Annotated in this window: 44 protein-coding genes, 15 tRNA genes and 1 pseudogene (1 of these 60 running past the window's edge); 18 read left to right on the top strand and 42 right to left on the bottom strand. The window is 43.7% G+C overall.

Annotated elements, in window-relative coordinates; all coding sequences use genetic code 11:
• The 4 genes in view from kdpB to kdpE are tightly spaced (at most 10 nt apart) and all read left to right on the top strand, a layout consistent with a single transcriptional unit that may run on beyond the window.
• Positions 1-1,067, top strand: the 3' portion of a protein-coding gene (gene kdpB / locus EAE90_RS14630) for a potassium-transporting ATPase subunit KdpB (RefSeq protein ID WP_214054099.1). 1,000 nt of this gene lie to the left of the window's left edge; the window shows 1,067 of its 2,067 coding nt (coding positions 1,001-2,067); its start codon lies off the left edge, out of view; it ends in the stop codon at positions 1,065-1,067.
• A 10-nt stretch (positions 1,068-1,077) separates the two neighbouring features.
• A complete protein-coding gene (gene kdpC, locus EAE90_RS14625; protein ID WP_214054098.1) occupies positions 1,078-1,665 on the top strand; it encodes a potassium-transporting ATPase subunit KdpC in 588 nt (195 codons plus the stop codon).
• A gap of 2 nt (positions 1,666-1,667) precedes the next feature.
• A complete protein-coding gene (gene kdpD / locus EAE90_RS14620) occupies positions 1,668-4,361 on the top strand; it encodes a two-component system sensor histidine kinase KdpD (protein WP_214054097.1) in 2,694 nt (897 codons plus the stop codon).
• Positions 4,358-5,050, top strand: coding sequence for a two-component system response regulator KdpE (gene kdpE, locus EAE90_RS14615; RefSeq protein ID WP_036780871.1), 693 nt, complete (start codon positions 4,358-4,360; stop codon positions 5,048-5,050). The genes kdpD and kdpE overlap by 4 nt, the downstream gene beginning before the upstream one ends.
• 70 nt (positions 5,051-5,120) lie before the next feature.
• Here the strand turns inward: kdpE and EAE90_RS14610 are convergent, their stop codons facing one another.
• On the bottom strand, positions 5,121-5,933 hold the full coding sequence (locus tag EAE90_RS14610; RefSeq protein ID WP_214054096.1) for a Cof-type HAD-IIB family hydrolase: 813 nt from the start codon (positions 5,931-5,933) through the stop codon (positions 5,121-5,123).
• 485 nt (positions 5,934-6,418) lie between these two features.
• On the opposite strand from EAE90_RS14610, the gene EAE90_RS14605 reads away from it, so the two are divergent.
• The gene (locus EAE90_RS14605) at positions 6,419-6,847 is read left to right on the top strand and encodes an EamA family transporter (RefSeq protein ID WP_214054095.1); all 429 of its coding nucleotides are present in this window, start codon (positions 6,419-6,421) and stop codon (positions 6,845-6,847) included.
• A gap of 63 nt (positions 6,848-6,910) precedes the next feature.
• On the opposite strand, the gene pgm is transcribed toward EAE90_RS14605, so the two are convergent.
• The 16 genes from pgm to EAE90_RS14525 all read right to left on the bottom strand — a co-directional run bounded on the left by pgm (position 6,911) and on the right by EAE90_RS14525 (position 13,071).
• Entirely contained in the window at positions 6,911-8,551 is a 1,641-nt protein-coding gene (gene pgm / locus EAE90_RS14600) for a phosphoglucomutase (alpha-D-glucose-1,6-bisphosphate-dependent) (protein WP_214054094.1), read from the bottom strand.
• 61 nt (positions 8,552-8,612) lie between these two features.
• Positions 8,613-9,137 (bottom strand): replication initiation negative regulator SeqA, encoded by a 525-nt coding sequence (seqA, locus tag EAE90_RS14595; protein ID WP_214054093.1) that lies wholly within the window; start codon positions 9,135-9,137, stop codon positions 8,613-8,615.
• A gap of 885 nt (positions 9,138-10,022) precedes the next feature.
• Positions 10,023-10,988 (bottom strand): glucokinase, encoded by a 966-nt coding sequence (gene glk, locus EAE90_RS14590; protein WP_214054092.1) that lies wholly within the window; start codon positions 10,986-10,988, stop codon positions 10,023-10,025.
• Between the two features lie 210 nt (positions 10,989-11,198).
• Positions 11,199-11,268, bottom strand: a tRNA-Lys gene (locus EAE90_RS14585).
• Positions 11,269-11,306: 38 nt separating this feature from the next.
• Positions 11,307-11,446 (bottom strand) — tRNA-Lys (locus EAE90_RS14580).
• A 36-nt stretch (positions 11,447-11,482) separates the two neighbouring features.
• Positions 11,483-11,622, bottom strand: a tRNA-Lys gene (locus EAE90_RS14575).
• A gap of 39 nt (positions 11,623-11,661) precedes the next feature.
• A tRNA-Lys gene (locus EAE90_RS14570) sits at positions 11,662-11,798 on the bottom strand.
• Between the two features lie 36 nt (positions 11,799-11,834).
• Positions 11,835-11,974 (bottom strand) — tRNA-Lys (locus EAE90_RS14565).
• A 36-nt stretch (positions 11,975-12,010) separates the two neighbouring features.
• Positions 12,011-12,150: transfer RNA gene (locus EAE90_RS14560), tRNA-Lys, on the bottom strand.
• A gap of 36 nt (positions 12,151-12,186) precedes the next feature.
• Positions 12,187-12,326, bottom strand: a tRNA-Lys gene (locus EAE90_RS14555).
• A 36-nt stretch (positions 12,327-12,362) separates the two neighbouring features.
• A tRNA-Lys gene (locus EAE90_RS14550) sits at positions 12,363-12,502 on the bottom strand.
• A gap of 36 nt (positions 12,503-12,538) precedes the next feature.
• Positions 12,539-12,614: transfer RNA gene (locus tag EAE90_RS14545), tRNA-Lys, on the bottom strand.
• Positions 12,615-12,649: 35 nt separating this feature from the next.
• Positions 12,650-12,725, bottom strand: a tRNA-Lys gene (locus tag EAE90_RS14540).
• A 43-nt stretch (positions 12,726-12,768) separates the two neighbouring features.
• Positions 12,769-12,844 (bottom strand) — tRNA-Val (locus tag EAE90_RS14535).
• Positions 12,845-12,889: 45 nt separating this feature from the next.
• Positions 12,890-12,965: transfer RNA gene (locus EAE90_RS14530), tRNA-Val, on the bottom strand.
• Between the two features lie 30 nt (positions 12,966-12,995).
• Positions 12,996-13,071, bottom strand: a tRNA-Val gene (locus EAE90_RS14525).
• A gap of 270 nt (positions 13,072-13,341) precedes the next feature.
• Here EAE90_RS14525 and gltX point away from each other — a divergent pair.
• The 3 genes from gltX (at position 13,342) to EAE90_RS14510 (ending at position 15,219) form a co-directional block, all read left to right on the top strand.
• Positions 13,342-14,760, top strand: a complete 1,419-nt coding sequence (gltX, locus tag EAE90_RS14520) for a glutamate--tRNA ligase (RefSeq protein ID WP_214054091.1) — start codon at positions 13,342-13,344, stop codon at positions 14,758-14,760.
• A gap of 250 nt (positions 14,761-15,010) precedes the next feature.
• Positions 15,011-15,086 (top strand) — tRNA-Ala (locus EAE90_RS14515).
• Between the two features lie 57 nt (positions 15,087-15,143).
• Positions 15,144-15,219, top strand: a tRNA-Ala gene (locus EAE90_RS14510).
• Positions 15,220-15,315: 96 nt separating this feature from the next.
• On the opposite strand, the gene EAE90_RS14505 is transcribed toward EAE90_RS14510, so the two are convergent.
• From EAE90_RS14505 to zipA, 4 genes are all read right to left on the bottom strand, one after another.
• Positions 15,316-15,531, bottom strand: coding sequence for a DUF3820 family protein (locus tag EAE90_RS14505; protein ID WP_214054090.1), 216 nt, complete (start codon positions 15,529-15,531; stop codon positions 15,316-15,318).
• A gap of 83 nt (positions 15,532-15,614) precedes the next feature.
• Positions 15,615-16,799 (bottom strand): NupC/NupG family nucleoside CNT transporter, encoded by a 1,185-nt coding sequence (locus EAE90_RS14500; protein WP_214054089.1) that lies wholly within the window; start codon positions 16,797-16,799, stop codon positions 15,615-15,617.
• Positions 16,800-17,149: 350 nt separating this feature from the next.
• Positions 17,150-19,168 (bottom strand): NAD-dependent DNA ligase LigA, encoded by a 2,019-nt coding sequence (gene ligA, locus EAE90_RS14495; protein ID WP_214054088.1) that lies wholly within the window; start codon positions 19,166-19,168, stop codon positions 17,150-17,152.
• Between the two features lie 61 nt (positions 19,169-19,229).
• Entirely contained in the window at positions 19,230-20,141 is a 912-nt protein-coding gene (zipA, locus tag EAE90_RS14490) for a cell division protein ZipA (RefSeq protein WP_214054087.1), read from the bottom strand.
• Between the two features lie 220 nt (positions 20,142-20,361).
• On the opposite strand from zipA, the gene cysZ reads away from it, so the two are divergent.
• The 5 genes from cysZ to crr all read left to right on the top strand — a co-directional run bounded on the left by cysZ (position 20,362) and on the right by crr (position 25,485).
• The gene (gene cysZ, locus EAE90_RS14485; RefSeq protein WP_214054086.1) at positions 20,362-21,132 is read left to right on the top strand and encodes a sulfate transporter CysZ; all 771 of its coding nucleotides are present in this window, start codon (positions 20,362-20,364) and stop codon (positions 21,130-21,132) included.
• Positions 21,133-21,246: 114 nt separating this feature from the next.
• On the top strand, positions 21,247-22,200 hold the full coding sequence (cysK, locus tag EAE90_RS14480; protein WP_214054085.1) for a cysteine synthase A: 954 nt from the start codon (positions 21,247-21,249) through the stop codon (positions 22,198-22,200).
• A 557-nt stretch (positions 22,201-22,757) separates the two neighbouring features.
• Positions 22,758-23,015: a phosphocarrier protein Hpr gene (gene ptsH, locus EAE90_RS14475; RefSeq protein WP_214054084.1), complete on the top strand. Its 258-nt coding sequence runs from the start codon at positions 22,758-22,760 to the stop codon at positions 23,013-23,015.
• Positions 23,016-23,199: 184 nt separating this feature from the next.
• A complete protein-coding gene (gene ptsI, locus EAE90_RS14470) occupies positions 23,200-24,927 on the top strand; it encodes a phosphoenolpyruvate-protein phosphotransferase PtsI (RefSeq protein WP_214054083.1) in 1,728 nt (575 codons plus the stop codon).
• 48 nt (positions 24,928-24,975) lie between these two features.
• Positions 24,976-25,485 (top strand): PTS glucose transporter subunit IIA, encoded by a 510-nt coding sequence (gene crr, locus EAE90_RS14465; protein ID WP_015833547.1) that lies wholly within the window; start codon positions 24,976-24,978, stop codon positions 25,483-25,485.
• Between the two features lie 297 nt (positions 25,486-25,782).
• On the opposite strand, the gene cysM is transcribed toward crr, so the two are convergent.
• The 6 genes from cysM to EAE90_RS14435 form a co-directional block, all read right to left on the bottom strand.
• Complete coding sequence (cysM, locus tag EAE90_RS14460) at positions 25,783-26,664, bottom strand: cysteine synthase CysM (protein WP_214054082.1); 882 nt, start codon at positions 26,662-26,664, stop codon at positions 25,783-25,785.
• 139 nt (positions 26,665-26,803) lie between these two features.
• The gene (gene cysA, locus EAE90_RS14455) at positions 26,804-27,892 is read right to left on the bottom strand and encodes a sulfate/thiosulfate ABC transporter ATP-binding protein CysA (RefSeq protein ID WP_214054081.1); all 1,089 of its coding nucleotides are present in this window, start codon (positions 27,890-27,892) and stop codon (positions 26,804-26,806) included.
• Between the two features lie 14 nt (positions 27,893-27,906).
• Positions 27,907-28,752 (bottom strand): sulfate/thiosulfate ABC transporter permease CysW, encoded by an 846-nt coding sequence (cysW, locus tag EAE90_RS14450; RefSeq protein WP_214054080.1) that lies wholly within the window; start codon positions 28,750-28,752, stop codon positions 27,907-27,909.
• The gene (gene cysT / locus EAE90_RS14445; protein ID WP_214054079.1) at positions 28,752-29,585 is read right to left on the bottom strand and encodes a sulfate/thiosulfate ABC transporter permease CysT; all 834 of its coding nucleotides are present in this window, start codon (positions 29,583-29,585) and stop codon (positions 28,752-28,754) included. The genes cysW and cysT overlap by 1 nt, the downstream gene beginning before the upstream one ends.
• A complete protein-coding gene (locus EAE90_RS14440; RefSeq protein WP_214054078.1) occupies positions 29,585-30,607 on the bottom strand; it encodes a sulfate ABC transporter substrate-binding protein in 1,023 nt (340 codons plus the stop codon). The genes cysT and EAE90_RS14440 overlap by 1 nt, the downstream gene beginning before the upstream one ends.
• 241 nt (positions 30,608-30,848) lie before the next feature.
• Positions 30,849-31,457 carry an RpoE-regulated lipoprotein gene (locus EAE90_RS14435; protein WP_214054077.1) on the bottom strand — a complete coding sequence of 203 codons (609 nt, stop codon included), beginning with the start codon at positions 31,455-31,457 and terminating at the stop codon, positions 30,849-30,851.
• A gap of 171 nt (positions 31,458-31,628) precedes the next feature.
• Here EAE90_RS14435 and EAE90_RS14430 point away from each other — a divergent pair, with 171 nt between their 5' ends.
• On the top strand, positions 31,629-32,048 hold the full coding sequence (locus EAE90_RS14430) for a YgiW/YdeI family stress tolerance OB fold protein (RefSeq protein ID WP_214054076.1): 420 nt from the start codon (positions 31,629-31,631) through the stop codon (positions 32,046-32,048).
• 45 nt (positions 32,049-32,093) lie between these two features.
• Here the strand turns inward: EAE90_RS14430 and EAE90_RS14425 are convergent, their stop codons facing one another.
• Positions 32,094-32,525 carry a GNAT family acetyltransferase gene (locus tag EAE90_RS14425; protein ID WP_214054075.1) on the bottom strand — a complete coding sequence of 144 codons (432 nt, stop codon included), beginning with the start codon at positions 32,523-32,525 and terminating at the stop codon, positions 32,094-32,096.
• A 150-nt stretch (positions 32,526-32,675) separates the two neighbouring features.
• Here EAE90_RS14425 and hemF point away from each other — a divergent pair, with 150 nt between their 5' ends.
• From hemF to EAE90_RS14410, 3 genes are all read left to right on the top strand, one after another.
• Positions 32,676-33,584 (top strand): oxygen-dependent coproporphyrinogen oxidase, encoded by a 909-nt coding sequence (gene hemF / locus EAE90_RS14420; protein ID WP_214054074.1) that lies wholly within the window; start codon positions 32,676-32,678, stop codon positions 33,582-33,584.
• A gap of 234 nt (positions 33,585-33,818) precedes the next feature.
• Positions 33,819-34,928, top strand: a complete 1,110-nt coding sequence (gene prtS / locus EAE90_RS14415; protein ID WP_214054073.1) for a metalloprotease PrtS — start codon at positions 33,819-33,821, stop codon at positions 34,926-34,928.
• Between the two features lie 161 nt (positions 34,929-35,089).
• Positions 35,090-35,407 (top strand): protealysin inhibitor emfourin, encoded by a 318-nt coding sequence (locus tag EAE90_RS14410; protein ID WP_214054072.1) that lies wholly within the window; start codon positions 35,090-35,092, stop codon positions 35,405-35,407.
• A 24-nt stretch (positions 35,408-35,431) separates the two neighbouring features.
• Here the strand turns inward: EAE90_RS14410 and der are convergent, their stop codons facing one another.
• The 14 genes and pseudogenes from der to EAE90_RS14340 all read right to left on the bottom strand — a co-directional run.
• The gene (der, locus tag EAE90_RS14405; RefSeq protein ID WP_214054071.1) at positions 35,432-36,913 is read right to left on the bottom strand and encodes a ribosome biogenesis GTPase Der; all 1,482 of its coding nucleotides are present in this window, start codon (positions 36,911-36,913) and stop codon (positions 35,432-35,434) included.
• Positions 36,914-37,072: 159 nt separating this feature from the next.
• Entirely contained in the window at positions 37,073-38,245 is a 1,173-nt protein-coding gene (gene bamB / locus EAE90_RS14400; protein ID WP_214054070.1) for an outer membrane protein assembly factor BamB, read from the bottom strand.
• A gap of 14 nt (positions 38,246-38,259) precedes the next feature.
• Positions 38,260-38,880 (bottom strand): YfgM family protein, encoded by a 621-nt coding sequence (locus EAE90_RS14395; protein WP_214054069.1) that lies wholly within the window; start codon positions 38,878-38,880, stop codon positions 38,260-38,262.
• An 11-nt stretch (positions 38,881-38,891) separates the two neighbouring features.
• A complete protein-coding gene (gene hisS, locus EAE90_RS14390; protein WP_214054068.1) occupies positions 38,892-40,169 on the bottom strand; it encodes a histidine--tRNA ligase in 1,278 nt (425 codons plus the stop codon).
• A gap of 245 nt (positions 40,170-40,414) precedes the next feature.
• The gene (gene ispG / locus EAE90_RS14385) at positions 40,415-41,536 is read right to left on the bottom strand and encodes a flavodoxin-dependent (E)-4-hydroxy-3-methylbut-2-enyl-diphosphate synthase (RefSeq protein ID WP_214054067.1); all 1,122 of its coding nucleotides are present in this window, start codon (positions 41,534-41,536) and stop codon (positions 40,415-40,417) included.
• A gap of 73 nt (positions 41,537-41,609) precedes the next feature.
• Positions 41,610-42,635, bottom strand: a complete 1,026-nt coding sequence (gene rodZ / locus EAE90_RS14380; protein ID WP_214054066.1) for a cytoskeleton protein RodZ — start codon at positions 42,633-42,635, stop codon at positions 41,610-41,612.
• A gap of 120 nt (positions 42,636-42,755) precedes the next feature.
• Positions 42,756-43,178, bottom strand: coding sequence for a tetratricopeptide repeat protein (locus tag EAE90_RS14375; RefSeq protein WP_246550766.1), 423 nt, complete (start codon positions 43,176-43,178; stop codon positions 42,756-42,758).
• Between the two features lie 79 nt (positions 43,179-43,257).
• Complete coding sequence (rlmN, locus tag EAE90_RS14370; RefSeq protein WP_214054065.1) at positions 43,258-44,436, bottom strand: dual-specificity RNA methyltransferase RlmN; 1,179 nt, start codon at positions 44,434-44,436, stop codon at positions 43,258-43,260.
• 184 nt (positions 44,437-44,620) lie between these two features.
• The gene (gene ndk / locus EAE90_RS14365; RefSeq protein ID WP_036781631.1) at positions 44,621-45,046 is read right to left on the bottom strand and encodes a nucleoside-diphosphate kinase; all 426 of its coding nucleotides are present in this window, start codon (positions 45,044-45,046) and stop codon (positions 44,621-44,623) included.
• 224 nt (positions 45,047-45,270) lie between these two features.
• Positions 45,271-47,592 carry a peptidoglycan glycosyltransferase PbpC gene (gene pbpC / locus EAE90_RS14360; protein WP_214054064.1) on the bottom strand — a complete coding sequence of 774 codons (2,322 nt, stop codon included), beginning with the start codon at positions 47,590-47,592 and terminating at the stop codon, positions 45,271-45,273.
• A gap of 58 nt (positions 47,593-47,650) precedes the next feature.
• A complete protein-coding gene (locus EAE90_RS14355; protein ID WP_214054063.1) occupies positions 47,651-52,684 on the bottom strand; it encodes an alpha-2-macroglobulin family protein in 5,034 nt (1,677 codons plus the stop codon).
• 655 nt (positions 52,685-53,339) lie between these two features.
• On the bottom strand, positions 53,340-53,780 hold the full coding sequence (locus EAE90_RS14350; protein ID WP_214054062.1) for a hypothetical protein: 441 nt from the start codon (positions 53,778-53,780) through the stop codon (positions 53,340-53,342).
• Between the two features lie 4 nt (positions 53,781-53,784).
• On the bottom strand, positions 53,785-54,588 hold the full coding sequence (locus tag EAE90_RS14345) for an MBL fold metallo-hydrolase (protein ID WP_214054061.1): 804 nt from the start codon (positions 54,586-54,588) through the stop codon (positions 53,785-53,787).
• 658 nt (positions 54,589-55,246) lie between these two features.
• Positions 55,247-55,426: pseudogene (locus tag EAE90_RS14340) on the bottom strand (transposase); the annotation flags it as partial.
• 489 nt (positions 55,427-55,915) lie between these two features.
• On the opposite strand from EAE90_RS14340, the gene EAE90_RS14335 reads away from it, so the two are divergent.
• Complete coding sequence (locus EAE90_RS14335) at positions 55,916-57,580, top strand: ShlB/FhaC/HecB family hemolysin secretion/activation protein (protein WP_214054120.1); 1,665 nt, start codon at positions 55,916-55,918, stop codon at positions 57,578-57,580.
• The last annotated feature ends 91 nt before the right edge of the window (positions 57,581-57,671 follow it).

Below are 57,671 nucleotides of genomic sequence, written 5' to 3'. Positions count from 1 at the left end.
TAACAGAACAGCAGTTGGCGGATGCCGCCCAGCTCTCTTCTTTAGCCGATGAAACACCAGAAGGCCGCAGCATTGTCATTCTGGCAAAACAACGATTCAATCTGCGTGAACGTGATCTGCGCTCACTGAACGCAACTTTTGTGCCTTTCTCTGCCATGACTCGAATGAGTGGTGTGAATGTGGAAAACCGCATGATCCGCAAAGGCGCCGTCGATGCAATTCGCCGCCATATCGAAGCCAATCACGGAAAATTCCCTGAAGCCGTAGAAATTTTGGTACAGACCGTAGCGCGTAAAGGGGGTACCCCGCTGGTTGTCGCAGAAAATCAACAGGTACTGGGAGTTGTCGCGCTAAAAGATATTATAAAAGGCGGTATTAAAGAGCGATTCGGTGAAATGCGCCGGATGGGAATCAAGACCGTTATGATTACCGGCGATAACCGTCTGACCGCGGCTGCGATTGCCGCAGAAGCCGGCGTAGATGACTTTCTGGCGGAAGCTACCCCCGAAGCCAAACTAGCCCTGATCCGCCAATATCAATCCGAAGGCCGTCTGGTCGCCATGACCGGTGATGGCACTAATGATGCCCCTGCCCTTGCTCAGGCCGATGTTGCCGTTGCTATGAACTCAGGCACTCAGGCAGCCAAAGAAGCCGGCAATATGGTGGATCTGGATTCCAACCCAACCAAACTGATTGAAGTAGTCCATATTGGTAAACAGATGTTGATGACACGTGGTTCTCTGACCACATTCAGTATCGCCAATGATATCGCAAAATATTTTGCCATTATCCCGGCGGCGTTTGCCGTCACTTATCCACAATTAAATATCTTGAATATCATGCACCTTCATTCACCCAGTTCGGCGGTTTTATCCACCGTTATCTTTAATGCGCTGATTATTGTTTTCTTGATCCCATTGGCTCTAAAAGGCGTGAGCTACCGACCAATGAATGCCTTGTCGCTTTTACGCCGCAATCTGTGGATTTATGGCCTGGGTGGTCTGATAGCGCCTTTCATCGGCATCAAACTGATAGATATGTTGCTGACTTTGCTGATACTTAAATAAGGTGATGAAAATGATTTGGTTACGTTCTTCTGTTGTGTTGTTGATATTTCTGACACTGATTACCGGCGTAGCTTATCCATTGCTGGCAACAGGTTTGTCAGAACTGATGTTTCCTTATCAAGCACAAGGCTCTATGGTAAAACAAGATGGTCAAACCGTTGGCTCTGAACTGATTGGTCAACCCTTCACTAAAGCGATCTATTTTCAGGGGCGCCCTTCTGCCACCGTAGATTATCCCTATAACGCTCTGTACTCGGGTGGCAGCAATTTAGCGCCCTCCAACCCAATATTGGATGATGAAATCAAACGCAGAGTTGAGCAACTGCGTCAATTTAACCGCCAACCAGACACTCCTGTACCGGTTGATCTGGTCACTGCATCCAGTAGCGGCCTTGATCCTCACATTTCACCCGCCGCTGCTGATTTTCAAGCACAAAGAGTCGCTGATGCCCGCCATTTACCGGTCAAAGTGATAAAACAATTAATCAAAGATAATATTGAGCCGCCACCATCGGAATTCCTCGGTGAGCCTGTGATTAATGTGTTAAAACTTAATCTTGCCCTTGATAATTTGCACAAGAGAAAACAGAAAGGTTGAATATGGATCAACTCGAACCACAGCGCCCTGACCCGGATGAATTACTGACACTGGTTAACGAGAAACAGCGCGGTAAATTAAAAATATTTTTCGGTGCCTGCGCCGGTGTGGGAAAAACCTATGCCATGTTGCAGGAAGCGCAAAGATTACGTGCTCAAGGGCTGGATGTGGTTATCGGCGTGGTAGAAACCCATGAGCGGCAGGGAACTGCCGCTTTACTTGATGGTCTGCCACAACTGCCACTTAAACAGATCCACTACCGACGGAGAAAAGTCACCGCCTTTGATCTTGATGCCGCCATTGCCCGCCACCCGGCCATCATTTTGATGGATGAATTGGCATTTAGAAATCCCCACACCAGCCGTCATCCCAAACGCTGGCAGGATGTTGAAGAGTTGCTTGAAGCTGGCATAGATGTACTGACGACCATCAACGTTCAGCATCTGGAAAGCCTCAATGATGTTGTGGGTGATATTACAGGTATCCAGGTCAGGGAAACCATCCCTGATCATATCTTTGATCAAGCGAATGAAATTGTCTTAGTTGATCTGCCCCCAGATGATCTGCGCCAGCGACTCCATGAAGGTAAGGTCTATATTCCTAGCCAAGCCGAACGTGCCATCGAAAATTTTTTTCGCAAAGGTAATTTGATTGCATTGCGGGAGCTCGCTTTACGCCGGACGGCTGATCGCGTTGATGATCAAATGCGTGCTTTCCGCGACACACAAGGGCATGAACCGGTCTGGCATACCCGTGATAATCTTCTGCTATGCATTGGTAATAGCTCAGGTAATGAAAAGCTCATCCGCACTGCCGCTCGTCTTGCGGCTCGATTAGGCTGTATCTGGCATGCAATCTATGTTGAAACCCCAAAACTGTACCAACTACCCGAAGGTAAACGGCGCACTATTTTAAAAGCACTCAGATTAGCGCATGAATTGGGGGCTGAAACAGCGACACTTTCCGATTCAAACAAAGAGAGAGCGGTGTTACGTTATGCCAGAGAACATAACCTCGGCAAAATTCTGATAGGCCGTCGCTGTACATCTAAACAGAAGCTATTTGGCTGGCAATGGCGTCCAGGTTTTGCTGACCGACTGGGGAAACTGGGACCAGATTTAGATCTGGTCATTGTCGCATTAGAAGAACGCAGACAATGGGATAAAGAGCAGGACAACCGCTCTGTGAGTGAAAAATGGCGAGTACAGATTCAGGGCTGCCTGATCGCTATTGCGCTCTGCACACTTATCACCTTATTCTCCCGAACATTCTTGCTGACCCTTGATAAAGCCAACCTTGTCACGCTTTATCTGCTTGGCGTCGTCATTATTGCGCTATTTTACGGGCACCGACCATCAATCTTTGCCGCTTTCATTAATGTCATTAGTTTCGATATCTTCTTTGTACAGCCTCATTGGTCTCTTGCTGTTACCGATATGCAGTACCTGTTAACTTTTACTGTCATGCTGATAGTGGGTGTCGTCGTTGGAAATTTAACAGCGGGAATGAGATATCAGGCGCGAATTGCCCGTTACCGCGAACAACGAACCCGTAATCTCTATGAAATGACCCGTGAACTGAGCCGAGCGCTGAATGAAGAAGATATTGCCCGCACCAGCTACCATTTTCTTGCTAATGGTTTTCAAGCTAAAACCGGCCTCTTTTTACCCAACGACGATGGCAATTTATATCAACTAACGACCAATAATGGCGGTCATATGCTAATTGACGATGCTATTGCAAAATGGAGTTTTGATAAAAATCTGCCGGCCGGAGCGGGAACCGATACGCTACCTAGCGTACCTTACCAACTACAGCCTATTGCTACACCTTCTCAGACGCTGGCTGTATTGGCTATTGAGCCATCCTATTTGCGCCAGTTATTGATCCCTGAACAACAGCGATTGCTACAAACATTTACCGGCCTGATCGCCAATGCACTGGAAAGATTACAACTCTCACGCCGGGCAGAATCCGCTAAACTGGATACAGAACGGGAACAGTTACGTAACTCGCTTCTGGCGGCCCTGTCTCACGATTTACGCACCCCGCTGACCGTCCTGTTCGGACAAGCGGAAATCCTGATGCTGGATTTATCTGCTGAAGGCTCTCCGCATACCAAACAGGTGAATCAGATCCGCCAACAAATTCTCAGCACTTCCCGTCTGGTTAATAACTTACTGGACATGGCGCGTATCCAATCGGGAGGAATTCAACTCAATCTGGAATGGCAATCGCTGGAAGAGATCGTCGGCAGTACCTTGCGTTCGCTGGAATATGCGCTCAACCGTCATCCAGTCGCGGTTTCCTTGCCATCCGATTTACTGTTGCATTGTGATGCCAGTTTACTGGAGCGGGTATTTATCAACCTGTTGGAAAACGCGATTAAATATACCGATGAGCAAACACCACTGGGCATCAAAGCGACAACAGAAAAAAATCAGATTCATATTGAAGTTTGGGATGCAGGTAAAGGCATTCCGCCGGAACAAGAACAGTTAATTTTCGATAAATTCTCCCGCGCTCGCAAAGAGTCAGCTATTCCCGGCGTGGGCCTTGGATTAGCAATTTGCCGGGCAATTATTGAAATCCACCAAGGAAAGATTTGGGCGACCAATAACGAAAAAGGTGGAGCAAGTTTTCACTTTGTTCTACCGTTAGAGAAGCCACCTGAAATTATCACTGAGGAGATGTGATTATTACCAACAATAACACCATTTTGATTATTGAAGATGAAAAAGAGATCCGACGCTTTGTTCGGCTAGCGTTGGAAGGTGAAGGCTATCGCGTATTTGACAGTGATACGTTGAAATGGGGCCTGATTGAAGCGGGAACCCGTAAGCCTGACTTAATTATTCTTGATTTGGGCTTGCCGGATGGTGACGGTATTAACCTAATCCGTGATCTGCGCCAATGGAGCTCAATTCCCGTTATTGTTCTCTCTGCCCGCGATAAAGAAGCGGATAAGGTTGCAGCCTTGGATGTCGGCGCTGATGACTACTTGAGTAAACCCTTTGGCATCAGTGAGCTATTGGCTAGAGTCCGGGTTGCCTTACGCCGCTTTGCCAGAACCAACAAAGAAGAATCGATCGTTCATTTTTCTGATGTGGTTGTCGATCTGGTTAACCGCCGAATTACCAAAAATGACGAAGAACTGCACCTCACCCCAATTGAATTCCGGTTACTAGGTGAATTATTGGCGAATAGCGGCAAAGTACTCACCCAACGCCAATTACTCAACCAAGTTTGGGGCCCTAATTATGTTGAACACAATCATTATTTACGGATTTATATGGGGCATTTACGACAAAAATTAGAAACCGACCCAACCAGACCAAAACATTTATTGACTGAAACCGGCATTGGCTATCGGTTTATGCCTTAATACCTGAGACACGTATCGAATCACTTCATGTCTCAGACAATTAACATCTCTCAGCAAAGCTAAGATCCACTTATTTCACCTGACACACATGTTCAGACAAATAATAAGCAACAGACTCTTCACAGCAAGAGCCAATAATATCGGCATCAGGCAGAGCTTTTTTTACCCTATTATGCGCCGTTCCCATTATGACCCCTTTAGCGACGGTTGAAAGCATTTCCACATCATTCATACCGTCACCAAACGCAATCGTTTTATTAATTGGGATACCAAGAAAACCGGCGAGCTGAATTAAAGCTTGCCCCTTCGAAACACCACTACCCATTACCTCCAGACACCAAGGGAATGAAAAAGCGACATTGACATGATCAGAAAAGAGATCAATTAAATGATGTTCTAATTTAACCAATGCATCATGATCTTTACTCTTATGAATGAAAAAGATTTTCTCAACCTGATCACAAGGCATTTCATCAGCCTGTCTAACTACGGGATTAAAATTATCATTCTGATTAAAATCACTGAAACTATGGTGTAGCTCACTGGTTAACCATTGAGAACCACAATACATATTGATCACTAAATCATTATCTGCCTGAGTTTCTTCAATCACTCTTTTTACTACGTGACTTGGCAAATGTTGTCTAATATCCAAGTTTTTACAAGCACTGGTTAATCTGGCACCATTCGAAGTAATCAAATGCACAGGTATATCAAAATCACCAATAATGGAATTTGCATCAGCATGATGCCTGCCGGTTGCAAATACGATCTGCTTTCCCATACTTGATAAATCAGTAAGCACCTTGCGGGTAAACTTACCAATTGTATCTCCTTGAAGGAGAAGCGTTCCATCGAGATCTGTGGCAATGAGGTTATACATTAACATATTCCAATATATTAAAATGGTTATTATCTAGACTTTATAAATAAATTCAAGAAATAATATCTCATATAGCCACCAACACACATATAAACATTAATGCTTATTTCAACATTAGGGAAAATATAAAATGAAACCTGATTCATGATAAGATGCTTGTTAATTCCTTTGCTCAATTCACAAATAACCACATAATGAAATAAAATCAAATAAATTTTTTAAACTTACTCTATACATAACAACATTATAAAACTCACTTTTAATCTAATACGCCAATTGTGTCATGTATCATTATTATTTACTAATTTATATCAAATATATATGACAAAAACCAGAAACTATCCAGCCAAACTAAAATATTCACTAACTGAAATGATTTATCCATTATGCTTTAATTTCCTTAATGAGAATAATGGTATATTCAAACCAAGAGAACTGCCTTATCATCTCAACTCATTTGCTACTAACTATAGGGTTTATTCGCGATGGGTACCTGGCTTATCTATGCCTTATTATCAGCGTTTACTGCTGCTTTAGTCGCTATCTTCGGGAAAATCGGTTTGCAAAATCTTGATGCCAATACAGCAACAGCGATACGAGCAGTCATTATGGCGTTGTTTCTTGTCGGTGTCGTTGTAGTACAGGGAAAATTAAATCTGGTAAGTGAAATACTGGCAAACCGCAAAGCGCTGTTTTTTATCATTTTAAGCGGTGTGGCTGGGGCATTATCATGGTTGTTTTACTTTCTGGCAATTAGAAACGGCAATGTTTCTCAGGTTGCCCCGATTGATAAACTCAGTGTCGTGTTTGCTGTCATCTTGGCCGTCATCTTATTTGGTGAAAAGATATCACTGATGGCCGCAGGTGGTGTTGCACTGATTACTGCCGGCGCATTAATGGTTGCTCTGGGCTGAAAAATAAAAAATCCGCAAAAGCTGTTATCACTGTTGCGGATTCTTTTTAATCGGCCCAAAAGATCAACCAGCGGCAAAAACCTGGTTAACGATATCCAGTGCTTCCTGCTCAATTTTCTGCCGGTGCTCAGGGCCAAGGAGACTTTCACAATAAATTTTATAGGCTTCTTCTGTCCCCGATGGACGAGCAGCAAACCAGCCATTTTCTGTTATCACTTTTAGACCACCTATTGACGCGCCGTTACCAGAAGCTTTTGTCAACCGGGCTGTGATGGGATCACCAGCAAGCTTATCCGCTTTCACCATTTCTGGTGATAACTTGGCTAATAATGCCTTCTGCTGATAAGTTGCCGACGCCTGAATACGACTGTAACTTGGCGTACCGAAACGGGCTGCCAACTTATTGTAATGCTGCTGCGGGTTTTCCCCTGTTACTGCGGTCATCTCTGCCGCCAGCAAACACAAGATAATCCCATCTTTATCTGTAGACCACGGCGTACCATCAAAACGTAAGAAAGAAGCCCCGGCACTCTCCTCCCCGCCAAAGCCTAACTCACCTTTATGTAACCCATCAACAAACCACTTAAAACCTACGGGCACTTCCACCAATTTACGACCAAGATCGGCGACAACCCGATCAATCATGGCACTGGATACCAATGTCTTACCTACCGCAACACCTTCTGACCATTGCGGACGATGGCGGAATAGGTAATTTATCGCGGTTGCCAGATAGTGGTTCGGATTCATCAAACCAGCGGGGGTGACAATACCGTGGCGGTCATAATCAGGATCGTTTGCAAAAGCCAGATCAAACTTATCGCGCATGGCTAACAAACCTGCCATTGCCCAAGGAGATGAGCAATCCATACGAATGACGCCATCATGATCCAGATGCATAAAACGAAATGTCTGATCAACTTGATCATTAACCAATGTCAGATCCAAGTTGTAACGCTCGCCGATACGCTGCCAAAATGCAATGCCAGAGCCCCCTAAAGGATCAATACCGATTTTCAGCCCGGCCTGCTGAATAGCAGCCATATCAACCACATCACCCAACGCGCTAACATATGGTTCAACTAAATCCTGCTGATGCAAATATTCACTGTTCAACACCTGAGCAAACGGCAAACGCTTAACGCCTTTCAGACCTTCTGTAAGCAACTCATTAGCACGATGTTCTATAATTGCTGTCAAATCTGTATCTGCGGGGCCGCCATCAGGTGGATTATATTTAATCCCCCCGTCTTCTGGTGGGTTATGAGAAGGGGTAATAACAATCCCGTCAGCCAACGCTTTCCCCAAGCGGTTATAACAGAGGATGGCATGAGAAATCGCAGGTGTTGGCGTAAATCCATTATTTTCCTGCACAATCACATTGACGCTGTTAGCCGTCAAGACTTCCAATACAGAAATAAATGCCGCTTCTGATAAAGCATGGGTATCTTTACCCACATAACAAGGGCCATTGATTCCCCGTTGCTTGCGAACTTCTGCAACAGCCTGAGTAATTGCCAGAATATGCGCCTCATTAAAGCTGTAACGCTGAGAGCTGCCACGATGACCGGATGTACCAAATTTAACCTTATGCTCAGAGTTTTCCGGCTGAGGATGTAAGGTGTAATACTGCGATGTAAGTTGCGCTACATTTATCAGATCACTTTGGCGGGCAATCTGTCCCGCACGCGGATGATTTACCACTTTAAATCTCCCCTGGACAAGAGCTGTACTGAACTTTGTCTGTCAGCACAGCCTTAATCAGTTAAATTGTGCCACACACCTTGTCGATAAAATTGGCTGTGAATTTCATATCCTGCATAATTTGCTCAACCATATTACGCTTACGGTCAGTATTGGTATTAGTGATTACCCAAAAAGGCGTACCTGGAATATGACGAGGTTTAGTCTGTTTACCACTGGCGAGCAATGTCTGCTCATCACCAGCAAAATAAACACGAGTACGGCCATGCATAGCATCAGTCGTCTGGGAAAAACTTTCACTGTTCAAGCTGTATAATGTAGATAAGAGCAACATAAAACGCTCAACAGATTTTTTCTTATCAGAATAGTCATCTGAAAGTAACAATTCACGTATCACACGGACAGAATCACGCTGGCGAGCTACCGGCGCTTTCTCCACAGCATCGATAGGCTGTGCACTTTGTACTGGCTGCTCGGCGTTAAATTTCAACATGCGCCGTAAAATATCAGATGCACTTTCACCAATATGTTGTGTGTGGCTGGCAATATAGCGGTAAAGGTCTTCATCAACTTCTATCGTTTTCATTTCTATCCAGTACTGTTCTAAATAAAAAATTTTTACGGATTATAAAGTATAAAAAGAGAAAACAAAACAATTAAAATTTCAATAACTTAAAAGTATTTAAACATGAAAAACAGCATAATAAAATATCCGCTTTTCATCTAAAACAAATCAATCAGTTACATAAATATTGTGAATATAAATCTCATTATCATGTTAAAGGCTTCCCACAAGCAGGATAATAAATCATCACTATATTGCAAAAAGTTTTAATGATGATAGTAAATAATGTCATAAGACCTATTTACTCATTGTCAAATGTCATATCAATCTTTTAATACTATCTATTTAGGCGTTGATAATCACATAATAATTTATTCTGATATTACACCCAGATAATGATAAAACCTGGTTGCAACATTGCCGACAATAAATTTAATCAAAGGAGATTAAGCAACGCATGGGAAGATTGATTATAGACAGTAAAACAGTTTAAATTCATAGAGATGTATGTTTATTATCATTAAATCTTAACAGTAAATATGTTTTAATAAAATTGTAAATTTTTTATTTGAATATAACATTTAAATTTTACCAAAATAAATCGTAACCATATAAATTATATGGGAAAATTATCATCGCCATTATTATTTCAATGTGAATTATAGAATAAATAATTTCAATCATTAATCATCAAAATCATAATATCTATTCTTTAAATTTATTCTTATAAATTCACAACGATATTATTAAACCAAGATTTCATCTAAATAAAACAATAAATACTCGAAAACAAAATAGATTTTCATGGCTTTCAATATTAATATAACGCTGCAATATTGACATTTAGAAAATTCCAGTCAGATATATACAATCATTAATTTTGAAATATATATCTGACCTTATAATTTAATTAATACGTGAAAGCTGTTGCCGTAAATAGGTACCTGAACCTAATAATCCTGGTTGTGGATGAGTAATCAAATAAACAGGAATCTGTTGTATTAACGGTTTAAAGCGCCCTTTATCTTCAAATCCATGAAGAAAATTCGATTGCTTAAAGAAATCAAGAAACCGCGGCACTATACCACCAGCGATATACACACCACCAAAAGTCCCCATATTTAACGCTAAATTTCCACCAAATCGTCCCATAATTTCACAAAATAGTGTCAGAGCACGATGGCAATATTGACAACTTTCATCCAATGCTCGTTGCGTCACGGTTTCTGGTTCTAAATCTTCCGGCTGACAATTATCCAAAATGGCAATGGCCTGATAAAGGTTTACCAACCCACTACCGGACAAAATTCTTTCTACTGAAACATGCCCAAATTTACGCCGTAAAACAGCCAATATTGCATCTTGTTCTTCACTATTCGCGGCAAAATCTACATGACCACCTTCACCAGGTAAGCTTACCCATTGCTTGTCTACTTTGATCAAATGAGCGACACCAAGGCCAGTCCCTGCCCCGTAAACCGCTATCGGTTTGTCTTTAACCGCTTCCCCTCCTCCTAATTGCACCTTGTATTCTTCTGTCAGCATGGGAATCGCCATAGATACAGCCGTGAAGTCATTGATCACATCTAATTTTTCTAGCCCAAGTGTCTGTTTCAGCTCACTAATAGAAAATGCCCATTGGTGATTGGTCATTTCTACCCAATCACCGTTTATCGGACAAGCAATAGCAATACATGCATAAGTCACTACTGTTTTTTGTTCCGCTAAATAGTGACTGATAATAGATTCTAATCCGGCGTGTTGTTTCGCACTATACGTTTCAATCCGCTCAATAGCCCCATTTTCCAAATTGCAAAGTGCTAATCTGGCATTAGTGCCGCCAATATCAGCAACAAGTCCGTAGAGATTCATTTTTATATCCTAATAATCAGCTAGTACAACAATTAGGTAAAGCTTATCCCATCTGGCATTATTGGTATAGATCGTTTAGGAGTGAATAACTTGCACTCATCCCGGTCATATAGTTATCTATGCTCCCTGGGATTCGCTTCCTTACCGTCGCGATGCATCTTGAAATCTTTAGGGTATATATTCTTCGGGCCAGCGCTCACGCGCTGTTGTCTCGCTTCGCTCGGCTCGAACCTGCGACCCATTGATTAAAAATCAACTGCTCTACCAGCTGAGCTAACGACCCATCTATAAGGGAACTACTCTGAATATCTTTTGGAGTGGTGGGTCGTGCAGGATTACTCGGCCTACGGCCTCGCCCTCCGGGCCAGCGCTGACGCGCTGTTGTCTCGCTTCGCTCGGCTCGAACCTGCGACCCATTGATTAAAAGTCAACTGCTCTACCGACTGAGCTAACGACCCATCTATAGGGGAACTACTCTGGATATCTTCTGAAGATGGTGGGTCGTGCAGGATTACTCGGCCTACGGCCTCGCCCTCCTGGCCAGCGCTGACGCGCTGTTGTCTCGCTTCGCTCGGTTCGAACCTGCGACCAATTGATTAAAAGTCAACTGCTCTACCGACTGAGCTAACGACCCATCTATAGGAGAACTACTCTGGATATCTTTTGAAGATGATGGGTCGTGCAGGATTACTCGGCCTACGGCCTCGCCCTCCGGGCCAGCGCTCACGCGCTGTTGTCTCGCTTCGCTCGGCTCGAACCTGCGATCAATTGATTAAAAGTCAACTGCTCTACCGACTGAGCTAACGACCCATCTATAGGGGAACTACTCTGGATATCTTCTGAAGATGGTGGGTCGTGCAGGATTACTCGGCCTACGGCCTCGCCCTCCGGGCCAGCGCTGACGCGCTGTTGTCTCGCTTCGCTCGGCTCGAACCTGCGATCAATTGATTAAAAGTCAACTGCTCTACCGACTGAGCTAACGACCCATCTATAGGGGAACTACTCTGGATATCTTTTGAAGATGGTGGGTCGTGCAGGATTACTCGGCCTACGGCCTCGCCCTCCGGGCCAGCGCTGACGCGCTGTTGTCTCGCTTCGCTCGGCTCGAACCTGCGACCAATTGATTAAAAGTCAACTGCTCTACCGACTGAGCTAACGACCCATCTATAGGGGAACTACTCTGGATATCTTCTGAAGATGGTGGGTCGTGCAGGATTACTCGGCCTACGGCCTCGCCCTCCGGGCCAGCGCTCACGCGCTGTTGTCTCGCTTCGCTCGGCTCGAACCTGCGATCAATTGATTAAAAGTCAACTGCTCTACCGACTGAGCTAACGACCCATCTATAGGGGAACTACTCTGGATATCTTTTGAAGATGGTGGGTCGTGCAGGATTACTCGGCCTACGGCCTCGCCCTCCGGGCCAGCGCTCACGCGCTGTTGTCTCGCTTCGCTCGGCTCGAACCTGTGACCAATTGATTAAAAGTCAACTGCTCTACCGACTGAGCTAACGACCCATCTATAGGGGAACTACTCTGGATATCTTTTGAAGATGGTGGGTCGTGCAGGATTCGAACCTGCGACCAATTGATTAAAAGTCAACTGCTCTACCGACTGAGCTAACGACCCATCTATAGGAGAACTACTCTGGATACCTTTTGGAGTGGTGGGTCGTGCAGGATTCGAACCTGCGACCAATTGATTAAAAGTCAACTGCTCTACCGACTGAGCTAACGACCCGCACCAAAGATATGTGATACCGCCTGAAATAATCCTAATGAAGTGGTGGGCGATACCAGATTCGAACTGATGACCCCCTCCTTGTAAGGGAGATGCTCTACCAACTGAGCTAATCGCCCACTTCATGATGACTATTACTGCTTCTATACCACTGAATTTATGATTGGTGGGCGATACCAGATTCGAACTGATGACCCCCTCCTTGTAAGGGAGATGCTCTACCAACTGAGCTAATCGCCCAATCATAAAATCATTTTTATCACAACGAGATGGTGGGCGATACCAGATTCGAACTGATGACCCCCTCCTTGTAAGGGAGATGCTCTACCAACTGAGCTAATCGCCCCGTCGTGATGGGGTCGCATTATAGGGATAGTTCAGAATGAGTCAACGCTTTTTCTAGAGAAAAATATCGTTCGCCTCAAAATTAAACAAGGGTGAGATAATTATCATCACTATAGGGTACAGTTTAGACAAATACACTGACTTTTCTCAACAACTTCCCGTTAACAGCATTGAGGAATTAAAGTGCAGTGATAAAATAGCCCCCACTTTTGTTACTTTAAATCACCAATAACGTTCATTGAAAAGTGAAACGTAATTAAGGCAATCCCCAATGAGTAAAATCAAAACCCGTTTCGCACCAAGCCCAACTGGCTATCTCCATGTTGGCGGTGCTCGTACCGCACTTTATTCCTGGTTATATAGCCGCCATAACAAAGGCGAATTTGTATTGCGTATCGAGGATACTGACCTTGAACGCTCAACTCAGGAAGCTATCAATGCCATTATGGACGGTATGAACTGGTTAAATCTGAATTGGGATGAAGGCCCTTATTATCAGACGAAACGCTTTGATCGTTATAATCAGGCGATCGATCACATGCTAGAACAAGGCAGTGCTTATCGTTGCTATTGTTCTAAAGAGCGTCTGGAAGAATTGCGCGAAACTCAAATGGCAAATGGCGAGAAACCACGTTATGACGGCCGTTGCCGTGATAATTCATGTCAACATAACCCAGATCAGCCCCATGTTGTCCGTTTCCGCAATCCACAGGAAGGTTCTGTTGTTTTTAATGATCAGATCCGGGGTCCCATTGAGTTCAGCAATCAGGAACTTGATGATCTGATTATCCGTCGTACCGATGGCTCGCCTACGTATAATTTCTGTGTTGTTATCGATGACTGGGATATGGAGATCACTCATGTCATCCGCGGTGAAGACCATATCAATAATACACCTCGCCAAATTAATATTCTGAAAGCACTCGGCGCTCCCGTACCCGAATATGCTCACGTTTCGATGATCCTCGGTGATGATGGCAAAAAACTGTCCAAACGTCACGGCGCAGTGAGCGTTATGCAATACCGTGATGATGGCTACCTGCCAGAAGCACTGCTGAATTATCTAGTTCGTTTGGGTTGGTCACACGGCGATCAAGAAATTTTCAGCATTGAAGAAATGACTGAGCTGTTCAGCCTGGATGCTATCAATAAATCCGCCAGCGCATTCAATACAGAAAAACTGCAATGGTTGAACCACCACTATATTAATACCCTGCCTCCAGAGAAAGTTGCCGTTCATCTAGCATGGCACATGGAGCAACAAGGTATTGATACCCATAATGGTCCACAACTGGTTGATCTGATTAAATTACTGGGCGAACGCTGTAAGACTCTGAAAGAAATGGCCGAATCCTGCCACTACTTCTATGAAGATTTTGCTGAATTTGATGCCGATGCGGCGAAGAAACATTTACGCCCAGTTGCCCGTCAACCTCTTGAAGTTGTCCGTACAAAGCTAGCTTCAATTACTGATTGGACGCCAGAAAATGTGCATCATGCCATTCAATCCACCGCTGATGAACTGGAAGTCGGCATGGGTAAAATTGGTATGCCACTGCGTGTTGCTGCTACCGGTGCAGGTCAATCCCCAGGTGTGGATGTCACTATTCATGCTATCGGGCAAACCCGTACTTTATCCCGTATTAATCAAGCGCTGGAGTTTATTGCTCAACGTGAAACTCAATCTTAATTAATACATCAAAGGCGTCACTTATCACATGTGATGCCTTTCTGTTTTCAAAAAATCCTATTTAATTGTCACCTTCTTACACCTTTTTCAAACATCTTCTATTTCACTTCAACCCATTGCTCAGCCTCTATTTTGTCAATTGATCATAAAATTGATGGCTTTTTCAACGCTTGTTGTGAGAATGATAAGTTAGCCGTTGACAGTATTTGCAGGGTTTCATATTATGCGCCCCGTTCCATTAATTTTGATTGGGGCTATAGCTCAGCTGGGAGAGCGCTTGCATGGCATGCAAGAGGTCAGCGGTTCGATCCCGCTTAGCTCCACCAAATCCTTTATATTGAATCAAGGTGTTTGGTACTAAAATTAGGAAATACCACACTCGTGGGGCTATAGCTCAGCTGGGAGAGCGCTTGCATGGCATGCAAGAGGTCAGCGGTTCGATCCCGCTTAGCTCCACCAAAATTATCAGGCCCTGAAAGCCATGCTTTCAGGGCCTTTTGGTTGTTACCATATCTAACCCACCATCATCGATTAAAAAACAAACGCTAACCTTAGCTAGCCTTTTTTCAATGGCTTCACCAATGAATCTAATCCCTCTAGTTTTATTGCTAAAGTCATCTCCATCAGCTCACCTAATTTACCTCGCGGAAATTCCCCCTTACGAGCGAACCACAATAAATACTCTTCCGGTAAGTCAATGAGCATACGCCCTTTGTATTTACCGAACGGCATTGCAGTATTAGCAATTTCTATCAGGTTTTCTTTTTCCATAATTTACATATCTATAAAGAGAAATAGGTGAAAGGGAATCTGCACCATCCATGATGCAATATTCCACGATAAAATATAATCTTTTACAATACTAAACCGGCAATAGCCGCAGACAAGAAACTGACAAGCGTTGAACCAAATAGTAGTTTCAAACCAAATCGGGAAACAATATTACCCTGCTTCTCATTCAAACCTTTAATCGCACCGGCCACAATCCCAATAGAAGAGAAGTTAGCAAAAGAAACCAGGAATACCGACAAAATACCTTGTGAACGAGGAGAAAGTTCTGTCGCAATGGATTGTAAGCTGTGCATTGCCACAAATTCGTTAGCAACCAATTTGGTTGCCATGACGCTACCAACCCGTAATGCTTCATCTGTCGGAATCCCAATCACCCAAGCAAATGGATAAAATACGTAGCCGAGCATTTCCTGAAAGTCCTTCTCAAACACCATGCTGAACAGCGCATTAATAGCAGCAATCAGGGCAATGAAACCAATCAACATCGCAGCCACAATGAGAGCCACCTTGAAACCCGCCAAAATATATTCACCTAACATTTCGAAAAAACTTTGGCCTTCGTGGAGATTGCTCATCTGAATATCTTCTTCACTGTCAACAGCATACGGATTAATCAGCGATAGGATGATAAAGGTACTGAACATATTAAGCACCAATGCCGCTACAACATATTTAGGCGCTAAAATTTGCATGTAAGCCCCAACGATCGACATAGAAACCGTTGACATTGCAGTCGCAGCCATCGTGTACATGCGACGCTCAGACATTTTTCCCAATATATCTTTATAAGCAATAAAGTTTTCAGACTGCCCAAGTATCAGAGAACTGACCGCGTTAAATGATTCCAGTTTACCCATGCCGTTGACTTTAGATAGCAGAGTACCAATAACCCGGATGATGATTGGCAATAATTTGATATGCTGCAAAATACCAATCAACGCAGAAATAAAGATAATCGGACACAATACATTCAGAAAGAAGAATGCCAGTTTTGCATCCATCATGCCGCCAAAAATGAACTCAGTCCCTTCACCCGCATATTTCAGTAAATGCTCAAATAAACCAGCAAATCTCATGACAAATTCCTGACCAATACCTGAATTCAGGAAAAACCAAGCCAAGATAAGTTCAATAACAAGCAATTGAATAACATAACGAGGGCGAATACTTTTACGGTCACTACTCGCCAAAATAGCAAGGCCGCCAATGACAATCAAAGCTAAAAAGAAATGCAGGATTTGAGACATATCACACTCCAAACACGATAGAAAGCGAGTTTTTATAACTCATTCTATGTAATAAAAGGCGATCAAATAAGTATATACCCGCCATCTTTCAAGCTGCCTCTTTGTTGGCTGCACTCGCTCACACCGGTCACATAGTTATCTATGCTCCTAGGGATTTACTCCCTTGCCATCGCGATGCACCTTGAAATCCATAAGGTATAGATATCACATTAGACTGAAATAATTCTTGCTGTAAATCTTTACTTAATGCGTCTGATCACATTTTTGGCTGAATCGTATAAGATAACACCTTATCGCGTTTAACTGATTATTGAGAAAAACTCTCAATAATCAGTATGTAAACAAAAAAGTTATTCTCCCAATAAACGGATCATTTCTTCTTCATCAATAACCGGAATATTCAGTTCATTAGCTTTAGCTAACTTTGAACCGGCAGCTTCACCCGCAATCACCAAATCGGTTTTCTTAGAAACGCTGCCCGTCACTTTTGCTCCAAGTGCAACAAGTTTAGCTTTGGCTTCATCCCTAGATAACTGATGCAATGAACCTGTCAGCACAACTGTTTTACCCGAAAATGGGCTGTCAATCTTTTCAGCTTTCGTTACGATTACCGGTTCCCAGTTGATACCGATATTATCAATCAAATCGTCAATAACTGCTTGGTTATGAGGTTCACTGAAAAAGTTAACAACATGTTTTGCCACCACTTCACCAACATCCTGAACTTCTTTCAATGCTTCCTCATCAGCGGAACGTAATTTATCCAGTTCACCAAAGTGAGCTGCCAAATTAGCAGCGGTCGCTTCCCCAACTTCACGGATACCCAACGCATAAAGGAAACGGGCAAAGGTGGTTTTTTTCGCTTTTTCCAATGCATCTACTACATTCTGGGCAGATTTCGGCCCCATGCGCTCAAGCCCAGTCAACTTGCCTGCCGTCAGCCTGAAAAGATCAGCCGGAGTTTCGACATATTCTTTATCTACTAGCTGATCGATAATCTTTTCTCCCATGCCGTCAACATCCATCGCCCGACGAGAAACAAAATGTCTAAGTGCCTCTTTACGCTGAGCACCACATACCAATCCCCCCGTACAACGCGCTACAGCTTCCCCTTCAATTCTTTCAATATCTGCCCCACATACCGGACAATGTTCAGGGAAAATAACTTCATTGCTGTCCTGTGGCCTTCTCTCTTCCAAAACACCGACAACTTGTGGAATGACATCTCCAGCGCGGCGAATAATGACCGTATCGCCAATCCGCAAACCCAAACGTTCAATCTCATCCGCATTATGCAATGTTGCATTACTAACAGTCACACCAGAGACCAGTACAGGCTCCAAACGTGCTACCGGTGTGATCGCGCCAGTACGACCAACCTGAAACTCAACATCACGAACAATTGTCATTTGCTCTTGAGCAGGAAATTTGAACGCCGTTGCCCAACGTGGGGCACGGGCAACAAAGCCTAATGTTTCTTGTAATTCCAGCGAATTGACTTTGACAACGACACCATCGATATCAAACCCTAATGTGGAGCGCTGATTTACAATATCATGATAAAAATCAATAACCTGTTGACTGTCGGTACAAACTTTAACTTTATCGCTGACCGGCAATCCCCATTTCTTAAACTGCATCAATCGCCCGTAGTGACTAGCTGGTAATTCTCCCCCCTCCAATACGCCAACACCATAACAGAAGAAAGCCAGTGGGCGTTTAGCCGTAATGCGGGGATCGAGTTGACGCAACGAGCCAGCCGCCGCATTACGTGGGTTAGCAAATACTTTTGCCCCCGTGCGACGCGCCTCCTCATTCAGTTTCTCAAACCCTTTTTGCGGCATGAAAACTTCACCGCGAATTTCAATACGAGCTGGAATATTTTCGCCGAACAGACGTAGTGGAATTGCACCGATAGTCCGTATATTTGATGTAATATTTTCCCCTGTTGTACCATCACCACGGGTTGCAGCCCGTACCAATTCACCATTTTCATACAACAGGCTGACCGCCAAACCATCCAATTTCAGTTCACAGCACACAACTAAATCCTGAGTCTCTTTCAGGCGGTCACGCACTCGCTTATCAAACGCCAGATAACTCTCTTCATCAAATACGTTATCCAGTGACAACATAGGAATTTCATGGCGGACCTGTTCGAAAGCCGTCAGAGGAGCAGCTCCAACTCGCTGCGTTGGTGAATCTGATGTAATCAACTCAGGATGCTGTTCTTCAAGATCCTTCAATTCCTGCATTAATCGATCATACTCTGCATCAGGGATCTCTGGCGCATCCATGACGTGATACAGATATTCATGATGACGCAATGTTGTTCTGAGCTTTTCTATTTGTTGAGCAGTTGATTTCATGATTGATAACCAGCGATAAAAAGCCCCCGACTGGCGGGGGCTTGAACATTCGATAAATTGATTATACCTGAACACCAAGTGTGCTGCGAATGCGTGCTTTATATAATTCGATTTTTTGCGGTGTCAGCATTTTTCGCTCATCATCAAGCACCACGCCCCCAACATCAGAAGCAATACGTTGAGCAGCCTGCAACATCAGTTTAAAATTCTGACTAGATTCTCCGTAAGAAGGGACCACCATAAACATAGAAACCCCCGGAGTCGTAAAATCAGCCATAGTTTCAGGATTAAATGAACCCGGTTTCACCATATTTGCCAAGCTAAACAGTACCGGACCGCTACCTGATGGGTTCACGTGACGGTGAAAAATCTGCATTTCCCCAAACTGGAAGCCAGATTGTAGGATACTTTGCAACAAGGGTTCACCATCCAATTCCTGGCCGTGGTGCGCTGCTACATGAAGAACCAAAACAATTTCTTTCACTTTGGTCTGAGTTTCTTTTTCGCCAACCGCCTCTTGAGACTTTTCTTCAACCACAGATCTGTTTTTTTCAGGTTCATTCTGCTCTTCGAATTCAAACAGACCGAGTTGGGGTTCCGGTTCTTCTATGGCTGCCCTTCTCGCCGCCGTTTCAGGCTGACGGCCTGCCAGCAATGGATCATCGCTTTCTTCAGGCGTTTCAGCATCAATTTCAGTCAATTTTTGCTGACGACGCTCGATAGCTGGCTCAGCTTTATACTCTTGATGAGATTTCACCTGCTTATGGGCATAAGGCTTTTGCTGATTGTCGAACGCTTCATCGTCACTGTCATCGACGAAATCATTCTGACGATCATGTTTATGACGTTTAACTGGGCGATCACGAAAAAGCGAAGAACGCTCTTTACGGCTGGTCCACAACCCATGTAACAGCAAAGCTATTATTGCTATCGCACCAACAATGATTAATATCAGACGCAAATCCTGCATCATTGCTATCTCTGTTGTTTAATTAAGTATGCCACCACGGCGGAATATTTTCTGTATTAACTGTATTTGTCAAATAACACAAGTGCAAGCTTATACACACTTTTCTTATCAGAAAGATGCCTAATAAGCCCCTTTTGCGTTCTTTTTATACAGAACAATACTAGTCAGTCGAAAATCCTGCCTATATGATAGCGTTTCAATCACACAAGAGAGAATAGGAAGTATGCTGAATTTAACAAAATCGCCAAAAAATTTGAGCGGCTTTCAGTATTTGATGCAAGGTTGCAAATTAATTACTCGCCCAGGCATTAAAAGATTTGTCTTATTGCCTTTGTTGGCAAACATTTTGTTTCTCGGCGGTTCATTTTGGTGGCTCTATCAGAAACTGGGGAACTGGATCCCTTGGATAGTGAGCAAAGTACCGGATTGGATGCAATGGCTCAGTTATATTTTATGGCCGCTCGCCGTGCTCTCTGTTTTGCTGATTTTTACTTACTTTTTCAGCACAATAGCGAATTTTATCGCAGCGCCATTCAATGGTTTGCTGGCAGAGAAACTGGAAGCGGATTTAACAGGAATCCCCGCTCCAGATACCGGCGTTTTAGCTCTCTTCAAAGATGTTCCACGTATCCTGAAACGGGAATTAACTAAGCTGTGCTACTACATTCCACGCGCTCTGGTGTTATTGCTGCTCTATTTTATTCCTGTGATCGGGCAGACTGCCGCACCTGTGCTTTGGTTTATTTTTAGTGCCTGGATGCTATCGATTCAGTATTGTGATTACCCCTTTGATAACCACAAAGTCAGTTTTCCAACAATGCGTAGCGCTCTTCGCCAAAACAAAATAATTAATCTGCAATTTGGCGCAACAGTGAGTATTTTAACCATGATACCCATTATCAATTTGGTGATTATGCCTATTGCCGTATGCGCGGCAACAGCAATGTGGGTGGATCGCTATCGAGAACAACATGCCCTTCGTATTATGCCATGATATTCATTTAAGTTATTCTTTTAGACCATAAAAATATATTTAAGTTATATTTCCATTAACCGGTTGTTGGCGTATTGTTGACCGGATATCACTAAAGGGAGTTGAAAGACGAGTATGAGTAAAATTTACGAAGATAATTCTTTGACTATTGGTCGTACCCCGTTAATTCGCCTAAAACACTTTGGCAATGGGCGTATTCTGGCAAAAGTAGAATCCCGTAACCCAAGTTTTAGTGTAAAATGTCGCATTGGTTCCAATATGATTTGGGATGCTGAAAAACGCGGAATCCTACAACCAGGGAAAGAGTTGGTAGAACCTACTAGCGGTAATACCGGGATAGCTCTTGCTTATGTTGCCGCCGCTCGGGGCTATAAATTAACGCTGACTATGCCAGAAACCATGAGTATTGAGCGCCGCAAGCTATTGAAAGCATTGGGAGCGCAACTGGTGTTGACGGAAGGCGCTAAAGGCATGAAAGGCGCCATTGAGAAAGCCAATGAAATTAAAGCCAGCGATCCCGATCGTTATATTATCCTGCAACAGTTCAGCAATCCGGCAAACCCGGAAATCCATGAAAAAACCACAGGCCCAGAAATCTGGGAAGACACAGACGGTGAAGTGGATGCATTTGTTGCCGGTGTAGGGACTGGCGGGACATTAACAGGCGTCACCCGTTACCTGAAAAACACCAAAGGTAAAAATATCACCGCGGTTGCCGTAGAACCAGAAGAATCGCCCGTCATCAGCCAAACTCTGGCCGGTGAAGAAGTGAAACCGGGTCCCCATAAGATTCAAGGTATTGGTGCAGGTTTTATTCCTGATAACCTTGATTTGACACTGGTTGATCGCGTTTTCAAGATCAGCAACGAAGAAGCGATTAAAACCGCGCGTGAAATCATGGTAAAAGAGGGCATTCTGGCCGGTATCTCCTCCGGTGCCGCCGTTGCAGCAGCGGTGAAACTTTCTCAGGAACCAGAATATAAAGACAAAAATATCGTCGTCATTCTGGCTTCATCAGGTGAACGCTATCTAAGCAGTGTACTGTTTACTGACTTGTCTGATGAATAAAAGTTTTTAAGTAAAGTTACTTAGATTTATTGATAAAAAAGCACCTAAATGGTGCTTTTTCTGTGTGGTAGATCAAACTTTTACACTTTGCCAGATGATTTCTTACAATGGGTCTAGTATTTAACCAATAATAATTATTTCGATGCTCGAAATTAATTAGCAGGAGTAGTAGTTTCAGTTAAGTAGTTCCACGATCTATCTTTACTTCAAACTATCAACCAGAAGCATCGAAAAGAACAATTTTTTTGATAATGAATAAAAATTTTTATTACATTATCGACCTGAGAGTCTGTCTCAGTAGACGTCGTTAGTGCTGTTTATTCTTACCAGTAAAAGTGAATACAGACAGCACGCATGACCCGGAACTTACGGGTCGTACTAAAGAGCGTTCAGGAGCTATTTATCGCTTTTACCAGAACATTAATTACTCAGTTCGCTCTTTAAGTAAATAAAACCGTCTTAAATGAGATAGGCAGTGAATAAACACTCAAGTTAAAATTTGTCCATTACAAGTTCTTAACTTACATAGCAAAAATCTAAGTTATTGAGGAAACGTTATGTTCCAGCAAGAAGTCACTATTACTGCGCCAAATGGCCTACACACCCGTCCCGCAGCACAGTTTGTTAAAGAAGCCAAAAGTTTCTCCTCCGACATTACTCTAACTTCCGGTGGTAAAACTGCCAGTGCTAAAAGCCTGTTTAAGCTACAAACTTTGGGACTCACTCAAGGCACTGTAGTGACCATTGCTGCTGAAGGCGAAGATGAGCAAAAAGCAATCGAGCATTTGGTTAAGTTGATGGCAGAACTGGAATAATTTTCCGTTGACCGCAAAGCCAGTCAAGATTCAGAGATTGTGAATAGACAGGTATTCACTTAGCCGTTCCTCATCCCCGGATAAATTTTTATCTGGGGATATCAGTTTAAATGCATGTCCTAAAACAGCAAACCATCTGCGGGCTTGCTCTTTAAAGAATAATTATTAGTAGTTAGGTAACATCATGATTTCAGGCATATTAGTATCACCAGGCATCGCTTTCGGTAAAGCACTATTACTGAAAGAAGACCCAATTATTGTCAATCAGAAAAAAATCAGCCAAGAACAAGTCGAACAAGAAATTTCCCATTTCAAGCAAGGCCGTGAAAAAGCCTCATCTCAGCTAGAAATCATCAAGAATACAGCAGCCAAAAACCTCGGAGAAGAAAAAGCTGAAATCTTCGAAGGGCATATCATGCTATTGGAAGATGAAGAACTTGAACAAGAAATTATTTCGTTAATCAAAAACGATTTCAAAACTGCGGATGCTGCGGTCTATTCTGTCATTGAAACTCAGGCCCAAGCACTTGAAGAATTGGATGATGAATACCTGAAAGAACGCGCCACAGACGTGCGTGATATCGGTAAACGCTTGCTGAAAAATATTCTGGGTATGCCCATTGTTGATCTTGGCTCAATTTCAGAGGAAGTCATTCTGGTTGCCAACGACCTGACGCCATCTGAAACCGCACAACTCAATCTGGAAAAAGTACTCGGTTTTATTACCGATTTAGGCGGCCGAACTTCCCACACATCAATCATGGCCCGCTCTCTTGAACTGCCAGCGATCGTGGGCACCACCCAGGCGACAACCACAATCCAGAATGGTGATTATTTAATCCTGGACGCGGTAAATAACCACATTTATATCAATCCATCTGATGCAGAAATTGAACAGCTAAAAAAGACTAAAAACGAATATCTGGCAGAAAAAACTGAACTTGCAAAGTTGAAAGATCTCCCGGCAATCACTCTTGATGGCCATCAGGTTGAAGTCTGTGCCAATATCGGAACCGTCCGTGATGTGATCGGTGCAGAGCGCAATGGCGCCGAAGGCGTCGGTTTATACCGTACAGAATTTCTGTTTATGGATCGTGACGCACTGCCAACAGAAGAAGAACAATTTCAAGCTTATAAAGCTGTAGCCGAAGCAATGGGCAGCCAGGCGGTTATTATACGTACGATGGATATCGGTGGTGATAAAAATCTACCCTACATGAATCTACCCAAAGAAGAGAATCCATTCCTTGGTTGGCGTGCAATTCGTATTTGCCTTGATCGAAAAGAGATCTTACATTCTCAGTTACGTGCTATCTTACGTGCATCTGCTTTCGGTAAACTACGTATTATGTTTCCAATGATTATTTCTGTAGAAGAAGTACAGGAACTGAAAGCAGAACTTGAATTGCTGAAAGGCCAGCTTCGCGAAGAAGGCAAAAAATTCGATGAAGCGATCGAAGTGGGAGTGATGGTGGAAACACCCGCTTCCGCAGTTATTGCTCATCACCTGGCAAAAGAAGTTGACTTTTTCAGTATTGGGACAAACGATCTAACTCAGTATACTCTTGCTGTAGACCGCGGTAACGAGTTGATTTCTCATCTTTATAACCCGATGCTACCAGCAGTATTGAGCCTGATTAAGCAAACCATCGATGCTTCACACGCTGAAGGTAAATGGACGGGGATGTGCGGCGAGCTTGCAGGTGATGAACGTGCTACATTATTGCTATTAGGCATGGGGCTGGATGAGTTTAGTATGAGTGCGATTTCTATTCCTCGCATCAAGAAAATCATTCGTAATACGCGTTACGAAGATGCAAAAGCGCTAGCTGAGCAAGCCCTGTCTCAGTCTACCGCTCAGGGGTTGATAGAGTTGGTTGATACCTTCATCAAAGAAAAAACACTTTGCTAACAATATCGGTTAAAACGCGGTCCAGTATAAACAATTAGGAGAAGATTCATGGGTCTGTTTGATAAACTGAAATCTCTAGTTTCAGATGATAAAAAAAACAGCGGCACTATTGAAATTATCGCACCTTTATCCGGTGAGATTGTCAATATTGAAGATGTTCCAGATGTTGTTTTCGCCGAAAAAATTGTTGGCGACGGTATCGCTATAAAACCCGCCGGCAATAAAATAGTCGCACCAGTTGATGGAACAATCGGTAAAATATTTGAAACCAACCATGCATTTTCTATCGAATCGGACAGCGGTATTGAGCTATTTGTCCATTTTGGTATTGATACGGTTGAACTTAAAGGCGAAGGCTTTAAGCGTATTGCTGAAGAAGGTCAGCGTGTACAAAAAGGTGATTTAGTTTTGGAGTTCGATCTTAAACTCCTTGAAGAAAGAGCAAAATCTACCCTGACACCTGTTGTTATTTCCAACATGGATGAGATTAAAGAGTTATCCAAGTTGAGCGGTTCCGTCACTGTTGGTGAAACCCCCATTATGCGTATTAAGAAGTAGTAACACTTTAACTGTCACAATACCATTTTCGTCTTAAAAAAACGGCCGACAATCACGGCTGTTTTTTTATCCCTTATTTTCGACTTACACCATTTTCCATATTAGCAATTGGCTAGTGTGAGCAGAGCTTATCCGCTTCTTTTACTCTACTCACGCTATACCCGTTATCTTTCAAGTTGCCTCTTTGTTGGCTGCACTCGCTCACCCCGGTAACATAGTTACCTATGCTCCCGGGGATTCACTCCCTTGCCGTCGCGATCCATCTTGAAATCCATAGGGTATAAATATATAACCAGATTAATTAAATACTCCGGTAGAAAGATATCTGTCGCCACGGTCGCAGATAATGGCAACAATGACAGAACCTGGATTTTGTGCTGCAACACTTAATGCTCCGGCAACAGCACCGCCGGAACTGACCCCACAGAAAATGCCTTCTTTCTGAGCTAACAAACGCATGGTATTTTCAGCTTCCTGCTGAGTGATATCCAACACTTGATCAACTAACTCCTTGCGGAAAATGCCAGGCAAATAAGCCGGCGACCAGCGGCGAATACCGGGAATATGGCTATTCTCCGCCGGTTGTAAGCCAATAATCTGTACACGATTAGACTGGCTTTTTAAATAGCGGCTAACACCGGTAATGGTTCCCGTCGTCCCCATACTGGAAACAAAATGCGTAATACGACCTTGCGTCTGTCGCCAAATTTCAGGCCCTGTCGTCGTAAAATGCGCTAAAGGATTATCCGGGTTATTGAATTGATCAAGAACTTTACCTTCACCATTACGCTCCATTTGCTGAGCTAAATCACGCGCGCCTTCCATGCCCATTGCTCTACTCACCAAAATCAGTTCTGCACCATAAGCTCGCATAGAAGCCTGACGCTCAAGGCTCATATTATCAGGCATCAGTAACTTAAGATGATAACCTTTTACTGCGGCAATCATTGCTAACGCAATACCCGTATTTCCGCTAGTGGCTTCAATCAACACGTCACCGGGAGAAATTTCACCGCGCAATTCAGCTTGCTGAATCATTGATAGCGCGGTTCTGTCTTTTATCGAGCCTGCCGGATTATTACCTTCAAGTTTCACCCATATTTCTACCCCTAGCTTATCGGTGATTCGTTGTAATTTTATCAGCGGGGTATTACCTATAAAATGTTCCAAGCTTGCCACAGCTATTACCCAAGTTTTATTTAATAGAACAGCGAAATAAACATATTCAGGAACATATCGCAAGATCTTAAATAAAAAATGCCCATCCCTGGCGGTAAGGAGATGAGCAAAATGGTACCAACCAAATCTTAAGTAATTATCAGGCAGTTTGGGCTAAACTCAGTGTTTGCAATTGCTTATCGCCCGCATACAAACGCGCTTCAGTGCCACCAATAAAATAACGGCTTCCTCTTGTGGGCACTGAAGTTTCATCAAACCAAATAACAGCTATCGACTCATGGTGCCAGCCTAGAGGCTGAACCGAAAGCTGCCAGAAATGCCCTCTGGGACTGACCTCAGTCACCTGTACCGGCAACGGACTGGAAGGTGTCGGTTGCGAGTTCATCATGATATCCCACGGACGCAGGAATACATCGACATTCCCCTGATGGATTGGCGTCACATTAAGAGGCAAGTGCTGTCCGCCAATCAATAGCTGCGAGCCTTTAATCTCACCATCAAAATGGTTGACCTCCCCTAGGAACTCCATCACAAAACGGCTGGCCGGATAACGCCATACCTCTTGTGGCGTAGCGACCTGTTCAATATTCCCTTGTCTCATGACAACCACCCGGTCAGCTACTTCCATAGCTTCTTCCTGATCGTGAGTGACGAAGACACTGGTAAATTTAAGCTCTTCATGGAGCTGGCGCAGCCAACGGCGTAATTCCATTCTTACCTGCGCATCCAGTGCGCCAAACGGTTCATCAAGTAATAGAATTTGCGGTTCAACAGCCAATGCTCTTGCCAACGCTACCCGCTGTTTCTGCCCACCAGAAAGTTGCGATGGATAGCGTTCAGCAAGATGCGTCAATTGCACCATCTCTAGCAACTCCATAACCTTACGGCGGATAGCCGCCATATTCGGACGCTTACGTCGTGGCAGTACTGTCAATCCAAAAGCAACGTTATCAAACACGGTCATATGCCGAAATAGTGCATAATGCTGAAATACGAATCCAACTTGCCGATCTTTAGCATGCATACGGCTAACATCTTGCCCGTGGAAACTCAGTTTCCCCTCGGTTTGTTGTTCCAGACCAGCAATAATCCTCAACAAGGTTGTTTTACCGGAGCCTGACGGACCAAGCAGAGCAACCATTTCTCCAGAAAAAATATTCAGAGTGACATCGCTCAGAACCTGAGTCCGACCAAAATATTTACTGATATTGTTAATTTCAATACTCATATTCTGCTCCTACCTTAACCATACTGGCGACTTAACCGCCACTGCAAAGCACTTTTAACAATCAAAGTGATAATTGCCATCAATGCCAACAATGCCGCCGCAGTAAATGCCCCTACAGTGTTGTAATCTTGATGCAGTAGTTCAACCTGCAACGGCAATGTGTAAGTTTCACCACGAATAGCGCCGGATACCACTGAAACAGCACCAAATTCACCAATTGCCCGGGCATTGGTTAAAACCACACCGTATAACAACGCCCAACGGATATTAGGCAACGTCACCCGCCAAAACATTTTCCAGCCAGAAGCCCCCAATAAAATTGCAGCTTCATCCTCCTGGCTTCCCTGACTAAGCATCATCGGCACCAGTTCTCGAACAACAAACGGGCAAGTCACAAATATCGTCACCAAGACCATCCCCGGCCAGGAAAACATCAATTGGATATCATAGGGTTCCAGCAAGTTTCCTGCCCAACCATTCGAACCATAAAACAATAAGTAGAGCAAACCAGCTACAACCGGCGAAACAGCGAACGGAATATCGATCAACGTCAATAAACATTGCCGCCCCGGAAACTGAAAGCGCGTCACTAACCAAGCGATCATGACGCCAAAAATTAGGTTTACCGGAACGGTAATTAATGCGATCAGTATCGTTAACCAGATGGCATGCAACATGTCAGGATCTAAAAGATTCTCAGTGACTACCTCAACTCCTTTAGAAAAGGCGGTCATGAATATCCAGACAATGGGGATCACTAACAGTAAGATTGAAAACAGTACGCCTGTTATGATCAACACCCATTTACCCCAGTTTATAGGTAGTCGTTGCGCTACATGAGATTCAGATAATTCAACCATTAATGCCCCCCAATCCGCTTACCAAAGCGGCTTTGCAGGGTATTAATGCTAAATAGTAAGATCAGGGATATTGCCAATATAACTGATGCGATGGCGCTGGCCGCAGGGTAATCAAACTCCTGTAAACGGATGAAAATCATCAGCGATACCACTTCTGTTTGCCATGCAATGTTACCGGCAATAAAGATCACGGCGCCAAATTCCCCCAAGCTACGAGTAAAAGAGAGTGCTGTGCCCGCAATTAAAGCGGGAGACAATTCTGGCAATACAACCCGCCAAAAAGCTTGCCAACGATTAGCGCCTAATGTTTGAGCTGCCTCTTCATATTCTGGCCCTAGCTCTTCAAGTACCGGCTGAATAGTTCGCACTACAAATGGCAAACTTGTAAACGCCATCGCCACCGCAATACCCAACCAAGTATTCACGACTTTTACATCAAAGTGCCCAAGCAAAGAGCCATACCAACCACTAACAGAAAATAGCGTCGCCAATGTCAATCCCGCTACCGCAGTAGGTAACGCAAACGGGAGATCCATCAAACCATCTAATAAGCTACGGCCAGGGAAACGATAGCGGGTTAAAACCCATGCCATCAGCATGCCAAACACCGCGTTAAACAAGCTGGCTACCGCGGCTGCCAACAATGTCACTTTGTAAGCCGCCACAACTTGGGGATTAGCAATCACTTGCCAATACTGTTCCCAAGTCATACTGGAAAGCTGCACAACTAATGCACTCAGAGGTAACAATAAGATCAGGCAGGTATAGAACAGGCTACTGCCTAAGCTTAACCCGAAACCAGGCAATACTCGCTTACTGGATCTCGAAAACATTACTTATGCCCCTCGGCCAGCAATTGATCCAGTATGCCGCCAGTATTGAAGTGAGTTTTCATCACTTGCGGCCAACCGCCAAATTGATCTTCCAATCGAAACAGCTTAGTTTCTGGAAAACGGGTTCTCTGCTGAGCCATCACGTTTTTATCACTGACTCGATAATTAAAGCTGGTAATGATCTGCTGTGCCTGTGGACTATAAAGATAATTTAGATAAGCTTTGGCCGCTTTCTCTGTACCGTTTTTCGCAATATGCTTATCAACCCAAGCCACTGGGAATTCTGCCAGAATACCTACCGGTGGAACGATCACTTCATATTTATCATCACCATACTGCTTGCGAATGTTGTTCACTTCAGATTCGAAACTGATCAGTACATCACCCAAACCACGTTCAATAAATGAAGTTGTCGCCCCGCGACCGCCAGTATCAAACACGGCGACATTTTTCAGGAAACGCTTCATCCACTCACGAGTTTTTCCTTGATCTCCACCATTTTCCTGCTGAATAGCTCCCCAGGCAGCCAAATAAGTATATCGGCCATTACCGGAGGTTTTAGGGTTTGGGAAGACTAATTTGACATCCTGACGCACCAAATCATCCCAATGACGAATATTTTTTGGGTTGCCTTTACGTACAAGAAACGCCATCGTGGAATAGTAAGGTGAGCTGCTATTTGGCAGGCGGTTCTGCCAATCAGCTGGGATCAGCTTGCCGCGATCATGCAAAATTTGCACATCCGTTACCTGATTGTAAGTCACCACATCAGCCCGCAATCCCTGGAGAATTGCCAGTGCTTGTTTGGAGGAACCGGCGTGGGATTGTTTGATTATCAATTTGTCTTGTGGATACTGCTGATTCCACTGTTTTTCAAACTCAGGATTCAGTACAGAAAATAACTCACGGGCAACATCATAAGAGCTGTTTAACAGTTCTACAGCAAAGGCATGACTGCTGCCTAATAAAGTTACTACTACCAGTCCGTTTAGTATTGTATTTTTTACTGAATACTTTTTCATTTCTCACCTTATCCGTTATTTCATCAAATAACGCGCCAGTGACTAATGTATCCAGTTTATTTATAACAGGGTAGATAACTATCACCGTTTAATATACCAAATTGCAATTAGAAAGTATGAAACGCAATAAGCTGACAGGAAGAATGAGGTTTTTAAATGAAAAGTGCGGGCCTGCTACAGCCCCGCAATAGGAATATCAAATTCACCAAATTGACTCAGTTTATGTTTTAATCAGAACTTCTCATCGCTTCCAAATGATGCGTTCCACTTTCCAATTTTTCAGCACATCATCAGAAGGAATTAAACCTTCAGGGCCATTCCAATGACCTGTAAACAGATAACTAACATGTTTGCTCTGTGGGGATACACAAACGATAGCGCTCTTCTCTGATTCACTCACCGTATTTTGGCAAGCACCAAATGCCCTACTATAAAGTGCCGAAAATGGCATACCAACCTTTGTTCCCCAGACGGTTTCAATATCTTTATCCGACACTTCAATACGGCTGACTTTTCCATCAACCTGACCAAATAGCGCTATCTTCAATTGATCACCATCCATTGCTTGAAAGAGTGTCGCCAATTGGCCATTTTTTGTTTCCATACCACTGCGTAAGTGGTACTTTCCATCCAACCCCTGCTCTATTGCCTCTTTATTCATTACTGTCAGATCATTTATTTCTCCCACACCCTGATCTGAAATTTTTAAGGAGCTGCCAAACCAACTCAGAGGCGACAAATTCGACCATGAAAAACCCGATGAACCCGTACAACCGGCCAGTAACAATGCACCGCTTATTGTGATAAAACGCAATCCTGACAACATGTTAGTTAAAATATACTTCTGCATAACTAGTTCCCTTATGACTCAATACAGAGATAGGCACTGAGACATCACATCTGATTGTTAGTTTCAGAGAATGTTTAAATTAATTACTTTAGATTAATATTTTATTGATAAAATACAACTTAGCGGTATCATTAGCTCCCCCTAAAAATCATCACTATTAGTAAGGTCAATATGATGAAAAAAATCTTTATAACCACCGCTTTGATTACTTTGTTTAGTATGCCGTCAATAGCTCAAACCTCACAGACGCAATTTGGCGGTTTTTCTGGTCCCGATTCAACACAGCCTCCCGTCCAAGCAGCACCACAAGGTGGTTTTGTCGATCAAAATGCAAGAATTTCCACCACCCAACAAGTTAAAAATATGAGAGATGACAGTTGGGTCGTGCTGGAAGGGCATATTGAATCCCGTATCCACAGTGATCACTTCATATTCCGCGATAATGCAGGAATCGTTGAAGTGGAAGTTGATCATAAATACTGGAATGGTCAAACGATAACGCCTCAAGATAGAGTCCGTCTTGAAGGTGAAGTCGATAAAGAGTGGAATGGTATGACCGTCGATGTGAAAAAAGTCACCAAATTGAACTAATGGCTTGTGGCTGAGTGGGATTCTTTCACTCAGCCATATCTAAACTCAATATTCCTGATCACCAATCAAACACTTACTGAAAATAACGCTCTCTTGATAACGATCTTCATATTCCAGTTTTTCACACATATAGATAGTGGCATCATTATCTTCAGGAACAATAAGAATTATTTTTGGGCAACCACGGGCAATCAATTTCTTTTCTAACCGGGCAATTAATGCATTCGCAATTCCCCTACCGCGAAATTCAGGATGAACTCCCAAATAATAAGCAGAACCACGATGACCATCATAACCACCCATAATCGTCCCAACCACTTCACCAGCCACTTCCGCGACTAAAAACAGATCAGGATCATGAGTCAATTTACGCTCAATATCCACTTCAGGATCAACACCAGGATTAAGTAAATCGCAGCGTTCCCATAAGGTGATCACTTCTTCAAAATCATCTTGTCGAAATACCCGAATTTCCATCCCTAACCAACCTGTTTTTATTGAAATAACTATTTTCTCATTATCTCCGCTTTAACACCGGAATCAATATGAAAATGCGCTCTCTTCCACTATTCTCTTCCACTAGCAGCTATAATATAACGCTCACCGTATCATAATAGGGAAAGAATCATGAATACACCAAATATTAATCAGATTAAATCTTTTTTCCTTTCATTACAGGATGAAATTTGCCGACAACTGGAACAAGCAGATGGCACAGCGAAATTTACTGAGCAATGCTGGCAACGAGAAGAAGGCGGCGGAGGCCGTAGTCGAATTATGAAAGAAGGCGCGATATTCGAACAAGCAGGCGCTAATTTTTCTCATGTGTCAGGAGATATACTTCCCTCATCAGCAACCGCTCTCCGCCCTGAACTGGCCGGTCGGCATTATCAAGCAATGGGCGTCTCTCTGGTTATTCATCCTTTGAACCCCTATATACCAACCAGTCATGCTAATGTTCGGTTCTTTATTGCAGAAAAAGAGGGTGAAGCGCCAGTATGGTGGTTCGGCGGCGGTTTTGATTTAACACCTTATTATGGTTTTAAGGAAGATGCTATTCACTGGCACACTACCGCCAGAAATATATGTCAACCCTATGGAGAAGATGTTTATCCAAAATATAAAAAATGGTGTGACAATTATTTTTATATTAAACATCGTGATGAAGCCCGTGGAATTGGTGGCTTATTTTACGACGACTTAAATACGCCTAACTTTGAACATTGTTTCAATTTCACTCAAGATGTAGGTAAAGGTTTTCTTTCTGCCTATTTACCGATTGTAGAAAAAAGGAAAGACATACCGTGGGGTGAACGTGAACGACAATTTCAATTATATCGCCGTAGTCGCTATGTAGAATTTAACCTCGTTTGGGACAGAGGAACCTTATTTGGATTACAAAGTGGAGGACGAACAGAGTCTATCTTAATGTCCATGCCGCCATTAGTACGTTGGGAATATGATTATCACCCTGAACCAGGATCTGCGGAAGCCGCTTTATATATCGACTTTCTACCAGCAAAAAACTGGATATGATTTTTTATCATGTTAGGAATATTATAAAAAACTATTCCTAACTATTTATATTTTTATTACAGCCAATGCAAGAATCCCTCACACAAAAAAACTTAACAATTTATTAACAAACCCTTAACACAAAAGAAGCAGGTTGGACCTGATGACTATCTACTGGAAACGTGTTTAATATGAACCCGTACCTAAAGAGTACCTCTAATTAATAACTAAAAAATTTATTCCAGGAGATATTTTATGCAAATACAAAACAATAACTACAGAGGCTTAATACCGCCGTACATTCTTCAAAATATTTATAATAATGACAATAAAAAGAAGAAAGTATTAATGACATTAAATCATACTAAGAGTTTAATGTTGGACAATGTTATTAAAGAATCTTCCGATGATTCCGACAATGACGATAAAGTTACCAATACAACTATACATCGTTCTATTCACGATGCAGAAAATAAACGCAAGTTGCCAGGAAAATTAGTACGAGATGAAGGAGAGCCAGATAACGGAGATAAATCAGTTGATAACGCATATAGATATTTAGAAGCGACTTACAATTTCTATAAAGAAGTTTTTAATCGCAACTCATTAGATGATAAAGGAATGAAATTGATTGCCACCGTGCATTATGGCGAAGAATATATGAATGCATTCTGGGGCAACGGGCAAATGGTATTTGGCGACGGAGATGGTAAAACTTTTAATGATTTCACAACCTCTGTCGATGTAATTGGCCATGAATTATCACATGGTGTTATTGAAAAAACAGCAGATTTGGTCTATTTCTTCCAGTCTGGCGCGTTAAATGAATCAATAGCGGATGTTTTTGGCTCATTAGTAAAACAACATTATCTGAAACAAAAAGCTGATGAAGCTGATTGGGTTATGGGAAGTGAATTGCTGGGCAAAGACATTAAAGGTGTAGGGATTCGTTCACTGAAAAACCCTGGCAGTGCATATGATGATGAAACTCTCGGTAAAGATCCACAGCCCGGTCATATGGATAATTATAAAGACTTGCCGATTTATAGAGACAATGGTGGTGTTCATATTAATTCAGGTATTCCTAATAAAGCCTTCTATAATCTGGCGATAAAATTAGGTGGATATGCCTGGGAAAGAGCAGGAAAAATATGGTACAACACATTGTTGGATAAAGATCTTGCCCGAGATGCTAACTTCGTAGCTTTCGCTAAATTAACAGTTAAACATGCTCGTGAGTTATTTGATGAGGATGTTGAAAAAGCAACAATTGATAGCTGGAAAGAAGTAGGCATTAAAGTGAAGGAAGATAAAGACGATAAAAGCGGCGACAAGGACAAAACTAAAGATAAAACTGAAGAGTAATCTATAAACATATCGCTGGTTTAACGCCAGCGATATTTTATTATTTGTAATACCTGGCTAGTAAAAAAATATATCTAATAAAAGATACTAAAATTGTTAACGACGAATTTCACGCTATACTAAAGAGACGTTAAAAAATAACCGTAAAAAATTGGTATATCATGAATAATAAAACTTTTAAACTCACAACTGATAGTAAAATCACAATTTCCCTACAAGGAGGATTTGCCGCCACACCTGGCCTTAACCAAGATAAAACAGTGAATTTAGAATCATTGTCTTCACACCAACAGCAGTTATTTCTTCAAGCCATAGAACAAGACTTTTCCGATTCTATGCCATCAGCACCATATCCTGATCAAGATTATTATCTGCTCAGTATCGTCAATGGAAATGAAGAATTCCACTTCACCCTTCCTGAGTCAGATGCACCAGAAATCATTACCCAGATATGGAACGCCGACAAAAAGGGTGGTTAAGCACCACCCCTTTTCCTATTAGCATTAACGCTTTTTCAGATGCGCCATTAGACGTTTACGTTTACGCATTTGATTTGGTGTCAACGTATTACGTTTGTCAGCATAGGGATTTGCCCCTTCTTTAAACTGAATCCGAATGGGCGTCCCCATCACCTTTAGGGATCGACGGAAATAGTTCATCAGATAACGCTTATAAGAATCAGGCAAATCAGTTACCTGATTACCGTGGATCACAACAATTGGTGGATTATAACCACCAGCATGAGCATATTTCATTTTCACCCTGCGACCACGGATCATCGGCGGCTGATGATCCTCTTCGGCCATATGCATGATACGGGTTAGCAGTGAAGTATTGACACGGCGAGTAGCGCAATCATAAGCCTCAAGAATCGAGTCAAACAGATTTCCTACCCCACTGCCATGTAGAGCAGAGATAAAATGTACCCTGGCAAAGTCAACAAAACCAAGACGATAATCCAGCATCTCTTTCACACGCTCTTTATCTTCTTGCGACATGCCATCCCACTTATTGACCGCAATGACCAATGAGCGTCCGCTATTAAGAATAAAACCCAATAATGACAAATCTTGATCGGAAATGCCTTCTCGCGCATCGATCACCAGCAATACAACATTGGCATCTTCAATCGCTTGAAGCGTTTTAATGACTGAAAATTTTTCAACCGTTTCCGTGATCTTACCGCGCTTACGTACCCCTGCGGTATCAATAAGGATATATTCGCGACCATTGCGTTCCATTGGAATATAAATACTGTCACGGGTAGTGCCGGGCATGTCGTAAACCACAACTCTCTCTTCACCCAAGATACGGTTAGTCAACGTAGACTTACCCACATTTGGTTTACCGACAATGGCTAATTTCAATGGCAGAGTTGATGGATCAAAATCCTCCTCCTCTTCTACCATCTCAATTTCATTCTGTTCCTGTTCTGCCCAATAAGCTGCGTTGGCTTCTTCCTCCGTCAGCTCAACCTCTTCTTCTTCACCTTTACCAGAGAAAGGCAACAGCACTCGTTCAATAAGTTGGGTGACGCCACGACCATGAGAAGCCGCGATAGAGTAAATATCCCCCAATCCGAGGGAATAAAATTCAGCAATAGCGGTATCAATATCCACGCCGTCGGTCTTATTCGCGACCAAAAAAGTGGCTCTTTCGCGGCTACGTAGATGTTTTGCTATCGCGTGATCTGCTGGCATCAGTCCGGCACGAGCATCTACCATAAACAGAACAATATCGGCCTCTTCAATCGCCATCAAAGATTGAGCGGCCATATGGGTTTCTACACCCTCTTCGGTGCCATCGATACCACCGGTATCAATGATGATAAACTCCTGCCCTTCAACCTCAGCTCGACCATATTTACGGTCGCGAGTCAGACCTGGAAAATCCGCTACCAGCGCATCTCTTGTACGGGTTAAACGGTTAAATAATGTGGACTTACCCACATTTGGGCGCCCTACCAGAGCGACGACAGGTATCATTTGTTGATGCCTCATGACTTAATTTGAAATTAGTACTCCACTGTTCATCACAACAGAACACTAAAAAGACGAAACGGCTCCTGTTCTCTTTCTATCCAGGAGCCGTAGGACTATATTAACGCTTTACTTTATTTCCGGTAAACAGGCAGTAAGCAATACTCAACGGGTAAACAGATAAACCGTACCGTCTTTCGCCTGTACCATTAATTTATCACTGGCTACAACCGGACGGCTCATTAAACCGGAACTATCAACTTTATGTTGAGCAACAAACTTACCGTCATCCATATTTAGCCAGTGCAGATAACCTTCACTGTCACCGACAACCAGATAACCATTATACATTTCAGGCGCGGTTAAATTACGGTGTTGCAATTTTGTCTGAGTCCACAAAGTAACGCCATCACTTTGACGCAGCCCCATAACACGATCGTTTTGGTCAACAATATAGATATTATCACCAGAAACAACCATCTCGTTCACTGAACCCAAATCGCGCTTCCAGAGGATCTGACCTGAACGCATATCAAGCGCCACCAGATTGCCGCTATAAGCTATTGCATATATCACGCCTTCAGAAATAACCGGTGTCGTATCAACATCATTAAGACGACCAATTTCTGTAGAGCTAGTTACCTGAGAGATACGTTGTTGCCAAATCAACTGCCCCTGAGAGATCAAGACGGCGTTGACACGACCATTATCCCCTCCGACGATGGCAGCACCGTAAGCCACGGCAGGTGCCGATTCACCACGCAATGATAATGATGGCGTATCCAAATTAACGGACCACTGCACTTTACCATCTGACTCGTTTAATGCCTGTAACATCCCATTGCTAGTATGAATCAGTACCAAACCATCACTCACCACAGGGCGCGACAGCGCTTCACCGGCAACGTCAGATTGCCAGGCAACTTGGCCGTCTTTGGTATTCAATGCAATAACTTTGGCACGTTCAGTACCTACATATAGATGATCCCCAGCAACGGTCAGACCACCAGAGAGCAACGCAGGTATACGAGAAGAGAGGAAACCCGCTTTTTCAGCCAGATTCACCGACCATATCTCTTTACCACTATCAATGTCCAACGCCTTAACGATACCATGACGATCAGCAACATAAACAGCGGAACCTTGCCAAGTTGGCGTTAAGTGAGAATAATAACGACCAACACCATCACCTACCGATTTATCCCAAATCTGGTTTGGATTAAATTGATTTTCGACCTTTGGCAATGGTGACATCGTTACTGTGTCTTGCTCACTTGAACAACCGGCTAGCAGAATAGAAGCCACCAAACCAACTAAGAGTGTTTTACGCAGTTGCATCGAAAGAATTCCCCTTAGCTGGATAAGTTATTCAATTTAAGATTTAACATCGATTTGATCGCCTGTGGTGAATCTGAGCTCAAACCTTTGGTATACGCTGCGCGGGCACCGGCAATATCACCTTTTTTCAACAGTGCATCACCACGGATATCCTCTGCGACGGCAACCCAACCGGAACCTTTGACCTGCTCCAATGTTTTCAACGCAGCATCCGTTTTATCTTCTGCCAATTGAACCCTGGCTAAGCGAATATTCACCAGAGCCTGCAAATCCTCATTTTTTGCCTGACCGGCAGCCACAGATAAAAACTGATCTGCTTTAGTTAACTCATTCTTTTCAACAGCAAGTTGAGCCAAATGCATATGCATCATCACGCCATAACTGTTATTCGTTTCACTGGCAAATTTTTCAGCAGCGGCATGCCCCTCTTTTGTACCGGCAATTAATCCTCGATCTACTCGTTCAAAAGCTTCTGCGCTTTCCTGCAACTGATTTGTCTGATGAGATTGCCAATAACGCCAGCCAATTAGCGCCCCGGCACCTAACACCAGCCCAAAAACCAAGGCTTTACCATTATTGGCAAAAAAGCGACGGATCGCGTCTACTTGTTCGTTTTCATTGGTATAGACTTCCACAGAGTCTCTCCTTAACCTAACAGTTCAGCCAAACGAGCTGCAATTTCGCTTTGCGGCAACGTTTGTTGTTCACCTGTACGTAAATCTTTAATGGCTACCTGACCAGAACGAACCTCATCCTCACCGAGGATCAGTGCAATTTTGGCGCCTTGTTTATCCGCACGCCCGAGTTGCTTCTTAAAGTTCCCTCCCCCGTGGTTCATCATTAAACGCAATTGGGGCAACGTATCACGTACTTGTTCAGCCAAAATCAATGCCGCTTGTTGACTACCTTCACCAAAAGAAGCGAGATAAACATCCGCAACTGACCGCTCCGCGGTAAATACTGGATTAATTTCTTGCACCAGCAAAACCAGACGTTCCATCCCCATAGCAAAACCCACAGCAGGCGTTGGCCGCCCCCCTAACTGCTCAACCAGTCCATCGTACCGACCACCGGCGCAAACCGTCCCTTGAGCCCCGAGTGCCGTTGTCACCCATTCAAATACTGTGCGGTTATAATAATCCAGACCACGAACCAAACGCTGATTAATCCGATACTTGATACCCGCCCCATCAAGCAGTTCACACAGGCCATCAAAATGTTCCTTTGATTCGGCATCAAGATAATTAAACAGTTCCGGCGCATCATTAAGAAGTTGCTGAACCTCTGGATTTTTTGAATCCAGAACACGTAATGGATTGCTGTACATACGGCGTTTACAATCTTCATCCAGCTTATCTTTATGCTGCTCAAGAAAAGCTACCAACGCTTCGCGGTAATTAGCGCGTGCCGCCAACGAACCAATGGAATTCAATTCAAGCGTCACATGCTCAAAAATACCGAGCTCACGCCACCAACGAGCAGTCAATAAAATAAGTTCGGCATCAATATCAGGCCCTTGAAGACCAAAAACTTCAGCACCTAATTGATAAAATTGGCGATAACGGCCTTTTTGCGGACGCTCATAACGGAACATTGGCCCTAAATACCATACGCGCTGTTCCTGATTGTACAGCAGACCATGTTCAATACCGGCACGCACACAACCTGCGGTATTTTCAGGGCGTAGGGTTATACTTTCACCATTGCGATCATCAAAGGTATACATCTCCTTTTCAACCACATCAGTGACTTCCCCAATAGCCCGTCTAAATAACGGGGTCTGCTCTACAATCGGTGTACGGATCTCGCTATAACCATAACCCGCCAGTACCCGTTTCAAAATAGTTTCGATACGCTGCCAGATAACCGTATCTGTCGGCAAGTAGTCATTCATGCCTCGAATAGCTTGGATATTTTTTGCCACGTTTTATCTCTAGTTAATGATTCAAAAATGATGTTGATTATATACCCGTTATCTTTCAAGTTGCCTCTTTGTTGGCTGCACTCGCTCACCCCGGCCACATAGTTCTCTATGCTCCCGAGGATTCACTTCCTTGCCGTCGCGATCCATCTTGAAATCCATAGGGTATAGAAGCGAATACCGACGAGCTTCAATTAACAAACAAAACAACGCTGGCTCATCATAACGACGAGCCAGTATCAAGTACATTATTTGTCCAGCTGACTTATGCCAATGCGCTTATTTTCATCCAGCATTGATGCTTTAGCTCGGATCTTGGCCTCAAGCTGATCAATCATATCAGTATTATCGAGGCGTTCTTTCTGCCGTACGCCATCTTCATAAAAACCACTTTTCGTTCTGGCGCCAGTGACGCCTAAAGTAGAAACCTCAGCCTCACCAGGCCCGTTAACCACACAACCAATAATAGAAACATCCATAGGTGTGAGTAAATCTTCCAAACGCTGTTCCAAAGCATTAACGGTGCCAATAACATCAAACTCCTGACGGGAACAGGTTGGACAAGCGATAAAGTTTATACCACGGGAACGAATACGTAATGCTTTCAGAATGTCGAAACCCACTTTAACTTCTTCGACAGGATCAGCCGCCAGAGAAATACGCAAAGTATCACCGATACCTTCCGACAGGAGGATACCCAAACCAATAGCTGATTTTACAGAGCCTGCGCGTGCGCCACCCGCCTCGGTAATCCCAAGATGCAATGGCTGATCAATCTTCTGAGCTAACAAGCGATAGGCGCCAACCGCCAGAAACACATCCGACGCTTTTACACTGATTTTAAACTGGTCAAAATTAAGTCTGTCAAGAATATCCACATGGCGCATAGCCGATTCCACCAGCGCTTCTGGCGTTGGCTCACCATATTTTTCCTGAAGATCCTTTTCCAATGATCCGCCATTTACACCAATGCGGATTGGGATATTTTTATCACGGGCCGAAGCCACAACCTCGCGGATACGCGCTTCACTACCGATATTGCCAGGGTTAATACGCAGACAATCGACACCATACTCTGCAACTTTAAGCGCAATACGGTAATCAAAATGGATATCTGCAACCAAAGGAACTCTCGCTTGCTGCTTAATCAACTTAAATGCTTCTGCGGCGTCCATCGTGGGTATTGATACGCGAACAATATCAACGCCAACACGCTCAAGCGATTTAATCTGTTTAACCGTCGCTTCCACATCTGTAGTACGTGTGTTTGTCATTGATTGCACCGCAATGGGCGCACCATCCCCGACTGGCACATTGCCTACATAAATACGCGTAGATTTGCGTCTTTTTATCGGCGATTCATTATGCATATAGGTGTTTCTCCCATACTTCCATGTGTTTCTGATAAAACTACAACTATGCCTTACTGCAATAGTCCTTTTATTATTGTGCTGTTGGTACCTTAAAACGCGCGATACGGCCTGCTTTAGCAAAGCGGCTTAAATCGACAGCTTGCCCCCGGAACTGTACATCCACTACAGCCGGAGCGCCGATAGTTAACTCATAAGGCAATGAGCCGGAGAGACTCAGCTGCTCACCCTTATGCTTAGTTCCACTAAACAGTTTTTTTCCATTTGCATCCACAACTTGCAACCAACAGGATGCTTTAAAATTCATCATCAGCTTATTATTGTCAGCAACTGCCGTTGAATTACTTTCAGGCACACTCGGTACTTGAGCTGTCCCTTGATTAGCCGGCAACGGAGTAGTCTGAGTCTGTGGCCCATTACCAGTTAATTGAGTTTCAGGCGCTTTCACCACTTGATTTTGAGTTGATGCCGCAGATTGAGTCGCTTCCTCACTATGATTATGAGTATTCGCTTCCACTACATTTTCAGCAGCAGATACTGACGGTTCACTTGTTGCCTGCTCGCGGGCCGGTAACTGTGTCGCCTGATCGTGACTCTTAGTATTAGTAGCCGAATCCACCGAACTGGCTTTTTTCTGGGCAATTTTAGCTGCTGAATGATCAGCCATCGAAATCAATTCTTTCTGTTGAGCTATGTGGTTTTGCCACCACCATGCTCCCGTCAAACTAATTACGACTAAAATAATCAACCACGTAATCCACATCAACCAACTTTCGCGTTTTTTACGCTTTTTACCCAATGAAAAACTCTGCATTGGTGAAACTTTCGCTGTTTTTGCCGGGGTATGCTTATCCAAAATTGCCAAAATTTCTGTTTCTGGAATTTGAACCAACTTGGCATAAGAGCGAACATAACCACGCAGGAAAGTCGGCACCATAGTGGCTGGAATATTGTCCTCTTCAATATCACGTATAGTAGAAAGTTTTAAACACAAGCGATCAGCTACAGTCTGCTGGGTTAGCCCGTGCTGCTCACGAGCCTGACGCAGGAGCTGACCTGCGGTTAAATGAGCTTGTTCTGGAGTCGTTTCAGTATTCATTAGCAAGAAGACGCGGTACTGTTCAGGTTGTGAAAAACTTTGCGCCGGCTCCTGCTATAATCTTTAAATTACACAATAGCCTGCGCGGCGAAATAGATTTGCTATTTTACTAGCGGCAAATCACTGATAACAAACACGCCTGTTAGCATGGCTCCCAGTAAACAGAGTTTTGACTTCTTCATACTGCCCCTGCTCACAGAGAAAAACGCTGTAATGATACAATACCGTATCATTTCCTGGCGCGTACTGCATCGCCATTTTGTAACGTTGGCGGGCAGCTTCCGGCTGACCAGAATATTGCTCATACAATGCCATACCCAATTGAGCCTGATAATGGTCTGGCTTTGCCAGTAAAACCTTATCAAAGTGATATCTGGCGGCAGGCAAATTACCTTTAGCCAGATAGGCCATTCCCAGTTGAATCCGGGTTTCTACTGCGACTTTTCGCTGTTGATTGCCGTTTGTTAATTGATTGGAACATCCTGCCAACAACATAGCAACCACGGCAACAACCATCATTCCCGATAACGATTTCCTTATCATTCCATCCCCACCGACCAAAGATATGCAATTGCAACAATCAATTCAGTTACTGCATGACAGGATATACCCATATTTCCATTCAGACTGTTCTTATCTGAATAGGTTCACCTGCCTGACGTTTTTTCAATGTCCGTTTGGTACGATCAATCACATCACCGGCAAGCTGACCACATGCGGCATCGATATCATCACCGCGAGTCTTGCGGACAATAGTGGTGAAACCATATTCCATCAACACCTTAGCAAAGCGATCAATCCGGCTGTTGGAGCTACGGCCATATGGCGCTCCCGGAAACGGGTTCCACGGGATCAAATTGATCTTACTCGGAGTATCTTTCAAGCATTCAGCTAACTGATGCGCCTGTTCCACGCTGTCATTAATATGATCCAGCATGACATATTCCACCGTCACACGCCCCTGATTCGCATTAGATTTAGTCAAATAACGGCGCACACCGGCAAGGAACTGCTCGATATTATATTTACGGTTGATAGGAACGATGTCATCCCGCACATCATCTGTCGGCGCATGCAGGGAAATTGCCAAAGCAACATCGATCATATCGCCAAGTTTATCCAGTGCTGGCACCACGCCGGATGTAGATAACGTCACGCGGCGTTTTGACAGACCAAAACCAAAATCATCCATCATGATTTCCATGGCAGGCACGACGTTATTTAGGTTAAGCAGAGGCTCTCCCATGCCCATCATGACCACATTGGTAATTGGACGGCGACCACTGGATTTCAATGAACCAATAATTTTTGCCGCACGCCAAACCTGACCAATAATTTCAGAAACCCGCAAATTACGGTTAAACCCTTGTTGAGCGGTAGAACAGAATTTACATTCCAGTGCACAACCTACCTGAGAAGAGACACACAAGGTTGCTCGATCATCTTCCGGGATATAAACCGTTTCAACCTGCTGATCGCCGACAGTGATCGCCCACTTAATCGTACCATCGGCAGAACGTTGCTCTTCTGCCACTTCCGGTGCGCGGATCTCTGCAACCTGTTGTAATTTTGCTCGCAGAATTTTATTAATATCTGTCATCTGCTCAAAATCATCATAACAGTAGTGATATATCCACTTCATCACCTGATCAGCACGGAAGGGTTTTTCTCCCATATCAATGAAAAACTGACGCATTTGCTTGCGATTCAGATCAAGCAGGTTAATTTTACCGCCTTTCTTTTCTGGAGTTTCAGACACGACAGGAGCAGCAAATTGTGCCGCAGTATTTGGTTGGGACATTTTTTTATATTGCCTCGTTGTGACACTTTCGGCTCTGCGTTGATGAATTCAACGCGAAGTTTCAATTCGGGTATCACTATCAGTTTAGTATAGTGACAAATAACAAACGCCCCGTTGCATTAACAACGGGGCGCCGCATTGTACAAACTTTAATGCAATGATGCTACGGGTAACGGCAAATCAATTAACGTGGGCAAATTTCATCTTCTGTGAAGAAATAGGCAATTTCACGGTTTGCAGATTCAACCGCATCAGAGCCGTGAACCGCGTTTTCAGTGAAGCTATCTGCGTAATCGGCGCGCAGAGTACCGGCTAATGCATTATCAGGATTAGTTGCCCCCATCAGGTCACGATGACGCTGTACTGCATTCTCGCCTTCCAACACCTGAACCATAATTGGACCAGAAGTCATAAATTCCACCAGACCATCAAAGAAAGGACGGCCTTTGTGCTCCGCATAAAAGCCCTCAGCCTGTTCACGGGTCAGGTGAAGCATTTTGGCGGCAATAATTTTAAACCCGGCGCTTTCAAAACGAGCATAAATCGCCCCAATAGCATTTTTCTTTACAGCGTTAGGCTTAATAATAGAAAAAGTACGTTCAACCGTCATGGATAACCTCTTGGTTCTTCTTTCAGCAAACTGATAATTTTAATTTCTTATTCCCGATAAGTGAATCGGTTAATACTTCATTCCGCTACCTTAGCGGAGATAAAAACGGCGTTGATTATAGGGACATGAATAGCGGTTGCCTACAGAAAACATAACATTCCATTAAATTTTTCTTAGCGAAAATCACCATTTTTTCGTACAAATCACATTTTTACCTGGATCGTTTACTTCAAGGTAAAATTGACAGCATCAACCTGCCCACCTGAATCCAAAACACTAAGCTGATATTTACCCGGTTGAGTCAATGTCTGAACAAATCCCTGATTCTTTTCTGTGATCATTACCTGTTCGCCATTCAGAAACCACCATTGCTGCCCGCCACTGCCGCCCTGAGTCGTCATACGTAAATCAAGGCTGTCAAAACCGGGGAGCCGTTTCAATACATCTCCGTTACGAATACCCACGATCAACAAGGGCGCTTCATCTGATTTCAACGGTGGACATTCAGGATTAACCGGCGGCAGACGCTGCGCCCGTCGCTCTTGTACTGGCAACCATGATTCGAGGGTAATCGGCCATAAAGCGATATTTTTAGCCTGAGCGCCGGGACAATCAGGAGCCACACGCAAACCGTTCTTATCCAACCACACCAGTTCATTGATGCCTGAAATGGCCTCTTGCCCCACCGCAGGCAGCGTAGGCGGAATCGTATTATTCAGTATCCAGCTCAAACGACGCTGACGGCAATTATTCTCTCCTCTCGGCAAACTCTGCCCTCCCGGCCAACAGATAATGGCCTGACTCACACTTGCTGGACGTGGATCAATCGGGATCGGTTTAGCTCCATTTCGCATATTGGCGAGCAACAGGTTATTGATCTGATTCATGATGGGAATCGCCGTAGCGTAGCCGAACTGCCCAACAACCGGCGTACCGTCCGGCCTGCCAACCCAAACACCGATGGTATAACGCGCATTTAAGCCGATAGCCCAAGCATCACGGTAGCCATAGCTGGTACCGGTTTTCCAAGCCAACGGCACCTGTGCCGGTAACACATCATCAGGTTGCGGCAAAGCCTCTCCAGCCATAATCCGCCTGACTATCCACGCCGCGCCGGGTGAAAAAAGTTGCCGATCACGCAATTTCTGTTGTGGGGTGAATCTGAGGGGAGCAACCTTCCCCTGACGGGCAAACGCCGAGTAAGCCGCCACCAGTTGGTCCATCCGAGTTGCCGTGCCACCAAGAATTAATGATAAATTGGGTTCACTGCCGGGCGGAAAACGCAATACGGTTCCTACATTGCGCATATTAGCGGTAAACCGCTTAGCGCCATAAGCTTCAAGCAGTTGCACAGCGGGTAAATTCAGTGAACGAACCAACGCTTCACTGGCACTCACCGGCCCATGAAAGCCGCTGTCAAAATTTCCCGGGCGATAATAATCAAAGCGGCGAGGCACATCCTGTAACAGTGATTCCCCATGAATTAACCCATCATCCAGCGCCATTGCATACAAAAATGGTTTCAAGGTTGATCCCGGCGAACGCCATGAACTTATCATATCGACATGACCAAAACGGCTATCATCCCGCAGATCCAGCGAACCGATATAGGCTTTTACCGCCATGTCCGTATGATCAACCACTAACACGCCAATCGAAGTTTTTTCTGGTAACTGGTATTGCCAATTCACCGCCATATCTTCAAGCTGACGCTGTAATCCCACATCCAAGGTTGTTTTGATGATCTCCTGACGAGTACCTTTCGCCATTCGTCTGGCAAGAAGCGGGGCAAGCTGCGGCGCCTGCCGAGGAGCCAACCACAACGTCTCTTGCCGAATATCAGCAATCGTCTGTTCCGACCAGATTTTATACTTCGCCAACCGTTGCAACACCTTATCACGAGCAGCCTGTGCCCGTTCAGGATAGCGATCGGGCCTTAAACGGCTAGGAGCCTGTGGCAAAACAGCCAGTAAAGCCGCTTCCCCCGCAGAGAGTTCAGAGGGCGGTTTAGCCAAATATGCCCAACTCGCTGCACCAACGCCTTGTAACGTTCCCCCAAACGGCGCACGGTTCAGATACATCTCAAGAATTTCATCTTTGGAGTAGTGCCATTCAAGCTGCAAGGTACGCCAGATCTGTTTCAGCTTCCCGCCGAAAGTGCGTGAATGAGGATCAATCAACCGGGCCACCTGCATTGACAGCGTACTGCCGCCGGATAAAATTTTACCTGCCCGAATATCCTGCCAGGCAGCCCTGACCAGAGAAATCGGGTTAATCCCTGGATGCTGGTAGAACCAACGATCTTCATAGGTCAGCAAAGCTTGAATATATTCCGGCGACACTTGTGCTAACGTCACCGGATAACGCCAAACCCCTTCATCATCGGCAAAACGCCAAAGCGGCGTACCGTCCTCACTGACGACAATACGCGCCATTTTGATTTCACGCAGTGGCAGAGGCCAGATTTTATCCGCCAACCATAAACCCGCCGGGATCAGAAACAACAACAGCACAATCAGCCATATAAGGCGATGCATTTTCTTCATCAATAAATCCTGGTGAGAAATCAGCCCTTACACTGAGCATAAGGGCTGACAAATTTATTTAGCGATCAACTGCTATTTTTTCAGGTATAGATTTTCCTACCGCACGCCAATAAGGTACGTACATCGATTCCACCTGTGGCGCAGGGACAGTGTAGACTCCCGGCGTCACCGCGCGAGCCAGATAGAGCAACGTCACCGGCTGAGACGGATCAACCGCGACTGCCGCCACATATCGATCATCACGATATTCAATATGACGAATCGTCGCCTGTTGCATATCGTCAATCAACTCTTGGAGATTCGCGGCACTCTCACTCAACTTGGCACTGCTGTTAGCCAAGTTCTGGTTTTCCAGCTCCAAACCGGCAGGCAATAAATCAACAACCAAAGCATCCTGTACAGGTTTATCTGAACTCACCACCAGTTTCACCACCACCATATCACCGCTATTCAGAAGAGCGCTGGAAATGGGATTACCTTTCATATCCAAATAGCTACGCTCAATTTTCAGCACATTAGCGTAAGGTTTCGGAGAACGCAGCGGGTAAGCCACCACATTCACCCGAGAATAGATCGTGCTGTCGCCAAGGTTACTGATACTCATATCTTGCTGAATATCCTGTGGATACAGCATCTCATTATAGGGTTTGTCTCTACTTATTGGTGAATTCCACTGGCTAAACAGAGCTTTCCACGGTTGCTCCGATACATCGATAAAGAAACGTCCCGCCAGATAGAGTGAATTACTCTCCTGAGTTGAGAAATAATTGCGAGATGTCAATTCATCAGACAACGCCAGTAATTTCTCATCACGTTCCTTTATCAACATATTATTTTCAGTCAACAGAGCCACAATCATTGCGTTGTCACGGATGGCACTGCCGTAATCACCTAAATCTAAATCATCATTACGGTTTTTACTGATCCCCAAACGAACCGCTTCATCCGCCCGGGTGTTATCTCCCATCAGTTTTAGTGCAATGCCCAGTTGTACCAGTGACAAGCCATTGCCTGCCTGCTGACGGCGTTCATAAACTTGTCTCAAAGCCCCCAATGGCGCTTTCTGTTGATTGGCAAGCACTAAACCAGCATAAGCCTGAACCGAGAATCGCATTGCTTCCTGATTCTGGCTGTAGGGATAGTTAATAACACTCTTATCCTGTAAATAACGTAACAGGCGGTTATTGGCAGAAGTCAACACCTCTTTAGGTACGCGATAACCTCGTTGACTTGCACGGAATAGAAAATCGGTGGCATAGGCGGTTAACCAGTACTCTTCATCACCGGTTTTGTTCCATAAAGCAAAGCTACCGTCATGACGCTGCATACTCACCAGATGAATAATTCCCTCATCAATACTTGCCCGGCGCTTATCATCATCTTCCGTCATGATACCCAAACTATTCAGCTCTGATTTGTTCGAATAGAGAGACGGATAAAGCCCGCTGATCGTCTGCTCAAGGCAGCCATACGGATAGGCGTACAATTCACGTATATAGCGTGAAATTTGTAACGGCGGACGGCTGCTCAGCAACAACTGACCTTCGGCCCCTTCTGGCGATAAACCCGATAAGGCTTTTGACGGCATCTGCCACTCTTCTCCCGGATGAATAACATTAGCAAACAGAACAGTTTCCGCTGGCTGTGCCGGACGCACGCCAATCTGCCAACTATTTTTATACGATCTCAGGTTTTCACCCGGTAAATACAGACCATCAATCGTCAAGGAAATCTCTCCTTGACCAAAACCACGCTGCGCCGTGACCGGAATCTCTACTGTGGTACGTTTGCCTTTTTCCAGTATTATCTCCTGGCGGACATCATCCTCTAACTTAATCAGGTCATTAGCGATAAAGTTCAAGATCAAATCTTGCCTTTGTTCAGTTAAGTTAGTTAAATCCAACGACAACAATGCGCTATCACCACCGGCCATAAAGCGAGGTAATGCCATCTGCGCAACCACCGGCGCCGCAACGACAACTTTACTTTCACCATGGCCGAACTCATCTTCACTCCACGCTTGAGCCATCAGCCTCAATTCACCATTGAAATCAGGAATTGGCAAAACGATCTGCCCTTCCCCGTTTTCATCCAATGTCACCGGCTGCGCTTGTTCAGCGATAATCTTAACTTCGGTTAATGGCTTTCTACCGCCGCGATCAAGGGCGCTATCATCACCATCACCGCCAAAACGCAGATTTGCCAGACGGCCTTCACCTTCAATCAACTGACCATACACATCATACTGATCGACGCTGTAACGCTTACGGCCAAAGAAAGCCTCATAAGGGTCCGGCGTTTTAAAATTCGTGACATTCAACACCCCCGTATCGACAGCAGAAAGCAGCACATTAACCTGCTTGGGTAATTTCCGCCCTTGCTGTGGCGTCGCCTTGACTTTAACAATCAACTCCTGATTCGGTCGCATTTTCTCCGGTGCGGATAGCGCCAAATCCAGTTTACGATTTTCATCAGCTAACGGCAGGTGCAACACGCCAATGGCCCGTTTCGGCGTCGCCTGACGAGATTTATCATCTGGACGCACCACCACTGCGGTTAAATAAAGATCATGACGACGCCACTCTTTATTTACTGGCACTTCCACATCCAAACCTTGTTCCGGCACATTAATTTTTTGCCACCAAAGCGGCCCTTCGCTGGATTCCACCAGCAGATAACCTTGACCGGCTTGTGGTGCGACCATATGCAGTTTTATCTTCTCGCCTACCCGATAAGCAGGTTTATCCAGAGACAATTTCACCTGATCAGGACGAACAGCGCCTGTGCCCCCCGTATTATCCTGCCATGAGTAACCGGCCCAGAAATTAACGCTGGTGACTAATTGATTTTCTGGATTAACCACTTCAATGCGGTACGAACCCCAATCAACCGGAAAACTGACCTTTGCGGTACCATCTTGAGCAATCTGGATATGTTCATCCGCCATCACCAAATCTTTCTGGTCATAGCCTGATTGCCAACCTTCACCATCCGACCAACGCCAATAATAGTCACGGCGTTCATAAACCAGACGGGCAGTTAAATCTTTTGCAGCATATTTTTTTCCATCGGCATCGGCATACACCACCGCAAATTGCGCCAGTGAATTTTCATCCACATTGTAACGGCTTTGATAACGACCTACGCGATAGTCATAAATCTCTTTCTGATTAAACAGCGGACGGATACCAACCAGCTTTTCTGCCGGCCAAACAGCCTGTTCAACCCGACGAGTTACCGGGCGGCCGCCAGATTCAAGCAAACTAGCCTGTACAATGACGTTTACCGGCGAAGAGACCGAACTCCAGTTATCGGCACTGACATTAAGCGCAGCTTTACCACCACTATCTAAAACCAGGTCAAACTCATCCAATGTACGACTAAGATTGTCCTCTGCAACCGCACCAAACTCATAGCCTGGCAATTTTGCTACCGCATCACGAGCTGGACGCAGGAATAATTGCCCTTGCAGGCGATTATGTGCGGCAGGTGCGCCATATAGATAACGGCCGTTAATCGCGAAATCCACATCGTGGCTTTTCATCACCGGTTGCGACTCACTACTGATTTCTAGAGCCATGCGCTCCGGCATAAAATCTTCGACATTAAACTTGTAATAACGGGGTTTATTATCTCCCAGATCAAAACGTAGCGACCATAGCCCGGTAGCTGCTGAGGTGGGGATCACATAACGATACTGATACAATCCATTTTCAGGTTGCCAGACAAAACTATCGACCACCTGACCATCGGTTTTCAGTACATCCACTTTAACTGGTTGACTTTTTATTGCGCGACCATCGCCATCACGCAACAGGCCATTGATAATCAACAACTCACCCGGGCGATAGAGATCACGAGGCCCGAAAACAAAAAATTGTTTGCTGTACCCTTGTGGGCCGGAAATATCAAACTCCGACAGATCCAGCGCCGGCGATACCAAATCAATCATACTGGTTTGGTGGTCACGAGTAGCGAGCAATAGTTTCGCTTTCGCATTTTTCTCCAAACTGACGTGTCCATCATCATCTGTTGTCGCCTTTGACAATAATTGCCCTTTCTCATCCAACAGACGTATTTCCACCCCTTTCAGACTGCTGCCTTGCGCCAAAGATTGGGTAAACACATCTATCCTATCCAGATAGCTGTGCATAGAAACACCAATATCACTTAAGGTAAACATTGTTGCTGGATTAGTGTCGGTGTATTTACCTGCTTGTTGCATCACCGCCAGATAAACACCATCTTTCTGTAACTCTTTGATATTGTTTAATGGCAACAGTAATTTTTCGCGGGTATTCAGTGTTGGATTCAGATCGAAACGGCCGGTATAAACCAGTTCCGCACCTTTGAGCATCTCTTCAGACTCCCAAGAACTCATATTGTTGCGATATTGCCACTGTGCAATAAAAGCCGGTAATGCCGCCTCTTTTATCCTGAAAAAATTAACATCAACACGATTAACATTCAGTGCCAATACCGGCAAACCTCCAGCGACTTTACTGGGTAATAAAGAGCCTTTGCTGGCAAAACCGACAGACGGAGAAATCGTCGCGGTTGTCAGCGTTTTCTCATAAACCGTTTCGAGTTGATGCTCATTGACACCTTTAACACCCTTATCTACGGTCAATTGCAACTCACGGGAAGGCGGCAAATGGCGCAAGCGAAGCTCCATCAGGTTATCTGACAGTTCCCACGCACCATCAAGTTTGCCCTCTTTGACATCGACCAAACGGACATTCTGAGCAAAATCCTGATTTGGATCTAAAGGAACAGAAAATGTCACCACCATTGCACTAGCGCCATCAAGCTGAACTTCAGAAGCATCCAGAATCTTCACTGGCTTACCGGCATAACGTCTTGCTAATTCAGCCAGTGATGCGGCGTCTTTCTGTTTCACTGATTTTGGTGGAATATTTGATTGTTGAGGTGCTTTTTCGCTTTGAATTTCTGTGGACTGTGGTTGGGCCGCTTGCTTATTATCAGTGCTATCAGATTTGTCACAACCAGAAAGCATCAGCAAAGAAGCCAAAATCACCGCCAAATAACGTTTGTTTCTTCCTGGTCGTTGCCAGAATTGACCTTGATTCATAACCATAACCCCTGTCTTAACTCCAACCAGCTTGTGGGTGGTAAGATTTAATGAATAACTTTATATACCCGTTATCTTCCAAACTGCCTCTTTGTTGGCTGCACTCACTCACCCCGGTAACATAGTTATCTATGCTTCCGGGGATTCGCTCCCTTGTCGTCGCGATGCAACTTGAAATCCATAGGGTATAAATCAATATATTAAATTCAAATCAAACAGATATAATCAACTATATACCTATGATCAACTTATATACTGCCTATTTATATTAGGCAACGTATAGACATTAAGTTCACATAATAACCTGTTATTTTAACGAATTAAACATCACAGAGACGATAAATAAATATAAATTTATCGATTCAATTTTTCATTAAGAACTCCATATATTCGGCAAAAAAATCTTTTGTCACTTCCCTCAGTAACCGGAGATAGCCCTTTACTGCACCACCTGCCCGATAATTTACAAGAAATAAAATAATATAAAATCGACCATTAAAACAAAGTTGAATAAACAAAAAATTATCATTATCGTATTGGTTATAAATATCGGATTAAATATACTCGATTCTAATATACCATTGTTTAATAAATTAATTATCTCAATTAATAAAAGCAATAAATAACTTTAATAAATGTATATTTAATATTTTATTTAATACATTATCAACCATTTATTAAGACTAATCATTATCTCAATATGATATTTATAACAAATAAAAAGCCATATAAATAAAACACATTTAACTTCTAATGCAGAAATTACCATTAATCTGTAATCTGTAATCTGTAATCTGTAATCTGTAATCTGTAATCTGTAATCTGTAATCTGTAAATAGAGTGCCACTTTCTTATCAAAAGTGGCAATAATAACTTGCGTGAAACACTGATTATACAAACTGTTTTCTATAAAATATGAATAAAACCCTCTATGATGAAAAAATACAATGAAAAACGCGAATAAACTCAGCAATAAAAATATTAACCTATCGTTATTATAATCCCAATTATTTAAAATAGAAAAAAATGCTAACCCCAACGCTGTCGCAAATGGGGTAATAATTTGATGAACATCCATTTTCTCAATAAATTTCATTATATTACTCGACTAATAATACCTGCCCTGTTTTCAACTGTTTGACATTTGGCAACCAAAGTCTTCCCCAACTACCAGTACAATGACATCCATAAACTTGTTTTATATTTTCTTTTATAAAAAATTCTCTAATCTTTAATAACTCTGTCGGTAACGCCCTCTTTAAATGCAATCCGCCTATTACTGCGAATACTTTGTCTACGCCAGTAATCATTTTAGCGTGGTTAATAATTTCGCAAATACCAGAATGGCCGCAGCCAATGATAATCACCAGTCCATTATCACTTTTCCAAATTAACGCACTATCATCCAATATATAATCATTGGCCCAAGAGCTTTTTCTAATCAAACCACAAGATTTTCGACGATCGCTTGCTATTTCGCCTGAGAAAATAAATCGATCGCTTATTTTCATATGCGATTTAGTCAAACGAAAGAAAACTCTCTTCTTAACTCTTTTATTAATTTTACCCGATATTTTTTTGAATTTTATGACACTCTTCTTATTGAACATAACACCATAATACTTCTCATTTAATGCATCAGGATGACATATTAATTTAGCATTATGTGGAAAATAGTTAACACCGCCTATATGGTTATAATGCCCATGAGAGATAACAATTTTAGATATATCATCAATAGATATTCCCATCCTATTTGCATTCTCAATATAGCTACCATCTGGACCGGTATCGAAAATTATCTTCTCTTCACCGTCCTCAAGTAAAAGGCTCAAACCAGGCTTAGCTATCAAATATGAATCAGATGTTTTATTTTCCAAGAGTACAGTTATTTTTAATGACATAGCATATCCATTAGTTTTGTTGAAGTAGTGCATCTATTAAACGATACGGGTAACAATAGCATTGACGTACATCAATAAAATAATGAAAAGCCATTATATCGTCACATTTTTATAAGCAGATCACAAATTACCCCTCTTCTATTAGCCGTTAATTTTTCAACATAAAATGATTATCTCTCTATTATATTTATTGTCTTGTAATATTAACATACAAATATTATACCTTGCTGTACAACACATTTTTAAAAGTAGAGATAAACATATTATTAAAAAATAAAATTCAACGATAGATTATTCAGGTAATTTAATCAAATTTACTATACTAATACCTAGCTCAGTTGACAATGCTTAATTTTAAATATCACTATCAAGCCAGAAAATTGACTTATATTACCGCTCTCATTTTATCTATATTACAAATAAATATAATATATTTATCAGATATAATTTGACTTTACATTACATAAAAATATTTAAATAGAACAATTAATAATTTCCGCCATATATAAACATAACCTATCCACTTATATCAAACCATTATTAACACCTTTATTAATACGATAACAAAAATATATTATTTTTATATAAAAATAGAATTAATATATTTAAAAATAATTGGTATATTCACATAAGAAGTGAAACATCGTTACTCTGGAAGTCAACATATCCGTAGTCCTTTAAATAATTCATTAGGTGTTTTACCTCCCCGAGTTTTTCGGGGGCGATTACTTTAATCGGTTTACCACAAACTTCGAGACTTCATTAAAATCGGTTCCCTTTGGAAAGTATTGCCTGATCAACCCATTGATATTTTCATTGATCCCCTTTCCCAAGGTGAGCAATGACGACAACAAATCATGCTATTTATCCCATATAATTATGGAGGATTTAGGTTAAGTGCTCTTCTGGCAGAGCGAGCGGCAGATAAGAAGCAAGATTGGCATGGATAACCCTAACCCCTCACATAACCATAAAAGACAATATCTCATCACCAATTTACTACAATCATCACATTTCATTTTGTTTCATGCCGAAACAAATCATTATAAATGTGACATAAATCACATAATAAAAATAAAACAATAAAATTAATTTGAAATTATTAATGTTGATTATTAAATGATTAATATTAATCTATTTTTTATACAATACTGTTACAAAATAATCACATTGGCCTGTTTTTTGCTTTTTCATATAACTTCTTGTTTTTGCTGCTATCTTAACCAATCCCCTATTTTAGTTGCCCGGTTGATAATCAATCCTAAATATTGATCGCTAAGCTAAATTCATGGTTAATGCTGCTTCGACATTGTGGAATAGAAAGTCAATGAAAAGCAGTATTTTAGTCTTAACGGTTTTTTGTAGCGTAGTCTCAGGCAGTCAAGCCGCCGATATCGCAGATCAACAACTCATTCATCAACAGGCCCGTCAGCAAGCCCTGGAGGCGCAATTAGCCCCGCCGCCTGCGGAGGTTCACCTATCGGTACCGGAAACCGGGGAATCATCCGCTTTTCCGGTGGAAACCCCCTGTTTTCCTATCACCCGCGTCAGACTGGCAGGCACCGAAAATTTCCCGCACTGGGTACCGTTCCGGCATGTCGCTCAACAGGGCGAAAACCATTGCCTGGGCGATAAAGGCATTAGCCGGCTGATAACCCAATTGCAAGATCAGCTCATTAATCACGGCTATGTCACCAGCCGGGTTCTGGTTCCTCCCCAGGATCTGCGTACCCAAACGCTAAAACTGGTGATGATACCGGGCAAAATCCGGCATATCCGCTATACCCCTGACAGCGGGAAATATATCCAGCGGATAACCCCCTTTCCCGCGCGTGAAGGAAAATTACTGGATTTACGGGATATTGAGCAGGGACTGGAAAACTTGCAACGTTTCCCGACCGTGCAGGCGGATATGAACATTGTTCCGGCAGAGCAGCCGGGGGAGAGTGATATTGTGCTGGACTGGCGTCAGTCCCGGCACTGGCGAGTCGCCACGTATCTGGATGATACCGGGTCTAAAAGCACCGGACGTTATCAGGGCGGACTCACCTTTTTTCTGGATAACCCGCTGGCGTTGAGTGATCTGTTCTATCTCTCCGGTGGACGCGATATTCATTCATCTGCCGGGAAGGGCAGCCAAAATGACACGCTCTATTACTCTTTGCCCTTCGGCTACTGGATGGCGAGCGTGACGGCCAGTCATTACGATTATACCCAGACGATAGCCGGGCTGAATCAGGCGATCCAATACCGGGGCAAAAGCCAAAACTTGGCGGTTCAGCTTAGCCGTGTTCTGCACCGTAACGCCGACCAGAAAACCCTGCTTAACAGTGAAATTTATCGTCGGGCGTCCCGCAATTTTATTGATAACACTGAAATCGACGTTCAGCGCCGGGAAACCGCGGGCTGGAAGCTGGGGCTGTCGCATCATCACTTTATCGGCAGCGCGACGCTGGATACCCGGGTGACTTACCAGCAGGGCATGCGCTGGTTTGGCGCACAACCGGCACCGGAAGAGTACCGCAATGAAGGGACCGCCTTGCCTAAAATCACCCAGTTCTCGGCGACGCTGGCCGGGCCGTTAACGCTGTTTTCTCAGCCCTTTTCTTATCAGACCCAATATTTGCGTCAGATAAGCGCCAGCCCATTGACACCCCAGGATCGCTTCTCGATTGGCGGCCGCTGGACGGTGCGCGGCTTTGATGGCGAGTTGACCTTATCCGCAGATCGGGGTTGGTACAGCCGGAATGAACTGGACTGGCAAACCCCGCTGCGCGGGCAATCGCTGTATCTGGCAATGGATTATGGCGAAGTGGGCGGCCGGGGCAGCGACGCGCTGCTCGGAAAACACCTAGCGGGGAGTGCTCTGGGCTGGCGCGGCAGCCTGAAAGGGGTGAGCTACGACCTGTTTGTCGGCGTCCCGCTGTCCAAACCCGCTGGCTTCCAAACTTCCCCGGTCACAGCCGGATTCAACCTGTATTGGCAGTATTAATTCAAATAGCAAAACTGCCGGTGGGTAGTGTTGTCTGGAGCAAAAATCATGAACAAGCAGTTATATCGTATTATCTTTAACCAATCTCGCC

It is taken from the genome of Photorhabdus caribbeanensis, from assembly GCF_018448885.1.
GTDB lineage: Bacteria > Pseudomonadota > Gammaproteobacteria > Enterobacterales > Enterobacteriaceae > Photorhabdus > Photorhabdus caribbeanensis.
Note: the sequence above shows the minus strand (reverse complement) of the source record. Positions and strands in the feature narration are given on the sequence as shown.

Excerpts from the sequence above, each read along its gene's own strand:
- EAE90_RS14605 (WP_214054095.1), top strand. The coding sequence starts at position 6,419 with ATGGGTACCTGGCTTATCTATGCCTTATTATCAGCGTTTACTGCTGCT.
- der (WP_214054071.1), bottom strand. The coding sequence starts at position 36,913 with ATGATACCTGTCGTCGCTCTGGTAGGGCGCCCAAATGTGGGTAAGTCC.
- EAE90_RS14335 (WP_214054120.1), top strand. The coding sequence starts at position 55,916 with ATGAAAAGCAGTATTTTAGTCTTAACGGTTTTTTGTAGCGTAGTCTCA.
- gltX (WP_214054091.1), top strand. The coding sequence starts at position 13,342 with ATGAGTAAAATCAAAACCCGTTTCGCACCAAGCCCAACTGGCTATCTC.
- EAE90_RS14610 (WP_214054096.1), bottom strand. The coding sequence starts at position 5,933 with ATGTATAACCTCATTGCCACAGATCTCGATGGAACGCTTCTCCTTCAA.
- EAE90_RS14410 (WP_214054072.1), top strand. The coding sequence starts at position 35,090 with ATGAATAATAAAACTTTTAAACTCACAACTGATAGTAAAATCACAATT.
- EAE90_RS14345 (WP_214054061.1), bottom strand. The coding sequence starts at position 54,588 with ATGTCATTAAAAATAACTGTACTCTTGGAAAATAAAACATCTGATTCA.
- EAE90_RS14375 (WP_246550766.1), bottom strand. The coding sequence starts at position 43,178 with ATGATAAGGAAATCGTTATCGGGAATGATGGTTGTTGCCGTGGTTGCT.
- EAE90_RS14435 (WP_214054077.1), bottom strand. The coding sequence starts at position 31,457 with ATGCAGAAGTATATTTTAACTAACATGTTGTCAGGATTGCGTTTTATC.
- kdpD (WP_214054097.1), top strand. The coding sequence starts at position 1,668 with ATGGATCAACTCGAACCACAGCGCCCTGACCCGGATGAATTACTGACA.
- cysT (WP_214054079.1), bottom strand. The coding sequence starts at position 29,585 with ATGTTTTCGAGATCCAGTAAGCGAGTATTGCCTGGTTTCGGGTTAAGC.
- crr (WP_015833547.1), top strand. The coding sequence starts at position 24,976 with ATGGGTCTGTTTGATAAACTGAAATCTCTAGTTTCAGATGATAAAAAA.
- zipA (WP_214054087.1), bottom strand. The coding sequence starts at position 20,141 with ATGATGCAGGATTTGCGTCTGATATTAATCATTGTTGGTGCGATAGCA.
- EAE90_RS14505 (WP_214054090.1), bottom strand. The coding sequence starts at position 15,531 with ATGGAAAAAGAAAACCTGATAGAAATTGCTAATACTGCAATGCCGTTC.
- EAE90_RS14440 (WP_214054078.1), bottom strand. The coding sequence starts at position 30,607 with ATGAAAAAGTATTCAGTAAAAAATACAATACTAAACGGACTGGTAGTA.
- cysZ (WP_214054086.1), top strand. The coding sequence starts at position 20,362 with ATGCTGAATTTAACAAAATCGCCAAAAAATTTGAGCGGCTTTCAGTAT.
- cysW (WP_214054080.1), bottom strand. The coding sequence starts at position 28,752 with ATGGTTGAATTATCTGAATCTCATGTAGCGCAACGACTACCTATAAAC.
- kdpC (WP_214054098.1), top strand. The coding sequence starts at position 1,078 with ATGATTTGGTTACGTTCTTCTGTTGTGTTGTTGATATTTCTGACACTG.
- cysA (WP_214054081.1), bottom strand. The coding sequence starts at position 27,892 with ATGAGTATTGAAATTAACAATATCAGTAAATATTTTGGTCGGACTCAG.
- prtS (WP_214054073.1), top strand. The coding sequence starts at position 33,819 with ATGCAAATACAAAACAATAACTACAGAGGCTTAATACCGCCGTACATT.
- hemF (WP_214054074.1), top strand. The coding sequence starts at position 32,676 with ATGAATACACCAAATATTAATCAGATTAAATCTTTTTTCCTTTCATTA.
- EAE90_RS14355 (WP_214054063.1), bottom strand. The coding sequence starts at position 52,684 with ATGAATCAAGGTCAATTCTGGCAACGACCAGGAAGAAACAAACGTTAT.
- EAE90_RS14350 (WP_214054062.1), bottom strand. The coding sequence starts at position 53,780 with ATGAAATTTATTGAGAAAATGGATGTTCATCAAATTATTACCCCATTT.
- ispG (WP_214054067.1), bottom strand. The coding sequence starts at position 41,536 with ATGCATAATGAATCGCCGATAAAAAGACGCAAATCTACGCGTATTTAT.
- pbpC (WP_214054064.1), bottom strand. The coding sequence starts at position 47,592 with ATGAAGAAAATGCATCGCCTTATATGGCTGATTGTGCTGTTGTTGTTT.
- EAE90_RS14425 (WP_214054075.1), bottom strand. The coding sequence starts at position 32,525 with ATGGAAATTCGGGTATTTCGACAAGATGATTTTGAAGAAGTGATCACC.
- ptsI (WP_214054083.1), top strand. The coding sequence starts at position 23,200 with ATGATTTCAGGCATATTAGTATCACCAGGCATCGCTTTCGGTAAAGCA.
- ptsH (WP_214054084.1), top strand. The coding sequence starts at position 22,758 with ATGTTCCAGCAAGAAGTCACTATTACTGCGCCAAATGGCCTACACACC.
- rodZ (WP_214054066.1), bottom strand. The coding sequence starts at position 42,635 with ATGAATACTGAAACGACTCCAGAACAAGCTCATTTAACCGCAGGTCAG.
- EAE90_RS14500 (WP_214054089.1), bottom strand. The coding sequence starts at position 16,799 with ATGTCTCAAATCCTGCATTTCTTTTTAGCTTTGATTGTCATTGGCGGC.
- ligA (WP_214054088.1), bottom strand. The coding sequence starts at position 19,168 with ATGAAATCAACTGCTCAACAAATAGAAAAGCTCAGAACAACATTGCGT.
- ndk (WP_036781631.1), bottom strand. The coding sequence starts at position 45,046 with ATGACGGTTGAACGTACTTTTTCTATTATTAAGCCTAACGCTGTAAAG.
- seqA (WP_214054093.1), bottom strand. The coding sequence starts at position 9,137 with ATGAAAACGATAGAAGTTGATGAAGACCTTTACCGCTATATTGCCAGC.
- bamB (WP_214054070.1), bottom strand. The coding sequence starts at position 38,245 with ATGCAACTGCGTAAAACACTCTTAGTTGGTTTGGTGGCTTCTATTCTG.
- glk (WP_214054092.1), bottom strand. The coding sequence starts at position 10,988 with ATGAATCTCTACGGACTTGTTGCTGATATTGGCGGCACTAATGCCAGA.
- rlmN (WP_214054065.1), bottom strand. The coding sequence starts at position 44,436 with ATGTCCCAACCAAATACTGCGGCACAATTTGCTGCTCCTGTCGTGTCT.
- EAE90_RS14430 (WP_214054076.1), top strand. The coding sequence starts at position 31,629 with ATGATGAAAAAAATCTTTATAACCACCGCTTTGATTACTTTGTTTAGT.
- cysK (WP_214054085.1), top strand. The coding sequence starts at position 21,247 with ATGAGTAAAATTTACGAAGATAATTCTTTGACTATTGGTCGTACCCCG.